The sequence below is a fragment of the Streptomyces sp. NPDC046939 genome (assembly GCF_040644575.1).
Taxonomy (GTDB): Bacteria; Actinomycetota; Actinomycetes; order Streptomycetales; family Streptomycetaceae; genus Streptomyces.
This window is the reverse complement of record NZ_JBEYWV010000017.1, coordinates 57,672-114,858: the sequence shown is the minus strand read 5'-3', so window position 1 is coordinate 114,858 and position 57,187 is coordinate 57,672. Positions and strand designations below refer to the sequence as shown.

At 72.7% G+C, this 57,187-nt stretch carries 47 protein-coding genes (2 of these 47 only partly in view); 29 read left to right on the top strand and 18 right to left on the bottom strand.

Translation table 11 applies throughout. From position 1 onward, the window contains the following. Positions 1-598 carry the 3' portion of a branched-chain amino acid ABC transporter permease gene (locus tag ABZ877_RS20135; protein ID WP_361072847.1) on the top strand. The gene continues 524 nt to the left of window position 1, outside the view, so 598 of the gene's 1,122 nt are visible here — the last part of the coding sequence; its start codon lies beyond the left edge, outside the window; it ends in the stop codon at positions 596-598. Further along, positions 595-1,869, top strand: a complete 1,275-nt coding sequence (locus ABZ877_RS20130; protein ID WP_361072844.1) for an ABC transporter substrate-binding protein — start codon at positions 595-597, stop codon at positions 1,867-1,869. The genes ABZ877_RS20135 and ABZ877_RS20130 overlap by 4 nt, the downstream gene beginning before the upstream one ends. A 383-nt stretch (positions 1,870-2,252) precedes the next feature. Here the strand turns inward: ABZ877_RS20130 and pssA are convergent, their stop codons facing one another. The 9 genes from pssA to ABZ877_RS20085 form a co-directional block, all read right to left on the bottom strand. Beyond that, positions 2,253-3,068 carry a CDP-diacylglycerol--serine O-phosphatidyltransferase gene (pssA, locus tag ABZ877_RS20125; protein WP_361073064.1) on the bottom strand — a complete coding sequence of 272 codons (816 nt, stop codon included), beginning with the start codon at positions 3,066-3,068 and terminating at the stop codon, positions 2,253-2,255. A gap of 22 nt (positions 3,069-3,090) precedes the next feature. Next, positions 3,091-3,747 (bottom strand): phosphatidylserine decarboxylase, encoded by a 657-nt coding sequence (locus ABZ877_RS20120; RefSeq protein WP_361072841.1) that lies wholly within the window; start codon positions 3,745-3,747, stop codon positions 3,091-3,093. A 184-nt stretch (positions 3,748-3,931) separates the two neighbouring features. Further along, on the bottom strand, positions 3,932-5,137 hold the full coding sequence (locus tag ABZ877_RS20115) for an acyl-CoA dehydrogenase family protein (RefSeq protein ID WP_361072839.1): 1,206 nt from the start codon (positions 5,135-5,137) through the stop codon (positions 3,932-3,934). 2 nt (positions 5,138-5,139) lie between these two features. Further along, complete coding sequence (locus ABZ877_RS20110) at positions 5,140-5,652, bottom strand: MaoC family dehydratase (RefSeq protein ID WP_361072836.1); 513 nt, start codon at positions 5,650-5,652, stop codon at positions 5,140-5,142. Between the two features lie 4 nt (positions 5,653-5,656). Continuing rightward, positions 5,657-6,619, bottom strand: a complete 963-nt coding sequence (locus tag ABZ877_RS20105) for a CoA ester lyase (protein ID WP_361072833.1) — start codon at positions 6,617-6,619, stop codon at positions 5,657-5,659. Further along, entirely contained in the window at positions 6,616-8,664 is a 2,049-nt protein-coding gene (locus tag ABZ877_RS20100; RefSeq protein WP_361072830.1) for a protein meaA, read from the bottom strand. The genes ABZ877_RS20105 and ABZ877_RS20100 overlap by 4 nt, the downstream gene beginning before the upstream one ends. Positions 8,665-8,686: 22 nt before the next feature. Beyond that, entirely contained in the window at positions 8,687-10,024 is a 1,338-nt protein-coding gene (gene ccrA / locus ABZ877_RS20095) for a crotonyl-CoA carboxylase/reductase (RefSeq protein ID WP_361072827.1), read from the bottom strand. Positions 10,025-10,498: 474 nt separating this feature from the next. Next, complete coding sequence (locus ABZ877_RS20090; RefSeq protein WP_361072824.1) at positions 10,499-11,302, bottom strand: TetR family transcriptional regulator; 804 nt, start codon at positions 11,300-11,302, stop codon at positions 10,499-10,501. 103 nt (positions 11,303-11,405) lie between these two features. Next, positions 11,406-13,196, bottom strand: coding sequence for a 3-hydroxybutyryl-CoA dehydrogenase (locus ABZ877_RS20085; protein WP_361072821.1), 1,791 nt, complete (start codon positions 13,194-13,196; stop codon positions 11,406-11,408). A 291-nt stretch (positions 13,197-13,487) separates the two neighbouring features. On the opposite strand from ABZ877_RS20085, the gene ABZ877_RS20080 reads away from it, so the two are divergent. Beyond that, a complete protein-coding gene (locus tag ABZ877_RS20080; RefSeq protein WP_361072817.1) occupies positions 13,488-14,060 on the top strand; it encodes an adenylosuccinate lyase in 573 nt (190 codons plus the stop codon). A 7-nt stretch (positions 14,061-14,067) separates the two neighbouring features. Here ABZ877_RS20080 and ABZ877_RS20075 read toward each other — a convergent pair whose 3' ends face one another. Together ABZ877_RS20075 and ABZ877_RS20070 are read right to left on the bottom strand one after the other, a co-directional pair. Beyond that, positions 14,068-15,636 (bottom strand): alpha/beta hydrolase, encoded by a 1,569-nt coding sequence (locus tag ABZ877_RS20075; RefSeq protein ID WP_361072814.1) that lies wholly within the window; start codon positions 15,634-15,636, stop codon positions 14,068-14,070. A 72-nt stretch (positions 15,637-15,708) separates the two neighbouring features. Further along, entirely contained in the window at positions 15,709-16,755 is a 1,047-nt protein-coding gene (locus ABZ877_RS20070; protein WP_361072811.1) for an Rv2578c family radical SAM protein, read from the bottom strand. A 162-nt stretch (positions 16,756-16,917) separates the two neighbouring features. On the opposite strand from ABZ877_RS20070, the gene ABZ877_RS20065 reads away from it, so the two are divergent. The 12 genes from ABZ877_RS20065 (at position 16,918) to ABZ877_RS20010 (ending at position 34,219) form a co-directional block, all read left to right on the top strand. Continuing rightward, a complete protein-coding gene (locus ABZ877_RS20065) occupies positions 16,918-17,361 on the top strand; it encodes an SRPBCC family protein (protein ID WP_361072808.1) in 444 nt (147 codons plus the stop codon). 305 nt (positions 17,362-17,666) lie between these two features. Further along, complete coding sequence (locus tag ABZ877_RS20060) at positions 17,667-20,036, top strand: MFS transporter (RefSeq protein WP_361073061.1); 2,370 nt, start codon at positions 17,667-17,669, stop codon at positions 20,034-20,036. 130 nt (positions 20,037-20,166) lie between these two features. Beyond that, positions 20,167-22,623 carry a SpoIIE family protein phosphatase gene (locus ABZ877_RS20055; protein WP_361072805.1) on the top strand — a complete coding sequence of 819 codons (2,457 nt, stop codon included), beginning with the start codon at positions 20,167-20,169 and terminating at the stop codon, positions 22,621-22,623. Positions 22,624-22,669: 46 nt separating this feature from the next. After that, positions 22,670-23,401, top strand: coding sequence for a class I SAM-dependent methyltransferase (locus tag ABZ877_RS20050; protein WP_361072802.1), 732 nt, complete (start codon positions 22,670-22,672; stop codon positions 23,399-23,401). A 274-nt stretch (positions 23,402-23,675) separates the two neighbouring features. Further along, positions 23,676-24,509: a M55 family metallopeptidase gene (locus tag ABZ877_RS20045; RefSeq protein WP_361072799.1), complete on the top strand. Its 834-nt coding sequence runs from the start codon at positions 23,676-23,678 to the stop codon at positions 24,507-24,509. Then, complete coding sequence (locus tag ABZ877_RS20040) at positions 24,502-25,839, top strand: M20/M25/M40 family metallo-hydrolase (protein WP_361072796.1); 1,338 nt, start codon at positions 24,502-24,504, stop codon at positions 25,837-25,839. Before ABZ877_RS20045 ends, ABZ877_RS20040 begins: the two co-directional genes overlap by 8 nt. Positions 25,840-25,928: 89 nt before the next feature. Then, on the top strand, positions 25,929-27,917 hold the full coding sequence (locus tag ABZ877_RS20035) for an LpqB family beta-propeller domain-containing protein (RefSeq protein WP_361072793.1): 1,989 nt from the start codon (positions 25,929-25,931) through the stop codon (positions 27,915-27,917). After that, complete coding sequence (locus ABZ877_RS20030; protein ID WP_361072789.1) at positions 27,914-28,843, top strand: LD-carboxypeptidase; 930 nt, start codon at positions 27,914-27,916, stop codon at positions 28,841-28,843. Before ABZ877_RS20035 ends, ABZ877_RS20030 begins: the two co-directional genes overlap by 4 nt. A gap of 539 nt (positions 28,844-29,382) precedes the next feature. Continuing rightward, positions 29,383-31,200 carry a CocE/NonD family hydrolase gene (locus ABZ877_RS20025; RefSeq protein ID WP_361072786.1) on the top strand — a complete coding sequence of 606 codons (1,818 nt, stop codon included), beginning with the start codon at positions 29,383-29,385 and terminating at the stop codon, positions 31,198-31,200. A 95-nt stretch (positions 31,201-31,295) separates the two neighbouring features. Further along, on the top strand, positions 31,296-31,538 hold the full coding sequence (locus ABZ877_RS20020; RefSeq protein ID WP_361072783.1) for a LapA family protein: 243 nt from the start codon (positions 31,296-31,298) through the stop codon (positions 31,536-31,538). Positions 31,539-31,571: 33 nt separating this feature from the next. Next, the gene (locus ABZ877_RS20015) at positions 31,572-32,123 is read left to right on the top strand and encodes a GNAT family protein (protein ID WP_361072780.1); all 552 of its coding nucleotides are present in this window, start codon (positions 31,572-31,574) and stop codon (positions 32,121-32,123) included. 86 nt (positions 32,124-32,209) lie between these two features. Beyond that, entirely contained in the window at positions 32,210-34,219 is a 2,010-nt protein-coding gene (locus ABZ877_RS20010; protein ID WP_361072777.1) for a DUF5107 domain-containing protein, read from the top strand. Here ABZ877_RS20010 and ABZ877_RS20005 read toward each other — a convergent pair. Then, a complete protein-coding gene (locus ABZ877_RS20005) occupies positions 34,216-34,575 on the bottom strand; it encodes a VOC family protein (RefSeq protein ID WP_361072774.1) in 360 nt (119 codons plus the stop codon). The genes ABZ877_RS20010 and ABZ877_RS20005 overlap by 4 nt on opposite strands. Before the next feature lie 86 nt (positions 34,576-34,661). Here ABZ877_RS20005 and ABZ877_RS20000 point away from each other — a divergent pair, with 86 nt between their 5' ends. From ABZ877_RS20000 to ABZ877_RS19970, 7 genes are all read left to right on the top strand, one after another. After that, a complete protein-coding gene (locus ABZ877_RS20000; RefSeq protein WP_361072771.1) occupies positions 34,662-35,021 on the top strand; it encodes a phage holin family protein in 360 nt (119 codons plus the stop codon). 130 nt (positions 35,022-35,151) lie between these two features. Next, the gene (locus ABZ877_RS19995) at positions 35,152-36,498 is read left to right on the top strand and encodes an NAD(P)/FAD-dependent oxidoreductase (RefSeq protein WP_361072769.1); all 1,347 of its coding nucleotides are present in this window, start codon (positions 35,152-35,154) and stop codon (positions 36,496-36,498) included. Beyond that, positions 36,495-38,351: a transketolase gene (locus ABZ877_RS19990; RefSeq protein WP_361072766.1), complete on the top strand. Its 1,857-nt coding sequence runs from the start codon at positions 36,495-36,497 to the stop codon at positions 38,349-38,351. Before ABZ877_RS19995 ends, ABZ877_RS19990 begins: the two co-directional genes overlap by 4 nt. A gap of 324 nt (positions 38,352-38,675) precedes the next feature. Continuing rightward, the gene (locus ABZ877_RS19985) at positions 38,676-39,077 is read left to right on the top strand and encodes a gas vesicle structural protein GvpA (RefSeq protein WP_361072763.1); all 402 of its coding nucleotides are present in this window, start codon (positions 38,676-38,678) and stop codon (positions 39,075-39,077) included. Then, positions 39,074-39,847 carry a GvpL/GvpF family gas vesicle protein gene (locus tag ABZ877_RS19980; RefSeq protein ID WP_361072760.1) on the top strand — a complete coding sequence of 258 codons (774 nt, stop codon included), beginning with the start codon at positions 39,074-39,076 and terminating at the stop codon, positions 39,845-39,847. The genes ABZ877_RS19985 and ABZ877_RS19980 overlap by 4 nt, the downstream gene beginning before the upstream one ends. 58 nt (positions 39,848-39,905) lie before the next feature. Continuing rightward, complete coding sequence (locus ABZ877_RS19975; RefSeq protein WP_361072757.1) at positions 39,906-40,586, top strand: DNA primase; 681 nt, start codon at positions 39,906-39,908, stop codon at positions 40,584-40,586. Between the two features lie 31 nt (positions 40,587-40,617). Further along, positions 40,618-41,613 carry an SRPBCC family protein gene (locus ABZ877_RS19970; protein ID WP_361073059.1) on the top strand — a complete coding sequence of 332 codons (996 nt, stop codon included), beginning with the start codon at positions 40,618-40,620 and terminating at the stop codon, positions 41,611-41,613. Between the two features lie 742 nt (positions 41,614-42,355). Here ABZ877_RS19970 and ABZ877_RS19965 read toward each other — a convergent pair. Together ABZ877_RS19965 and ABZ877_RS19960 are read right to left on the bottom strand one after the other, a co-directional pair. Beyond that, positions 42,356-43,192: a class I SAM-dependent methyltransferase gene (locus ABZ877_RS19965; RefSeq protein ID WP_361072754.1), complete on the bottom strand. Its 837-nt coding sequence runs from the start codon at positions 43,190-43,192 to the stop codon at positions 42,356-42,358. Between the two features lie 121 nt (positions 43,193-43,313). Next, positions 43,314-44,828, bottom strand: coding sequence for a phosphatase PAP2 family protein (locus ABZ877_RS19960; protein WP_361072751.1), 1,515 nt, complete (start codon positions 44,826-44,828; stop codon positions 43,314-43,316). 94 nt (positions 44,829-44,922) lie between these two features. Here ABZ877_RS19960 and ABZ877_RS19955 point away from each other — a divergent pair, with 94 nt between their 5' ends. Continuing rightward, positions 44,923-46,545 carry an ATP-binding cassette domain-containing protein gene (locus ABZ877_RS19955; protein WP_361072747.1) on the top strand — a complete coding sequence of 541 codons (1,623 nt, stop codon included), beginning with the start codon at positions 44,923-44,925 and terminating at the stop codon, positions 46,543-46,545. A gap of 73 nt (positions 46,546-46,618) precedes the next feature. Here the strand turns inward: ABZ877_RS19955 and ABZ877_RS19950 are convergent, their stop codons facing one another. Next, complete coding sequence (locus tag ABZ877_RS19950) at positions 46,619-47,053, bottom strand: CBS domain-containing protein (protein WP_361072744.1); 435 nt, start codon at positions 47,051-47,053, stop codon at positions 46,619-46,621. Between the two features lie 272 nt (positions 47,054-47,325). Here ABZ877_RS19950 and ABZ877_RS19945 point away from each other — a divergent pair, with 272 nt between their 5' ends. Continuing rightward, positions 47,326-48,144: an RNA polymerase sigma factor SigF gene (locus ABZ877_RS19945; RefSeq protein WP_361072741.1), complete on the top strand. Its 819-nt coding sequence runs from the start codon at positions 47,326-47,328 to the stop codon at positions 48,142-48,144. Between the two features lie 33 nt (positions 48,145-48,177). Here the strand turns inward: ABZ877_RS19945 and ABZ877_RS19940 are convergent, their stop codons facing one another. Next, entirely contained in the window at positions 48,178-49,314 is a 1,137-nt protein-coding gene (locus tag ABZ877_RS19940) for a GAF domain-containing protein (RefSeq protein ID WP_361072737.1), read from the bottom strand. Positions 49,315-49,393: 79 nt separating this feature from the next. On the opposite strand from ABZ877_RS19940, the gene ABZ877_RS19935 reads away from it, so the two are divergent. From ABZ877_RS19935 to ABZ877_RS19925, 3 genes are all read left to right on the top strand, one after another. After that, positions 49,394-50,116, top strand: a complete 723-nt coding sequence (locus ABZ877_RS19935) for an ANTAR domain-containing protein (RefSeq protein WP_361072734.1) — start codon at positions 49,394-49,396, stop codon at positions 50,114-50,116. Between the two features lie 215 nt (positions 50,117-50,331). After that, complete coding sequence (locus ABZ877_RS19930; protein ID WP_361072731.1) at positions 50,332-51,627, top strand: aminotransferase class I/II-fold pyridoxal phosphate-dependent enzyme; 1,296 nt, start codon at positions 50,332-50,334, stop codon at positions 51,625-51,627. Beyond that, a complete protein-coding gene (locus tag ABZ877_RS19925; protein ID WP_361072728.1) occupies positions 51,624-52,673 on the top strand; it encodes an MBL fold metallo-hydrolase in 1,050 nt (349 codons plus the stop codon). Before ABZ877_RS19930 ends, ABZ877_RS19925 begins: the two co-directional genes overlap by 4 nt. Before the next feature lie 657 nt (positions 52,674-53,330). Here the strand turns inward: ABZ877_RS19925 and ABZ877_RS19920 are convergent. Together ABZ877_RS19920 and ABZ877_RS19915 are read right to left on the bottom strand one after the other, a co-directional pair. Then, the gene (locus ABZ877_RS19920) at positions 53,331-53,960 is read right to left on the bottom strand and encodes a VTT domain-containing protein (protein ID WP_361073056.1); all 630 of its coding nucleotides are present in this window, start codon (positions 53,958-53,960) and stop codon (positions 53,331-53,333) included. Then, positions 53,960-54,733, bottom strand: coding sequence for an MBL fold metallo-hydrolase (locus ABZ877_RS19915; RefSeq protein WP_361072725.1), 774 nt, complete (start codon positions 54,731-54,733; stop codon positions 53,960-53,962). Before ABZ877_RS19915 ends, ABZ877_RS19920 begins: the two co-directional genes overlap by 1 nt. Before the next feature lie 81 nt (positions 54,734-54,814). Between ABZ877_RS19915 and ABZ877_RS19910 the strand changes: the two genes are divergently transcribed. Continuing rightward, positions 54,815-55,252 (top strand): hypothetical protein, encoded by a 438-nt coding sequence (locus tag ABZ877_RS19910; RefSeq protein WP_361072722.1) that lies wholly within the window; start codon positions 54,815-54,817, stop codon positions 55,250-55,252. A gap of 122 nt (positions 55,253-55,374) precedes the next feature. Beyond that, a protein-coding gene (locus tag ABZ877_RS19905) for an alkaline phosphatase family protein (protein WP_361072719.1) crosses the window boundary here: on the top strand, positions 55,375-57,187 show its 5' portion. 320 nt of this gene lie beyond the right edge of the window; the window shows 1,813 of its 2,133 coding nt (coding positions 1-1,813); it begins with the start codon at positions 55,375-55,377; its stop codon lies beyond the right edge, outside the window.

Genomic DNA, 57,187 nt, shown 5'->3' with positions numbered 1-57,187 from the left:
CCTGTTCGGCCTCACCTTCGACGACACGCCGCTCACGGTCGCCAGCGTCCCCTTCGGCTCCGCCGAGAAGCTCTGGTACCTCGGGCTGCTGCTCCTGCTCGGCTGCGGCCTGTTCGCCCGGGGAGTGCTACGGGGACGGCCCGGCCGCGCCATGAACGCGATCCGCGACCACCGCATCGCCGCGGGCGTCCTCGGCGTCCCCGTCGCCCGCTACCGGGGCGCCGTCTTCGTCCTCTCCTCGATGTACGCGGGCCTCGCCGGCGTCCTCCTGGCCCTCGTCTTCCAGCGCACGGTGCCGGACTACTTCGGCATCACGCTGTCCCTGGAGTACCTGGCGATGATCGTCATCGGCGGCCTGGGCTCGGTGGCGGGCGCGGTGGTGGGCGCGGCGTTCGTCTCCCTGCTCCCCCAGATCCTCACCCGCTACAGCGACGCCCTGCCCCTCGTCTCGGCCCCCGGCACCGGCGGCGTCGCGCCGGGCGAGGCCTCCCGCTACCTCTACGGCGCCGCCGTCGTAGCGGTGGTCCTGTTCCTGCCGGGCGGCCTTGTGCAGCTGGCCCGGCGCCGCGCCCGGAAACACCCTCAGGAGGAATCATGACCGCCCGCACCCGCCCCACCCGCACGCTCACGGTGACCACCGTGGCCGCGCTGCTCGCGCTCACCGCCGCGTGCAGTTCGAAGGCCGAGGACGGGGGAGGGGACGACAAGCAGAGCGCGGGCGGGGTGAAGACCGGCCAGGGCGTCTCGGGCAAGACCATCGACCTCGGCGTCCTCACCGACATGACCGGCGTGTACGCGACCCTCGGCAAGAGCGTCACGCAGGCCCAGCAGCTCTACGTCAAGCAGGTCAACGACGGCGGCGGCATCTGCGGCTTCCAGCTCAAGCTCACCGTCCGCGACCACGGCTACGACCCGCAGAAGGCCGTCGCGGGCTACACGGAGCTGTCCCCGAAGGTCCTGGGTTTCACGCAGTTCATCGGCTCACCGTTCGTGGCGGCGGTGGAGAAGCGCATCGACGCGGACAAGGCCCTGGTCCTCCCGCAAGCTTGGTCCTCGAACCTCCTGGGCAGCCCGTACGTACGCGTCATCGGCTCCACGTACGACATCGAGACGATCAACGCGATCGACTTCCTGATGAAGGAGAAGGGGCTCAAGAAGGGCGACAAGCTCGGCCACGTCTACTTCGAGGGCGACTACGGCGAGAGCGCGCTCAAGGGCTCGAAGTTCATGGCGAAGGAGGCCGGGCTGACCGTCGTCGAACAGAAGATCAAGCCCACCGACAACGACATGACCGCGCAGGTCGCCGCCCTGAAGAAGGCGGGCGTCAAGGCCATCGTGATCAGCGCGGGCCCGCGCCAGGCGGCCTCCCTGGTCGGCGTCGCGGCGGCGGCGAAGCTCATGGTCCCGGTGATCGGCAACAACTCGGCGTACGCCCCCCAGCTCCTCGGCACCCAGGCGGCCCCGGCGTTGCTGGCCAACTACTACGTCGCCTCCCCCTCCCTCCCCATCGGCGCGGACACCCCGGAGGCGAAGAAGCTGGTCGCCGACTACAAGAAGGCGTACCCGAAGGACGGCCTGGACAACGGCGTCGTCGCGGGCTGGACGGCCGCCGGCGTCTTCGGCGAGGCCCTGAAGAAGGCGTGCGAGTCGAAGGACCTGACCCGCGAGAGCGTGGACAAGGCGCTGCTCTCCCTGAACGGCTACGACATGGGCTTCGGCGTCGACCAGAACTTCACGGACCCGAAGTCCCCGTCCTCCTACAAGTCGGTGATCCTCCAGCCCGACAAGACAGCGGTAGGCGGCCTGAAGGTCCTCCAGCAGCCGGGCGAGGCCGCGGAGGCAAAGACATACACGGAGAGCGCCGACTAGCCCCGTAAGGGGCGCGGGGAACTGCGCGCCCAGCCACGACGAGGCGGCACCCGCAAGACGGCAAACACATCTACGGCGCGCAGGCGTAAAGGAAGAGGGGCCCGAGCCACCAAGGCTCGGGCCCCTTTCCACGCCGCCCAGGGGCGCGGGGAACCGCGCGCCCAGCCACGACGAGCCCCGCACCCGCCGGACGGCGAGCACTCCGACGGCGCGCAGGCGCACAAAGGCGGGCCCGAGCCGACAAGACCCGCTCAGGGGCGCGGGGAACGGCGCGCGCAGCCACAACGAAACCCGCGCTCGCCGGACGGCGGGCACCGGCACAACGCGTAGGCACAAAAAAGGTGGGCCCGAGCCACAAGGCTCGGGCCCACCTTTTCACCAGGTCAGCGGAGCGTAGCCCGCGCTTCGCGCCGGTTGTCCCGGAAGTTGTTCACCCGCCGCGCCGTGGCGAACAGCGGAATGACCGCCCCGAGCACGAGCTGCAGCGCACAGCCCGTCTGGAGCAGAAGCTGCCCCCCGGGCGCCTCGAACGCCCACGCCGCGAGCAGCCCCATGCTGAGCACGATCCAGGACAGCATCGCCACCGCGAGCCGCCCGCGCGGCTTCGGGTACTCGACGCGGCTGACCATGAGCCACGCCGTACCGATGATGGCGAGCAGCGTCGCCACGAAGGGCAGCTCAAGGAGCACGATCGAGACGACGGTCAGCGCCCCGAAGGGCGACGGCATGCCCTGGAAGGTGCCGTCCTTCACGGTCACGCACGAGAACCGCGCGAGCCGCAGCACCACCGCAAGCAGCACCACGATGGCCCCGACGGCCGCGACTCTCTGGTGCGCGTCGTCGGCGACCATGCCGTACACGAGCACGAAGTACGCGGGCGCGAGCCCGAAGCTGATGAGGTCCGAGAGGTTGTCCAGCTCGGCGCCCATCGGCGAGGAGCGCAGCTTGCGCGCCACGAGACCGTCGAACAGGTCGAAGATCGCGGCGGCGAGCATGAGGATCACGGCGGTGGCGGCGGAGTGCCGGGCCATGCCGGAGTCGTTGCTGCCCTGGATGTGCGGGATGAGGATGCCGGTGGTCGTGAAGTAGACCGCCATGAAGCCGCACGTGGCGTTGCCGAGGGTGAGGGTGTCCGCTATCGACAGGCGCAGCGAGAGCGGCATCTCCTCCGCGTCGTCGGCCTCGTCGGGGACGGGCACCCAGCCGGCCTGGGTCTCTGAATCAGTCACGGTCAAGTCGAGTCACCCCTGCCACGGTCTTCTGGCCGACCTCGACGTCGATCTCCACGCCCTCGGGCAGGTAGATGTCGACGCGCGAGCCGAACCGGATGAGACCGATCCGCTCGCCCTGCTCGACCTTGGTGCCGCGCGGGATGTAGGGCACGATGCGGCGGGCGACGGCGCCGGCGATCTGGATCATCTCGATGTCACCGAGTTCGGTGTCGAAGTGCCAGACGACGCGCTCGTTGTTCTCGCTCTCCTTGTTGAACGCCGGGACGAAGCCGCCCGGGATGTGTTCGACGGAGGTCACGGTGCCCGCGAGGGGAGCGCGGTTGACGTGCACGTTCAGCGGGCTCATGAAGATCGCGACGCGGGTGCGGCCGTCCTTCCACGGCATGATGCTCTGCACCACGCCGTCGGCGGGCGAGATGACCCGGCCCTCGGCGATCTCGCGCTCGGGGTCGCGGAAGAACCAGAGCATGCCGGCCGCGAGGGCGGTGGCCGGGACGGCGAGCGCCGCCGCGTTCTTCGAACGGCGCGAACGGGCCAGGCTCACTGCGGCCGTGGCCACGGTCGGGAGAAGCCACGGCGATGCTCCGCGCGCAAGGCGACCACCGAGGAAGCCGTCGCGAGGTGCAGAGGTTTGGCTGTGGGGCATGGATGACCTTCGTAGCGGATGAGGCCGCGCTGGTTACGGGGGGACGGCGGCTTTTCCGAGGAATGCTATCGGTTGCGAGCCACAACTGGGCAAGCCAGGAAGCCGAGTCGGCGGCTGAAGAGTGCTGACGGGGTGTGATCTTCGTTGCGAAGAAAACACCCCGAAATAGGACATCTCGCCAGGCTCAGCCCTGGACCCGATACTCTTCGAGCAGTCGACGACCAATGATCATTTTCTGGATTTCGGCGGTACCTTCACCGATCAGCAGCATCGGCGCCTCGCGGTAGAGACGCTCGATCTCGTACTCCTTGGAGAACCCGTATCCACCGTGGATACGGAACGCGTCCTCCACGACTTCTTTGCAGTATTCGGAGGCCAGGTACTTGGCCATTCCCGCTTCGAGGTCGTTTCGTTCCCCGGAGTCCTTTTTGCGTGCCGCGTTCACCATCATCGCATGGGCGGCCTCGACCTTGGTGGCCATCTCGGCCAGCTTGAACTGGATGGCCTGGTGCTGGGCGATCGGCTTGCCGAAAGTGTGACGTTGCTGGGCATAGGAGACGCCGAGTTCGAAGGCACGCTGTGCGACGCCGCAGCCACGGGCCGCCACATTCACGCGTCCGACCTCGACTCCGTCCATCATTTGGTAAAACCCTCGGCCGGTCTGTCCGCCAAGTACACGATTGGCTGGAATGCGTAGCCCGTCCATGATGAGTTCGGTGGTGTCGACACCCTTGTAACCCATCTTGTCGATCTTTCCGGGGATGGTGAGACCGGGCCGGACCTCACCGAATCCGGGTTCCTTCTCGACCAGGAAGGTCGTCATCGACTTGTGCGGCGCCGTGCCCTCGGCATGACCTTCATCACTCCGGGTGAGAACCGCCACAAGTGTTGACGTTCCGCCGTTGGTCAGCCACATCTTCTGACCGTTCAGGACGTACTCGTCGCCGTCCTTGACCGCCTTCGACGTGATGGCCGACACATCCGAGCCGAGCGCCGGCTCGGACATCGAGAACGCGCCACGCACCTCGCCCAGCGCCATCCGGGGCAGGAAGTACTCCTTCTGCTCCTGCGTGCCGTGCTGCTTGAGCATGTACGCCACGATGAAGTGCGTGTTGATGATGCCGGAGACCGACATCCAGCCGCGCGCTATCTCCTCCACGCACAGCGCGTACGTGAGCAGCGACTCGCCGAGCCCCCCGTACTCCTCCGGGATCATGAGCCCGAACAGGCCGAGCTCCTTGAGCCCGTCGACGATCTGTTGCGGGTACTCGTCGCGGTGTTCGAGCTCGGTGGCGACCGGGATGATCTCCTTGTCCACGAAGTCCCGCACCGTGGAGAGGATTTCCTGCTGGACCTCGGTGAGACCGGCGGTCTGGGCGAGTCGCGCCATGGCTACTTCTCCTGCTGCTTGAGGCTCGGGCGGCCGGGCTGTTCGCCGCCGCGCTCCTTGATGTACGTCTCGGTGGGCACCATCACCTTGCGGCGGAAGACGCAGACGAGCGTGCCGTCCTGCTTGTAGCCCTTGGTCTCGACGTAGACGATCCCGCGGTCGGACTTGGACTTCGACGGGGTCTTGTCGAGGACCGTCGTCTCGCCGTAGATCGTGTCGCCGTGGAAGGTCGGCGCCACGTGCTTGAGCGACTCGACCTCCAGGTTGGCGATCGCCTTGCCGGAGACGTCCGGCACGGACATGCCGAGCAGCAGGGAGTAGATGTAGTTGCCGACGACGACGTTCTTGCCGAAGTCCGTCGTGCTCTCCGCGTAGTTGGCGTCCATGTGGAGCGGGTGGTGGTTCATCGTGAGCAGACAGAAGAGGTGGTCGTCGTACTCGGTGACCGTCTTCCCGGGCCAGTGCTTGTAGACGTCCCCGACGGTGAACTCTTCGTAGGTGCGGCCGAACTGCATGGTCTTACGCCTCCGGGGCCTCGAACTTGGACGTGCGGCGCATGCCGGCCGCACGGCCCTTCCCGGAGATGACGAGCGCCATCTTCCGGCTCGCCTCGTCGATCATCTCGTCGCCGAGCATCGCCGAGCCCTTCTTGCCGCCCGCCTCGGACGTGTAGTACTCGTACGCGTCCAGGATCAGCTCGGCGTGGTCGTAGTCCTCCTGCGAGGGGGAGAAGACCTCGTTGGCCGCCTCGACCTGACCGGGGTGGAGCACCCACTTGCCGTCGAAGCCGAGGGCGGCGGCGCGCCCCGCGACCTCGCGGAAGCCGTCCACGTTCTTGATCTGGAGGTAGGGACCGTCGATCGCCTGGAGGTCGTTGGCGCGGGCCGCCATCAGGATCTTCATCAGGATGTAGTGGTAGGCGTCGGCGCCGTAGCCGGGCGGCTGCTCGCCGACGACCAGGGACTTCATGTTGATCGACGCCATGAAGTCGGCCGGGCCGAAGATGATGGTCTCGATGCGCGGGGACGCCTCCGCGATGGCGTTGACGTTGTTCAGGCCCCGCGCGTTCTCGATCTGGGCCTCGATGCCGATCTTGCCGACCTCGAAGCCCATCGTCTTCTCGATCTGCGTCAGCAGCAGGTCCAGGGCGACGACCTGGTCGGCCGTCTGGACCTTCGGCAGCATGATGCAGTCGAGGTTCGGGCCCGCGCCCTCGACGACGGTCACGACGTCGCGGTAGGTCCACTCGGTCGTCCAGTCGTTGACCCGCACGACGCGCGTCTTGCCCGTCCAGTCGCCCTCGTTGAGGAACTTGACGATGGTGTGCCGCGCCTCCGGCTTGGCGAGCGGCGCGCAGGCGTCCTCCAGGTCCAGGAAGACCTGGTCGGCGGGGAGGCCCTGGGCCTTCTCCAGGAAGCGCGGGTTCGACCCGGGCACCGCGAGGCAGGAGCGGCGCGGACGGAGACGGTTGACCTGTGTCATGCGGGGACCTCCAACGGGTCGAGCTTGTTCGCTTGCCGGATCTCGTCGACGATACGGCCGATGATCTCCGTGATGCCGAAGTCCTTGGGGGTGAAGACGGCGGCGACACCCGCCCGCTTCAGCTCCTCGGCGTCGGCGTTCGGAATGATGCCGCCGACGATCACGGGGATGTCGGTGGCGCCCGCCTCGCGCAGCCGGGCGAGGACGTCGGGCACCAGCTCGGCGTGCGACCCGGACAGGATCGACAGGCCGACGCAGTGCACGTCCTCGGCGAGCGCGGCGGACACGATCTGCTCGGGCGTGAGCCGGATGCCCTGGTAGACCACCTCGAACCCGGCGTCGCGGGCCCGGACGGCGATCTGCTCGGCGCCGTTGGAGTGCCCGTCGAGGCCCGGCTTGCCGACGAGGAGGCGCAGCTTGCCGCCCAGCTCCTCACCCGTGCGGCGGACCTTCTCGCGGACCTGGGCGAGCGGCGTGCCCTCCTCGGCGGCCACCGCGACCGGCGCGGACGAGACCCCGGTCGGCGCCCGGAACTCGCCGAACACCTCGCGCAGCGCCCCGGCCCACTCGCCGGTCGTGACCCCGGCGCGGGCGCATTCGAGCGTGGCCTCCATGAGGTTCTCGGTCCCGGCCGCCGCCTCCTTCAGGCGTTCGAGCGCCTGCTGGGTGGTCGGGTAGTGGAACGGGTCGCCCATGCCCTGCCGGTCGCTCGACTCCTGACGCGTGGCGCGCCACTCGCGGACGGCCCGCACGACCCGCGCCTCCACCTGGTGGTCGACCGTCATGATCGCCGCGTCCAGGTCGGCGGTGAGCGGGTTCGGCTCGGTCGACTCGTAGATGTTGACGCCGACGATCTTCTCCTCGCCGGCCTCGATCCGCGCCCGGCGCTCCGCGTGCGAGGCGACGAGCTGGGACTTGAGGTAGCCCGACTCGACAGCGGCCATCGCGCCGCCCATCTCCTGGATCCGCTCGATCTCGGCGAGGGAGTCGGCGACCAGCGCGTCGACCTTCTTCTCGATCACGTGCGAGCCCGCGAAGATGTCCTCGTACTCCAGGAGGTCGCTCTCGTGGGCGAGGACCTGCTGGATGCGGAGCGACCACTGCTGGTCCCAGGGCCGGGGGAGGCCGAGGGCCTCGTTCCAGGCGGGGAGCTGGACGGCACGCGCGCGTGCGTCCTTCGACAGCGTCACGGCCAGCATCTCGAGCACGATCCGCTGGACGTTGTTCTCCGGCTGCGCCTCGGTCAGACCGAGGGAGTTGACCTGGACGCCGTAGCGGAAGCGGCGCTGCTTCGCGTTCTCGATGCCGTACCGTTCGCGCGTGATCTGGTCCCAGATCCGCCCGAACGCCCGCATCTTGCACATCTCCTCGATGAAGCGGACGCCCGCGTTCACGAAGAAGGAGATGCGGGCCACGACGTCCCCGAACTTCTCGGCGGGGACCTGCCCTGAGTCGCGTACGGCATCGAGAACGGCGATGGCGGTGGACATCGCGTACGCGATCTCCTGGACCGGTGTGGCCCCCGCCTCCTGGAGGTGGTACGAGCAGATGTTGATCGGGTTCCACTTGGGGATGTGGGAGACCGTGTAGGCGATCATGTCGGTCGTCAGGCGCAGGGAGGGGCCCGGCGGGAACACGTGCGTGCCCCGCGACAGGTACTCCTTGACGATGTCGTTCTGCGTCGTGCCCTGGAGCGTGGCGATGTCGAGGCCCTGCTCCTCGGCGACGACCTGGTAGAGCGCCAGAAGCCACATCGCCGTGGCGTTGATGGTCATCGAGGTGTTCATCTGGTCCAGGGGGATGTCCTGGAACAGGCGCCGCATGTCACCGAGGTGCGAGACCGGCACGCCGACCCGGCCGACCTCGCCGCGGGCGAGGACGTGGTCCGGGTCGTAGCCGGTCTGGGTCGGCAGGTCGAAGGCGACCGACAGACCCGTCTGCCCCTTGGCGAGGTTGCGCCGGTACAGCTCGTTGGACGCCTCGGCCGTGGAGTGACCGGCGTACGTGCGCATCAACCACGGCCGGTCCTTCTGACGCTCAGTCATGAGCCTGTGCCCCTCCGGACTCTCAGACGTTGCGGAAGCGGTTGATGGCGTCGATGTGCTGGGCGCGCTTGTCGTGGTCGCGCACGCCCAGGCCCTCCTTGGGCGCGAGCGCGAGGACGCCGACCTTGCCCTGGTGGAGGTTGCGGTGCACGTCGTACGCGGCCTGGCCGGTGTCCTCCAGGGCGTACGTCTTGGAGAGCGTCGGGTGGATCTTGCCCTTGGCGATCAGGCGGTTGGCCTCCCACGCCTCGCGGTAGTTGGCGAAGTGCGAGCCGATGATCCGCTTCAGCGACATCCACAGGTAGCGGTTGTCGTACTCGTGCATGTAGCCCGAGGTGGAGGCGCAGGTGGTGATGGTGCCGCCCTTGCGGGTCACGTACACGCTCGCGCCGAAGGTCTCGCGGCCCGGGTGCTCGAAGACGATGTCGATGTCCTCGCCGCCGGTGAACTCGCGGATGCGCTTGCCGAAGCGCTTCCACTCCTTCGGGTCCTGGGTGCGCTCGTCCTTCCAGAACTTGTAGCCCTCGGCGTTGCGGTCGATGATCGCCTCGGCGCCCATCGACCGGCAGATGTCCGCCTTCTGCTCGCTGGAGACGACGCAGATCGGGTTGGCGCCGCCCGCGAGCGCGAACTGGGTGGCGTAGGAGCCGAGGCCGCCGCTCGCGCCCCAGATCAGCACGTTGTCGCCCTGCTTCATGCCGGCGCCGTTACGGGAGACGAGCTGGCGGTAGGCGGTGGAGTTGACCAGGCCGGGCGCCGCCGCCTCCTCCCAGCTCAGGTGGTCGGGCTTCGGCATGAGCTGGTTGGACTTGACGAGCGCTATCTCGGCCAGGCCGCCGAAGTTGGTCTCGAAGCCCCAGATGCGCTGCTCGGGGTCGAGCATCGTGTCGTTGTGGCCGTCGGAGGACTCCAGCTCGACGGAGAGGCAGTGCGCGACGACCTCGTCACCGGGGTTCCAGGCGTTGACGCCGGGCCCGGTGCGCAGGACGACGCCCGCGAGGTCGGAGCCGATGATGTGGTACGGCAGGTCGTGGCGCTTGGTCAGCTCGCTGAGGCGGCCGTAGCGCTCCAGGAAGTTGAAGGTGGAGACCGGCTCGAAGATCGAGGTCCAGACCGAGTTGTAGTTGACCGAGGAGGCCATGACGGCGACCAGGGCCTCGCCGGGGCCGAGTTCGGGCACCGGCACCTCGTCCAGGTGGATCGACTTGCGCGGGTCCTTCTCGCGGGTCTCGAGGCCCGCGAACATCTCCGTCTCGTCCTTGTGCACGGTGATCGCGCGGTACGAGTCGGGCAGGGGAAGGGCGGCGAAGTCGGCGGACGTGGCGGTCTGCGACTGGATCGCGTCCAGGATTTCCTTCACGGTGGTGCCTCCGGCGGTGAGCGTCTGAGGGGAACGCTGAGTCGGGGTGGTGTGGCTGCGGACGAGCGGTGGTGCGTGCCGTCGGTTCGGCGGGGTGGTGCGGTGGCAGCGCTTGGTGTGGCGCGGAAGGGTGCCTGTGACGCAGGCGTCCGGGCGCGCGGGCCACGGTCGGTCATGGCCTGCGGGGACAGCCGGCACGCGGAAGTTCTCCGTGCGCCGGCCGCCCGGACTTCCCTCAACGTATGGCACACCGTGACAGCTGGCAAGGCACTCCGTGCCACAAATTTCGCTCAGGTGTCATGTTTGAGCAACAGGTGAGCGATGATCGATCATCCGAGGTCAGGGATGGGTTACCGCCGCGTAGAGGGATCGATGATCGATCACGTGCCCTCGCGGCGCCTGCCTCGGCGTATGCAAAAGGCCCCTGACGTGGCACTCCGTGCCAGGTCAGGGGCCGTGCTCGTGCGGACCGCTCTAGCGGTTCCTGAGCGCTTCCTCGATGGTGCGCATGACCTCGGGCAGCGGCGCGTCCGTGCGCGCCACCGTGACGAGCACCTCGCCCGAGTGCGCCACCTGCGCGGCCGGGGGAGCGGCGGGGGTGCGGCCCGCCCCGATGCCGGTGCCGAAGGTGCGGCGCACGATGGCGAAGGCGTGGTCCAGCTGCGCCTCGACGTCGCCCTGGCCGCCGGCGCGCAGCCAGCGCCGCAGGACGTGGTTGTGGGCGGTGACGACGGCGGAGGCGGCGACCTCGGCGAGCAGCGGGTCGTCGTTGCCGTCGTGGTGGGCCTGCTCGTCGAAGTGGCCGAGCAGATAGCGGGTGAACAGGCGCTCGTAGCGGGCGACCGAGGCGATCTCGCGCTCGCGCAGCGTGGGGACCTCCCGGGTCAGCCGGTAGCGCTCCACGGAGACCGCGGGCGCCGCCGCGTACATCTTCATGACCTCTTTGATGCCGCGGCAGACGGTGTCCAGCGGGTGTTCGAGGGGCGGCGCCGCGTTGAGGACCGCCTCGGCGCGTACGAGGGTGTCGTCGTGGTCCGGGAAGATCGCCTCTTCCTTCGAACGGAAGTGGCGGAAGAAGGTGCGGCGCGCGACGCCCGCCTGCGCGGCGATCTCGTCGACCGTCGTCGCCTCGTACCCCTTCGTGGCGAACAGCTCCATCGCCGCGGCGGCCAGCTCACGGCGCATCTTGAGCCGCTGGGCGGCCGCCCGGTTGCCGGCGGCGCTCTCCGGGGCGTCGGTCGTAGCGGGGGTACGGGAGGACTGGTCGGCCTTGGGCATGGACCGAACGTACTGCATGTACGTTCCAAAAGGCGCCCCGGTGAGCGGGCCGCCCGGTGCTCCGAGCAGCCCGCCCCAGCCGTCTCCGGCCCCCTGGTCCGGCTCAGCGCCGGGCATATTCGCGGAAGCCACGGCCCGTCTTGCGGCCGAGGCAGCCCGCGGCCACCAGGTGTTCGAGCAGTGGCGCGGGGGCGAGGCCCGGGTCGCGGAACTCGTGGTGCAGGACCTTCTCGATGGCGAGGGAGACGTCCAGGCCGACCACGTCGAGGAGTTCGAACGGGCCCATCGGGTAGCCGCCGCCGAGCTTCATCGCGGCGTCGATGTCGTCGAGCGAGGCGTAGTGCTCCTGCACCATCTTGACCGCGTTGTTCAGGTACGGGAACAGCAAAGCGTTCACGATGAACCCGGCCCGGTCGCCGCAGTCCACCGGGTGCTTGCGGATCGCCACGGTCAGGGCGCGGACGGTCGCGTGCACGTCGTCCGTGGTCAGGACGGTCCGCACGACCTCGACGAGCTTCATCGCCGGGGCCGGGTTGAAGAAGTGCATGCCGATGACGTCCTGCGGGCGCGCGGTGGCGCGGGCGAGGGCGACGACGGGCAGCGACGAGGTCGTGGTGGCGAGGATCGCGCCGGGCTTGCAGACCTTGTCGAACGTGGCGAAGAGCTGCCGCTTGATCTCCAGGTCCTCGGCGACCGCCTCCAGGGCGAGGTCGACGTCGGCGAACGCCTCGTAGGACCCGGCGGGCGCGATGCGTGCGAGCGTCTGCTCCGCCGCCTCCGCCGTCATCCGGCCCTTGTCGACGGAGCGGGAGAGCGACTTCCCGATCCGGGCCTTCGCCTTCTCCGCCTTCTCCTCGCTGCGGGCGGCCAGGACGACGTCATAGCCCGCCTTCGCGAAGACCTCGGCGATGCCGGACGCCATCGTGCCCGAGCCCGCGACACCGACGGAGCGGACGGCGCGGGTGGGGCCCGCCGTCGCGCCGTCCGACGGCGTCAGGGCGTCCGGCACGACGACCGGGCTGCCCGGCTCCTCGTACGTGTAGAAGCCGCGGCCCGCCTTGCGGCCGGTCAGGCCCGCCTCGCTGAGCTGCTTGAGGACGGGCGCGGGCGCGTGCAGCCGGTCGTGCGACTCGGCGTACATGGCGTCGAGGACGGTGCGCGCGGTGTCGATCCCGATGAGGTCGAGCAGCGCGAGCGGGCCCATCGGCAGACCGCAGCCGAGCCTCATCGCCGCGTCGATGTCCTCGCGGGAGGCGTACTTCGACTCGTACATGGCGGCGGCCTGGTTGAGGTAGCCGAAGAGCAGCCCGTCGGCGACGAAGCCCGGCCGGTCGCCCACCGCGACGGGCTCCTTGCCCAGTTCGAGCGCGAGGTCGGTGACGGCGGCGACCGCGACCGGCGCGGTCAGCACGCTGGACACCACCTCGACGAGCTTCATCGCGGGCGCCGGGTTGAAGAAGTGCAAGCCGAGGACGCGCTCGGGGCGCGCGGAGTCGGCGGCGAGCCGGGTGACGGACAGCGCGTTGGTGCCGGTGGCGAGGATCGCCCCGGGCCGCACGATGTCGTCCAGGGACCGGAAGATCTGCTGCTTGATCTCGTACGACTCCGGGGCGACCTCGATCACCAGATCGGCCTCGGCCGCGGCCTGGAGGTCGGTGAACGTACGGAACCGGGCGAGCAGCTCCGCCCGCTCCTGCTCGGTGAGGTGGCCGCGGCGCACCGCACGCGCCGTCGAGCCCTCCAGGGCCACGACCGCCTGCGCGGCGGCGGCCTCACTGATGTCGATGCCGATGACCTCACGGCCGGCGCGGGCGAGGACCTCGGCGATGCCGGTGCCCATGGTGCCCAGGCCGACGACGGCCACGGTAGAGATGCGGGACAGGGGAGCGTCCATCCGGGAACTCCAGAGGTGAGGGTGGTGTGCCGTGCCAACTGCGCCGCTGCGCACGGGAGATGCGACCGGCCCTGTCCCGGAGCCAGGTCGTGCTGCGATGACGTCGGTAGCGCGTACCGAACCGACCGCACTCGCGGCGGCTGCGTCACCAGGCCGCCCTGAGTGGTACTGCGGGAAGTGTGCCCCGCTCAGATGAGATTAACCAGTGAGTAACGAGCGCGCCAGCCCTCGTCGTTGCCGAGTCCCTGTGATCTACGTCGCCGCGGACCCCTCGCGTCTACCCTCGACCACATGGACGAAGAGTCGCGAACGGTGACGGAACGCATCCGGAAGGAATCCGGCGGGACGCCCGCCTTCGAGCACCTGGCCGCCACGCGTGACCCGGACGAGCTGGCCGCCGTGCTCACCGCACCGCAACAGCCCCTCTGGGCGCGTGAATTGGCCGCCTACCGGCTCGGCTTCGCCGGTGACCGCCGCGCCTTCGAGTCCCTCGTCCTGCTCCTGAACCACCGCGATCCGGAACGCTGCGCCGCCGCGGCCCAGGCGCTGGCCGCCCTGCGCGACCCGCGCACCGCCCGCGCGGCGGCGGCCCTCGCCACCAATGAACTCCGCGTCGCGTACGCCCTCTACCCGGTCCGGCTGCTCACCCAGCTCAGAGCGCCCGAGTCGGTCCCGGCGCTCATCACCACGCTCCGCCGCCGCCTCGCCCCGCACGACCCGTACCGCAAGGTGGCGCTCGCCTGCGTCGAGGGGCTCGGCAGCCTCGCCGACCCCCGCGCGCGCGAGGTGCTCACGGAGGCGGCGACCCATCCCCGTCTGGCGATGGCCGCGGCGGCGGCGCTCGCGCGGTTGCCGCAGGAGTGACCCCCGCTCAGGCGCGGAAGCCGAGCATCCCGTGCAGCACGGCCCCCTTCGACCGGGGCGCCCGCGGTGTGGCCGCCTTGCTGCCCAGCGGCTTGGGATCGGGCTGCTTCTTGCAGACCGCGTCCACGTCACCGCTGCCGCGCGGCACCTTCCCTGAGGCGAGGTACGTCGCCAGGTGCTTGTCGAGGCACGCGTTCCCACTGAGCGTGACCCCGTGGTTGCCGCCGCCCTGCTCCACGACGAGGCTCGATCCGCGCAGGAGGCGGTGCATGGTGGCGCCACCCTGGTACGGGGTGGCCGCGTCGTCCGTCGCCTGGAAAAGCAGCACCGGCGGCAGCGTCAGGTTCGTGACGTCGGGCGGGGTCAGCATCCTGGTCGGCCAGAACGCGCACGGCGCGTTGTACCAGGCGTTGTTCCACGTGGAGAACGGGGCCTTCTCGTGCGTGCGCGCCTGGTCCGCGCGCCACCGGCGCCAGTCGCGCGGCCACCGCGCGTCGCGGCACTGCACGGCCGAGTACACGCTGTAGCCGTTGTCCCCCTCGGCGTCGATCGCCGCGAAGGTGTCGTACGCCTCGACCAGCGGGGCCGGGTCCTTCTCCTTCACGTACGCGGAGAACGCGTCGGCCAGGAAGGGCCAGTAGCCGTCGTAGTAGCCGCCCGGCAGGAACGTGTCCTCCAGCTCGCCCGCGCCGACCTTCTTGCCCGCCGGCTTCTTCGCCAGCGCCTCCCGCATCGCGTACCACTGCCGCTCGACCTTCGCCGGGTCCTTGCCGAGTTTGTAGGCCGCGTCGTGCTTGGCGACCCAGGCGAGGAAGGCGCGGTGGCGCTCGTTGAAGGCGACGTCCTGGCGGAGGTTGTCCTCGTACCAGACGCCCGTCGGGTCGACGACCGAGTCGAGGGCGAAGCGCCGCACCCGGTCCGGGTAGGACTTGGCGTAGACCGCGCCGAGGTAGGTGCCGTAGGAGTAGCCGAGGTAGTTGAGCTGCTTGGCGCCGAGCGCGGCCCGGATCGCGTCCATGTCCCGTACGGCGCTGACCGTGTCGAGGTAGGGCAGGAGGGCGGCGTACTTCTTGCCGCACGCGCGCGCGAAGCCCTCGGCCCGCTTCAGATTGGCCCGCTCGACCGCTTCCGTCCTCGGCACGCTCTGCGGGCGTACGGGCTTGAAGTGGCCCGGCACGCAGTCGAGGGCGGGCTTGCTCTTGCCCACGCCGCGCGGGTCGAAGCCGATGACGTCGTACTGCGCGGCGACCGCCTTCGGCAGGCCCGCCGCGACGAACCCGGCGAGCGTGAGCCCGCTGCCGCCGGGACCACCGGGGTTGACCAGGAGCGGTCCCTGCGACGTCTTCGCGGTGTGCGGGACGCGCGACAGGGCGAGGGTGATCTCGGGCCCTCGCACGCGCGCGTGGTCGAGCGGAACGCGCAGCGACGCGCATTGCAGCGTCGGATACTCCTTCGTGCCGCATTTCTTCCAGGTGACGGCGGCGACGCGGGGGCCGGGGCCGGCGGTGGCCGTCGGGGCGAGGGCGGAGGCGGCGAGCGCGGCGATGCCGCACAGAGCGACTGTGCGTTTCTTCACGTGCGGCATGTTTCCTTGATCGCCGGTCCGGGGAATCCGTTCGGCCGGAAGTGCACCCGATCGCGTGGCGCGTCAGAGCAGGGTGAGCTGCGTCGGCTCGGCCGCGTCCGGCGCCGCCGCCGGCTCCGGGACGCGGATGCGCCGGGGCAGACCGGGGCGCGAGGGCCCGATCCCGTACTCCTCGGCCAGCTCGTGGACCTGCCGCGTCAGCCGCCGCTGGTACCACTTGGGGGCGTACGCCCCTTCCGCGTACAGCCGCTCGTACCGGCGTACGAGGTAGGGGTGGTGCCGGGCCAGCCAGGCCATGAACCACTCGCGGGCGCCGGGGCGCAGGTGCAGCACGAGCGGCGTCACCGAGACGGCACCGGCCTGCGCGATCGCCCGTACGGTCGCCCGCAACTGCTCCGGGCGGTCGCCGAGGAACGGGATCACCGGGGCCATCAGGACGCCGCAGCCGATCCCGGTGTCGGCGAGGGCGCGGACGACGTCGAGGCGGCGCTCGGGCGCGGGCGTACCCGGCTCGACGGTGCGCCACAGCTCCTGGTCCACGAAGCCGACCGAGACCGAGACGCCGACGTCGGTCACCTCCGCCGCCTGCCGCAGCAGGTCGAGGTCGCGCAGGATCAGCGTGCCCTTGGTCAGGATGGAGAACGGGTTGGCGTGGTCGCGCAGCGCCTCGATGATGCCGGGCATCAGCCGGTAGCGGCCCTCGGCGCGCTGGTAGCAGTCGACGTTCGTGCCCATCGCGATGTGGTCGCCGAGCCAGCGGCGCGAGCCGAGCTGGCGGCGCAGCAGCTCCGGCGCGTTCACCTTCACCACGATCTGGCTGTCGAAGCCGAGCCCGGTGTCGAGGTCGAGGTAGCGGTGGGTGTTGCGGGCGAAGCAGTAGACGCACGCGTGCGTGCAGCCCCGGTACGGATTGACCGTCCATTCGAACGGCATCCGGGACGCGCCCGGCACCCGGTTCACGATCGACCGCGCCCGGATCTCGTGGAAGGTCACGCCCTGGAATTCGGGGGTGTCGACGGTGCGGGTCGTGACCGCGTCCGCGCCGAACAACGCGGCGTCGGGCGCCCGGCCGTGCTCGGCCCGGTCGTCCGTGAGGTTCTCCCAGCGCATGCCGCCTCCTCCGTAGCTCTGCCCCCGCGCCCCACAATAGAACACATGTTCCCTTGATCGTGCGAACGTGTCGCGGGCCCCTGACCACCCCGGTTTGGGCGGCCCGCGCGGGGGGTGGTTGGCTTGGGCGGCCCACAGGATCCAAGTGCTGGAGGAAAAGTCATGGCGCAGGTCGAGGCCACCACGGAACGCGTCGTCGCCGCCGAGCCCGACGACGTCTTCGACGCCCTCGCCGACTACAGCGGCACCCGGCAGAAGCTGCTGCCCGAGCACTTCAGCGAGTACGAGGTGCGCGAGGGCGGCGACGGCGAGGGCACCGTCGTCCACTGGAAGCTGCAGGCCACCAGCAAGCGGGTGCGTGACTGCCTGCTCGACGTCACCGAGCCCACCGACGGCGAACTCGTCGAGAAGGACCGCAACTCCTCGATGGTGACGACCTGGCGCGTCACCCCGGCCGGTGAGGGCCGCTCGCGCGTCGTCGTCACCACCGTGTGGAACGGGGCGGGCGGCATCGGCGGCTTCTTCGAGAAGACGTTCGCGCCCAAGGGCCTCGGCCGGATCTACGACGCCGTGCTCGCCAAGCTCGCCGCCGAGGTGGAGAAGTGATCCCTGTCCGCTGACGGAGCGTCGGAAGAACACAGAACACTGATCTGACGCTCACCGTTTCGAGTGGTTTTCGTTTCGCGCCCGTTGTACGCCGTAGGGCTCCGACCGGCGCATTCGCCGTTCGAGCGCCTCTGACGTGCGCCTCGTCGCGCTTGCCCCCCGTTGTCGCGCGATGCGAGAAATGGGCGGCGCAAGGGCGACGAGGGGAGCAGTACGTGGGCACGACGACGCTGGTGACCGACCCCGTGCGGGGACGGGAAGAACCGGGGACGGTCGCGGAACCGGCCCCGGTCGCCGCCGCACCGGTGGTCGAACAGACGCCCGTGGAGCGGCAGCCGACCGGGGAGGCCCTCAGCCCGCGCCGCGTGCGGATGGTCTTCGTCGGCCTCATGCTGGCGCTGCTGCTCGCCGCCCTGGAGCAGATGATCGTCGCCACCGCGCTCCCGAAGATCGTCGGTGAGCTGCACGGCCTCGACAAGATGTCCTGGGCGATCACCGCCTACCTGCTGACCTCCACCATCGGCCTGCCGATCTACGGCAAGCTCGGCGACCTCTTCGGCCGCAAGGGCATCTTCCAGTTCGCGATCGTCGTCTTCGTGATCGGCTCGGCGCTCGCGGGCCGGGCCCAGACCATGGATCAGCTCATCGCCTTCCGCGCCGTCCAGGGCGTCGGCGCGGGCGGCCTGATGATCGGCGTCCAGGCGATCATCGGCGACATCGTGCCGCCCCGCGAGCGCGGCCGCTACATGGGTCTGATCGGCGCCGCCTTCGGCCTCGCCTCGGTCGCGGGGCCGCTGCTCGGCGGCTACTTCACCGACCACCTCTCGTGGCGCTGGTGCTTCTACTTCAACGTCCCCTTCGGCCTGCTCACCCTCGCCGTCACGGCCGTCGTCCTCAAGCTCCCCAAGCCCACGAAGAAGCCCCGGCTGGACGTGCTCGGCGCCCTGCTCCTCGCCTCGGCCTCGACCTGCCTGGTCCTGCTGACCAGCTGGGGCGGCACGGAGTACGCGTGGGGCGACCGGGTCATCATCGGGCTCGGCGCCGGGGCGGCTCTCTCCGCCGCGCTGTTCCTGGTCGCCGAGAAGTACGCGGCCGAACCCCTCATCCCGCTCCGCTTGTTCCGCGACTCCGTCTTCAACCTCAGCGGGCTCGTCGGCATGGTCGTCGGCGTCGCCCTCTTCGGCGCGGCCAGCTACCTGCCGACGTTCCTGCAGATGGTCGACGGCGCCACCGCCACCGAGTCCGGGCTCCTCATGCTGCCGATGATGGGCGGCGTCGTCGGCGCCTCGATCCTCTCCGGGCAGCTCATCAGCCACACCGGCCGCTACAAGCTCTACCCGATCCTCGGCGGCGCCCTCTCCAGCCTCGGCATGTACCTCCTGTCGCGCCTGGAGACCGACACCCCGCGCCTCGAGTACAGCGTCTACATGGCGGTCCTCGGCGCGGGCATCGGCCTGATCATGCCGGTCCTCGTCCTCGCCGTGCAGAACGCCGTCCGCCCCAGCGACCTCGGCACCGCCACCAGCGCCAACAACTACTTCCGGCAGATCGGCGGCAGCGTCGGCGCCGCGATCTTCGGCACCCTCTTCGCGGGCCGCCTCGCCGACGCCCTCGCCGACCGGCTCCCGGCGGGCGGCGGCGCCGGACTCCCCGCCGGGACCGACGCCGAATCGATCACCCCGCAGCTCGTCCACGCGCTCCCCGAGGCGCTGCGCACCCCGTACATCGAGGCGTACGCGGACGCGATGCCGCGCATCTTCCTCTACCTGGTCCCGGTCCTCGTCCTGGGCCTGCTCCTCGCCTTCTTCATCAAGGAGACCCCCCTGTTGTCCAGCACCGCCCCCGCCGAGAACCCCACCACCACGACCCTGTCCGCGCACTCCGCCGTGGCGCCGCAGGAGCGCGTGTCCCACGCCGCCGGGGTCCCCGTCTGCGGCACGGTCCAGCACTCCGACGGCACCGCCGTGCCGCGCGCCGCCCTCACCCTCATCGACGTCGGCGGCACCCAGATCGGGCGCGGGGCCAGCGGCGACGACGGCCGGTACGCGCTCTCGACGCCGGGCGCGGGCAGCTACGTGCTGATCGCGGCGGCGGGCGGGCACCAGCCGCAGGCCGTCACGGTCACCGTCGGGGAGCGCCCGGTCGACCTCGACGTGGTGCTCGGCGGCGCCGGCCGCCTCGCGGGCTCCGTCCTCACCGCCGACGGCACCCCCGTACGGGACGCGATCGTCACCCTGACCAATGTGCACGGCGAGGTCGTCTCCACCACCCGCAGCGGGCGCGAAGGCGCGTACGTCATCACGGAGCTGGTCGCGGGGGAGTACACCCTCGCGGCGAGCGCCCCCGCGTTCCGCCCGGCGGCGCTGCCCGTCACCGTGATGGCCTCGCGCGAGACCCGGCAGGACGTGGAGCTGGCGGGCGGCGCGGTGCTGCGCGGCACCGTGCGGGCCGGTGGCGGGCGGCCCGTGGAGGAGGCCCGGGTCACGCTGCTGGACGCGGCGGGCAATGTGGTCGACACGCTGACGACGGGCGCGGACGGCACGTTCCGCTTCGTCGATCTGTCGTCGGGCGAGTACACGGTCATCGCGGCGGGCTACCCGCCGGTGGCGACGGTCCTCCAGGTCGCCGGGGGCGGCCGGACGGAGCGGGACCTGCAACTGGGCCACGAGGACTGACGCCGCCCCCGCGTCTGTCAAGGGCCGGGCCCCAATTCACCGGTAAGCACATGGGGGTTGGGCGGCCGCGCGTACCGTGGAAGCAGGCGGTACGCACCCCCTTCGGCGTGCCGGAGGGAAGGAGGCGGCGATGGCGGACACCGGTCGTTCCCCACAGGGCCGCGTCCCGCTGGCCGTGGTCGTCGTCGACCACGCGGGCCGCGTCTCGCACTGGAGCACGGGCGCCCGCCGACTCTTCGGCCCCGACCGCGAGGGCGCGGTGGGGCGCCCCGCCGCCGACCTGCTGCCCGTCTCCGGTGCGCTGCCCCGGGAGGAGGACGCCACGGCCCGGGGCGCGTTCGGCGCCTACGACGAGCTGGAGCCCGACCTGGAGGAGACGCTCGGCGGGCGGATGTCCTACCCCACCGCGGGGCGGGCGCGGCTCGACACCAGCGCGGGGCCGCGCGACCGCATCGACGTCCTGTGGTGGGCGTACCCGCTGGTGGGGCCGGGGCCCGAGCGGCTGCTCGTGCTCGCGGCCGACGCCCGCAAGCTGACCGGCGGGCCGGGCACGGGCCCGGACGGCCCGGGCAGGCCCGGGGCGGGCGAGCGGGTCGCCCCCGGCTTCGCGCTGCACACCGACTTCCCCGCCGCCGACGAGCTGGCGCGCGGGCTGCCCGAGATCCTGCCCAGCATGAGCGTGCGCGAGAGCGCCCGCATCGTCGCCCAGGTCCTCGAACTGGGCTATCCCGTTCTGGAGTTCAGCCACCACGACCGTGTGCCCGTCACCGCCGACTGGGGCGTCTCCCGGCGCACCGAGCGCAAGGCGCGGCGCGCGGAGGCGGCGCGCGCGGCGGCGGCCGGGGTGCCGTCCCCGCGCACGTCGGCCGAGGACGCCGACGACGCCGAGGACCTCGAGTACGTGGCGGTGCGCGAGCGCCTGGAGTTCCTCAACGAGGTGAGCGGACGCATCGGCTCCTCCCTCGACCTCTCCCGCACCATTGTCGAGGTCAGCAAGGCGGTCGTGCCCCGCTTCACCGACGTGGCCGGTACCTACCTGCGCGAACAGGTCGTCGCGGGCGAGGGGTTCCCCGAGGGGCCGCCCGACGAGACGACGATGTGGCACCGCGTCGCCGTCGAGCACACCGACGAGCCGGGCCGCTGGGACGACGTGGTGCCGGTCGGCGAGTCGATGCCGTTCCCCGCGCACACCCCGTTCTTCCAGTGCATGACCAGCGGGGAACCCGTCCTCGTCCCGTACATCTCCGAGGAGATGGGCAACGGGATCGCCTCGCAGTTCGAGAAGCGCGACATCCGGCCGCTCATCACCCACCGCTCCATGCTCGTCGTCCCGCTGAAGGCGCGGAACGTCGTCCTCGGGTTCATGATCCTGCTGCGCCACCAGGAGCGGCCCCTCTTCAACGACATGGACCGCGTCACCGGCGCCGAACTCGCCGCCCGCGCGGGCCTCGTGCTCGACAACGCGCGCATGTACACCTACCAGGAGTCCGTCGCCGAGACGCTCCAGGACAGCATGCTGCCGCACATCGAGCCGCACATGCCGGGCTGCGACATCGCCACCCGCTATCTGCCCGGCACCCTGCTCGGCCGGGTCGGCGGCGACTGGTTCGACTCGATCAAACTGCCCGGCGCGCGCACCGCCCTGGTCGTCGGCGACGTCATGGGGCACGGGCTCAACTCGGCGGCGATGATGGGCCAGTTGCGCACCGCCGTGCAGACCATGGCCGGCCTCGACCTGCCCCCGGCCCAGCTCCTGCGCAACCTGTGCGACCTGGCGCAGCGCCTCGGCGAGCACTACCTCGCCACGTGCCTGTACGCGGTCTACGACCCCATCGCCGGGGAACTCCACCTCGCCAACGCCGGGCACATCCCGCCGGTGATCGTGCGCGCCGCCGACGGCCGCAGCGAACTCCTCGACCTGCCGACCGGCGCCCCCATCGGCGTGGGCGGCGTGCCCTTCGAGTCCGTACGCCTGCCGGTCGCGCCCGGCGACCGCCTCGTCATGTGCACCGACGGCCTGGTCGAGGTGCGGGGCGAGGACATCGGCGTGGGGCTCGCGACCTTGTGCGAGTCGGCGGCGCACCCGGCCGCCTCGATGGACGACGCCTGCGACACCATCATCCGCTCCCTCGCGGGGCGCGGCGGCCGCAAGGACGACGTGGCGCTCCTCATGGTCCGCATGAGCGGCATCGAGAGCGACGACGTGGCCCAGTGGGAGCTGGCGCGGGAGCCCGCCGAGGTGCCGCGCGCCCGGGGCCTCGTCCGCGACCGGCTCGCGCTGTGGGGCCTCACCGGCATCGAGTACGCGGCCGAGCTCCTGGTCGGCGAACTCGTCACGAACGCCGTACGGCACGCCAGGGGCGGCCGGGTCCATCTGCGGCTCGTGCGCTCGGGCACGCTGCTGTGCGAGGTGGAGGACACCGACCCCACGCTGCCGACGCTGTGCAGCGCGGGCCCGGACGACGAGTTCGGCCGGGGCCTGCGGGTCGTCGCGCGTCTCGCGCGGGCGTGGGGCGCGAGCCGGACGGCGTCGGGAAAGACGGTCTGGTTCGAGCTGAGTCTTGTAAGGCGCACCCCGGCGCGGTAGACCGAGCTGACACTCGGCCGAGTCCGCGGGCGCACCTGGGGGAGCCATGAGCGTGACCGAGCGCTACAGAACGGCGTGGGAGGGGTTCTGGGAGGACGCTCCCGAGGAGCCGGGGGCCGTCTTCTGGGACGCCGAACCCGTCCTCACCGTGGGGCTCCACCTCGCACTGTTCGAACCCGAGCTGGCGCGGCCGGGGCTGCCGCTGGTGGATCTCGGGTGCGGCAACGGCACGCAGACCCGCTTCCTCGCCGACCGCTACCGGAAGGTGATCGGCGCGGACCTCTCGGCCGCGGCGCTCGACCGCGCCCGGCACGCGGACCCCGCGGGACAGGTCGACTTCCGGCAACTGGACGCCACGAACGCGGCACAGGTGGCGGCCCTGCACGCCGAGCTGGGCGACGTGAACGTCTACATGCGCGGCGTTCTGCACCAGTGCGAGCCGGAGGACCGGCAGCCGCTCGTAGACGCGGTCACCACGCTGATCGGCGAGGGCGGGCGCGCTTTCGTCGTCGAACCGGCGGAGCGCGCCGGGGAGATCCTGCGGGACCTCGCACGCCATCCGGCGGGGCCGCCGCCGAAGCTGGCCCCGGTCTTCGGGCACGGTCTCGCCCCGGGCGAGGTCGCCGACGCGTCCGTGCCCGGGTACGTCACGGCGGCGGGCCTCACCGTCCTCGCGTCGGGCGAGCTGCCGCTGCTGACCACGGAGTACACGGCCGACGGAAACCGGATCGAGCTGCCGTCGAGGTGGCTGGTGGTGGGCCGACGCGACCGGCACTGAAGCCCGCATGGTGAACGGGGCCCACGGGGCGCGGCGCGAGGAGATCGTCGCCGCTTTCCGGGCCGACGTGCACCGGCTCGGCGCCCCACGACGCGTTCAACGGCGGGCACGATCACGACTGTTGACGCGGGGGCGTCGGCTGACGCCCTCGTGCGGATGCCGAACCCCTGACCAGGGGGACGGGAAGCACTCCAGTGGTCTAGACCCGTGAGAGTGCCGAGCGGTTGTCCACAGGCCTGGTGGGCGGCGCCGGGATCCGCGTACGGTGCTGGTCATGAAGATCCTCATCAGCGCCGACATGGAGGGCGCCACGGGTGTGACCTGGCCCGCGGACGTGCTGCCCGGCACACCGCAGTGGGAGCGCTGCCGGTCGATGTTCACCTCGGACGTGAACGCGGCGGTGCTCGGCTTCCTCGACGGCGGCGCCGACGAGGTCCTCGTCAACGAGGCGCACTGGACCATGCGCAACCTGCTCCTGGAACAGCTCGACGACCGCGCCGAGATGCTCACCGGCCGCCACAAGTCGCTCTCCATGGTCGAGGGCGTCCAGCACGGGGACGTCGACGGCATCGCGTTCATCGGCTACCACGCGGGCGCCGGCATGGAGGGCGTCCTCGCCCACACCTACCTCGCCAACCAGATCACCGGCGTGTGGGTCAACGAGGTACGGGCCAGCGAGGGCCTGCTCAACGCGCACGTGGTCGCCGAGTACGGCGTCCCCGTCGTCCTCGTCACCGGCGACGACCACGCCTGCGACGACGCGCTCGGCTACGCCCCCGAGGCCCGCAAGGTCGCCGTCAAGGACCACGTCTCCCGGTACGCGGCGGTGTGCCGCACCCCCGCGCGCACGGCCGCCGACATCCGGGCCGCCGCCAAGGACGCCGCGTCGCTCGCCGTGCGGTACGAGCCCGTGCGCGGCGGACCGTTCACGATCGAGGTCGAGTTCGACGCCGAGCACCTCGCCATGGCGTCGACCGTCGTCCCCGGCGTCGAGCGCGTCGGGGAACGTAGGATCGCGTACACCCACGAGACCATGTACGAAGGCATCCGCACCTTCAAGGCGGTCACCACGATCGCCTCGGCCGCGGTGGAGGAACAGTATGGCTGAGCAGCACCTTCCGACGATCGACGAGAAGGCGCTCGACGAAGTCGTCACCTTCACCTCCGAGCTGATCCGGATCGACACCACCAACCGGGGCGGCGGCGACTGCAAGGAGCGCCCCGCCGCCGAGTACGCGGCGGCCCTGCTCTCCGAGGCGGGCCTGGAGCCGACGATCCTGGAGCGCACCCCGGGCCGCGGCAACGTGGTGGCGCGCATCGCGGGCACCGACCCCTCCGCCGACGCGCTCCTGGTCCACGGCCACCTCGACGTCGTGCCGGCCGAGGCCGCCGACTGGAGCGTGGACCCGTTCTCCGGCGAGATCCGCGACGGCGTGGTGTGGGGGCGCGGCGCCGTCGACATGAAGAACATGGACGCGATGATCCTCGCGACGATCCGGCACTGGGCCCGCGTCGGGTACCGGCCCCGCCGCGACATCGTCATCGCCTTCACCGCCGACGAGGAGGCCAGTGCCGAGGACGGCTCCGGCTTCCTCGCCGACCGGCATGCCGACCTCTTCGAGGGCTGTACGGAGGGCATCAGCGAGTCCGGCGCCTACACCTTCCACGACGGCGCGGGCAAGCAGATCTACCCCATCGGCGCGGGCGAGCGCGGCACCGGCTGGCTCAGGCTCACCGCGCGCGGCAGGGCGGGCCACGGCTCCAAGGTGAACGCGGCGAACGCGGTGACGCGCCTCGCCGCCGCCGTCACCCGCATCGGCGCCCACGAGTGGCCCATCCGCCTCACCCCCACCGTCCGCGCCGCCCTCAGTGAACTCGCCGCTCTGTACGGCATCGAGGCCGACGTCCACGCCGCCGACTTCGACGCCGACGCGCTGCTCACCAAGCTCGGCCCGGCCGCGAAGCTCGTCGAGGCGACCGTGCGCAACAGCACCAACCCGACGATGCTGTCCGCCGGCTACAAGGTCAACGTCATCCCCGGCGAGGCCGTCGCCCACGTCGACGGGCGGTTCCTGCCCGGCGCCGAGGACGAGTTCCGGGCCGCGCTCGACCAGCTCACCGGGGTGGACGTCGACTGGGAGTTCCTCCACCGCGAGGTCGCGCTCCAGGCGCCCGTCGACTCGCCCACGTTCGGCAAGCTGCGCGCCGCCGTCGAGGCGTTCGCACCCGAGGGACACACCGTCCCGTACTGCATGTCCGGCGGCACCGACGCCAAGCAGTTCTCCCGGCTCGGCATCACCGGCTACGGCTTCGCCCCGCTCAAGCTCCCCGAGGGCTTCGACTACCAGGCGCTCTTCCACGGGGTCGACGAACGCGTCCCCGTCGAGGCACTGCACTTCGGGGTGCGTGTACTGGACCGGTTCTTGCGCTCGGCATAGGCACGGCCCCGACACACGCGACGCACTAGGAAAAGACGGAGGACACGAAGAACATGGAGGGTCCGGAGTAAATGGGGGGCGGGGACGACATGGTGCAGACGCGAGGCCACGGCTCCTGGCCGTCGCCGATCGACGCCGCGCTGGCCGCGGCGCACGACGGCAGGCCGGAGTACGTGGGGTTCGTCGGCGACGAGCCCTGGTGGACCGAGCCACGGCCCACCGAGGCGGGCCGCCGCGCCCTCGTGCGCCGCAGGCCCGACGGCACGGAGCAGTCCGTCCTGCCCGCGCCGTGGAACGTGCGCAGCCGCGTCATCGAGTACGGCGGCCGCCCCTGGGCCGGCGCCGACCGCCCCGAGGGCCCGCTCCTCGTCTTCGTGAACTTCGCCGATCAGCGCCTGTACGCGTACGAGCCCGAGGCCCCCGGAGCCGAGCCGCGCCCGCTCACCCCGGTCTCGGCCGTCGGCGGCGGGCTGCGCTGGGCCGACCCGCGGCTCCACCTCGACCGGGGCGAGCTGTGGTGCGTCCTGGAGGAGTTCACCGGCGAGGGCCCCACCGACGTGCGGCGCGTGGTCGCCGCCGTCCCGCTCGACGGCTCGGCCGCCGAGGACCGCACCGCCGTACGGGAACTGAGCGACGGCACCCACCGCTTCGTCACCGGCGCCCGGCTCTCCCCGGACGGCCGGCGCGCGGCGTGGATCGCCTGGGACCACCCGCGGATGCCCTGGGACGGCACGGAGCTGCTGGTCGCGGACGTCACGGACGACGGCACCTTCGGCCCCGCGCGGACCGTCGCGGGCGGCCCCGAGGAGTCGATCTGCCAGGCGGAGTGGGCGCCGGACGGCACGCTCCTCTACTCCGGTGACGCGAGCGGCTGGTGGAACCTGTACCGGCTCGACGCCGACCTGGGCGCGGCCCGGCCGCTGTGCCCGCGCGAGGAGGAGTTCGGCGGGCCGCTGTGGAAGATCGGCCTGAGCTGGTTCAAGCCGCTGGAGGCCGGGCTCGTCGCCGTCGTGCACGGCGTCGGCGCCACCGCGCTCGGCGTCCTCGACCCGGAGACCGGCGAGGTCGTCGACACGGCGGGCCCCTGGACCGACTGGTCCTCCTCGCTCGCCGTGCACGGCACACGCGTCGTCGGCGTCGCCGCGAGCCCGCGCACCGCGCCCGAGGTCGTCGAGCTCGACACCGCCACCGGGCGCGCCCGCGTCATCGGCGCCGCGCACCAGGACCCCGTCGACCCCGCGTACTACCCCGAACCGCAGATCCGCACCTTCGAGGGCCCCGACGGCCGCTCCGTCCACGCCCACATCTACCCGCCGCACAGCCCCACGCACGCCGCGCCCGACGAGGAGCTGCCCCCGTACGTCGTCTGGGCGCACGGCGGCCCGACCAGCCACGCCCCGCTCGTCCTCGACCTGGAGATCGCCTACTTCACCTCGCGCGGCATCGGCGTCGCCGAGGTCAACTACGGCGGCTCCACCGGATACGGGCGCGCGTACCGCAACCGGCTGCGCGAACAGTGGGGCGTCGTCGACGTCGAGGACTGCGCGGCCGTCGCCCTCGCCCTCGCCGCCGAGGGCACCGCCGACCGCGACCGGCTCGCCATGCGCGGCGGCAGCGCGGGCGGCTGGACGAGCGCGGCGTCCCTCACGAGCACGGACGTCTACGCCTGCGGCACGGTGATCTACCCGATCCTCGACCTCACCGCCTGGGGCAGCGGCGAGACCCACGACTTCGAGTCGCAGTACCTGGAGACGCTCGTCGGCCCGCTCGCCGAGGTCCCCGCGCGCTACGCCGAACGCTCACCGGCGGAACACGCCGACCGCCTGACGGCGCCCTTCCTGCTCCTCCAGGGACTCGACGACGTGATCTGCCCGCCCGCGCAGTGTGAGCGGTTCCTCGAACAGGTAGAGAGCGAGGGACGGCGGGTGCCGCACGCGTACATCGCCTTCGAGGGGGAGGGGCACGGGTTCCGGCGGGCCGAGACGATGGTGCGGGCACTGGAGGCGGAGCTCTCCCTGTACGCGCAGGTGTTCCGGCTCGACGTGCCCGGTGTTCCGACGCTGGAGCTCACCAAGTGACGGCCGCGGCGTCGTCGATCCGTCCCCCGCGTCTCGTCCCCGGGGCCCGGGTCGCCGTCGTCGCGCCGAGCGGGCCCGTGCCGGAGGACCGGTTGCAGGCCGGGCTCGACCTCCTGCGGGGCTGGGACCTGGACCCGGTCGTCATGCCGCACGTCCTGGACGTCCACCCGGAGCTGGACTATCTGGCGGGGTCGGACGCGGACCGGGCGGCCGATCTGCAGCGGGCCTGGTGCGACCCCTCGTTCGACGCGGTGCTGTGCGCGCGGGGCGGCTACGGGGCCCAGCGCATGGTCGACCTGCTCGGCTGGGCCGCGATGCGGGCGGCGCGGCCCAAGGTGTTCGTCGGGTACAGCGACATCACCGCGCTGCACGAGGCGTTCGCGGTGCGGCTGGGCGTCTCGACCCTGCACGGGCCGATGGTCGCGGCGGCCGACTTCCTGAAGAACGCGCGGGCGCAGGACCACTTGCGGGCCACGCTCTTCGAACCCGAGTCCGTTCAGGTGATCCGGGGTGTCGAGGGCGCGGGGGTTCTCGTGCCCGGGGTCGCGCGGGGCGTGACGCTGGGCGGGTGCCTGTCGCTGCTCGCCGCGGATGCCGGAGTGCGGGGGGCCCGGCCGTCCGCGCGGGGTGGGCTGTTGTGCCTGGAGGACGTGGGCGAGGAGGCGTACCGGGTCGACCGGTATCTCACGCAGTTGCTCCGCGCGGGGTGGCTGGACGGGGTCGGCGGCATCGTGCTCGGCTCCTGGGCGCAGTGCGAGGCGCTCCGCGGGGTGCTGGTGGATCGGCTGGGCGGGGTCGGGGTGCCGGTGGTGGAGGAGTTCGGGTTCGGGCACGGGGAGGGGGCGCTGACGGTGCCCTTCGGGGTGGCGGGCCGGTTGGACGCCGGGGCGTTGACGCTGACGCTGGATGTGCCGGCGTTGAGGTGAGGCGCGACGCACGCGTGTGCCGGCTCATTGTCGACTCGCGCCCGCGCCGCCGCCGTGCCCGCTCGCGCAGTTCCCCGCGCCCCTGAAGGCAAGCGGCTCCGCCGCGCCTTCCCACGGCCGCTGCCACACCCCTGTGACGGCCGACGCAGATGACGCGCCCCCGAGATGGCGCACGGAGTGCGCATCTCAGGGGCGCGGGGAACGGCGCGAGCAACTACGACGACACCCGCACCCGAGATCCGATGGGATGGCGCACGAAGTGCGCATCTCAGGGGCGCGGGGAACTGCGCGAGCAACCACGACGACACCCGCACCCGAGATCCGATGGGATGGCGCACGGAGTGCGCATCCTGGGGGCGCGGGGAACGGCGCGACCAGCCATCACGACACCCGCACCCCAAGAACGCCCCGCCCCCTGTACGGCGAATGGACCACCCGCACCGAAAACGCCCGCCCACCCATTGACCACCCCCTGACACGTGTCACACCATGACGACGCCCCAAACTTACCGGTCGGTACAACCCGCGTGGAGGCCAACGTGTCCCGAGCCGTCCCCAGAGCCCTCGGCACCCTCGGCACCCTCGGCGCGGCCGCACTCCTCGTCCCCCTCACCCTGACCACCCCCACCTCAGCCGCAACCACAGCCCCGACCCCGGCCCCGGCCCCACCCACACCCCGCACCTACACCGTCACCCCCCTCAAGTTCACCGTCCCCACCGGCGGCAGCCGATGTGTCATCGACGCCGATCTCTACCGCCCCGCCGGGACCGACGCCGAGCACCCCGCCCCCGCCGTCCTCACCACCAACGGCTTCGGCGGCAGCAAGTCGGACGGCTCCACCGACGCCACGGGCAGGGCGTTCGCGCGGCGCGGCTACGTCGGACTGGCCTACTCGGGGCTCGGGTTCGGCAAGTCCGGCTGCCTCATCTCCCTGAACGACCCCCGCATCGACGGAACGGCCGCCTCCGCCCTGGTCGACTTCCTCGCCGGTACCCGCGCCGCCGACGACGGCACCACGGTCGACTACGTGACGGCCGACAGGAGGGGCGACCCGCGCGTCGGCATGATCGGCGGCTCGTACGGGGGCGCGATCCAGTTGGCGACGGCCGCCGTGGACCACCGGGTGGACGCGCTGGTCCCGATGATCACCTGGAACGACCTGGCCTACTCGCTGGCCCCGCAGAACGCCGCCGACCGGGACGTCCCCGGCGTCTTCAAGTGGCAGTGGACCAACGCGTTCTTCCTGATGGGCGAGGGGCAGCCGCTCCTCCAGCCCGCGCTGGACCCCTCCCGAGTCAACCGCCTCCCCTGCCTGCATTTCGTGGACGACGCCTGCGCGACGATCCGCACGCTCAACTCGGGTCGCTACCCCGCCGACACCACCAAGGCGCTGCTCGACTACGCGCGCGGCGTGTCCCCGGTCTCGTACCTGAAGGACGTGAAGGCGCCGACGCTGCTCGTGCAGGGGCAGGCAGACAGCCTGTTCAACCTCAACGAGGCGACCGCCAACTACGAGACGCTGCGCGCGCAGGGCACCCCGGCCAAGATGATCTGGCAGTCCTGGGGCCACAGCGGCGGACGCACCGACCCCGAAAGCGGTGAACTCAACTTCGGTCGGGACAACTTGGAGACCAGCTACGTCGGCAGGCGGATCCTCGCCTGGTTCGACCGCTACCTCCGCCACCACAAGGGCACCGATACCGGACCCGCCTTCGCCTACTACCGCGACTGGACCGACGACCCCGCCACGGCCTACGCCACCGCCCCCACCCTCCCCGGCCTCTCGAAGAAGCTGTATCTGTCCGGCGACGGCAAACTCGTCGACAACGCGAAGAAGGTGGCCAGGGGCAGCCGTACGTACAGCAACTGGCCGTTCCCCACCAGCCACTCCGAGTCCTCCCTCGCCGGGCTCACCGGAGCCTCCGACCCCGCCCCGCGCGACACCCGCGGCACCTACCTCGACTGGACCACGGAGCCGCTGGCCACCGCGACCGATGTCGTCGGCGCTCCGAAGGCGACGCTGAAGGTGATCTCGCCGAGGGCCGAGCGCGCGCAGCGCTCCGCCGACGCCGCCGACAAGCTCGTCCTGTTCGCCAAGGTGTACGACGTCGCGCCGGACGGCACGAAGACGCTCGTGCACCGGCTGGTCGCCCCGGTCCGCGTCCCGGACGTCACGCGCCCCTTCACCGTCACGCTCCCCGGCATCGTGCACCGCTACGAGAAGGGGCACCGCATCCAGTTCGTGATCGCCGCGAGCGACGACGCGTACGGCGGCAACAAGGGGATCAAGCCGGTCACGGTCGCGAGCGCGCCGGGGAAGGCGGGCACGGTGGAGCTGCCCGTCGTCGGCCGGTAGCCCGCCCCGCCGTCACCCGTACGGGCCCCGGCCGCTGCGCGATCGCCCGCTGTCCGCCCATGCTGGGCGAAGAGACGGCGACGGAAGGGTCCACGATGAGCCCGAAGGACAGCGTGAGCTCCGACAAGGGCGGCGGCTCCGGCGCGTTCACCCCGGCCAGGATCGCCGTCCTGGTCCTGGCCGTCGCCGTGGTGGTCTTCATCTTCGAGAACACCCGCGAGGTCAGGATCCGGCTGCTCGTCCCCGAGGTCACGATGCCGCTCTACATGGCCCTCCTGGCGGTCGCCGTGATCGGGGCCGTCTGCGGGGGCTACGCCGTCGGCAGGAGACGTAGATAGGGCTGGCCGCGGTCGTCTGCGTAGGGTGGTTCGATGGCCGCTCACCTGCTCGAAGGACCCCGTGTCGCGCTGCGCCACATCGCCCTCGCCGACGCCGACGAGTTCACCGCGCGGGCCCGCGAGAGCCAGGAGCTGCACCGGCCCTGGCTCTTCCCGCCGCTGACGGGGGAGGCGTTCGCCGCGTACGCGGGACAGCTCGTCGAGGACCCGACGAGGCACGGCCTCCTCGTGTGCGAGCGCGACGGCGGCGCCATCGCCGGGTACATCAACATCAACAACATCGTCCTGGGCGGCTTCCGCAGCGGCACCCTCGGCTACGGCGCCTTCGCGCACGCCGCCCGGCGCGGGCTGATGACGGAGGGGCTCGGGCTCGTCGTCCGGTACGCGTTCGGAACCCTCGGGCTGCACCGCCTCGAGATCAACGTGCAGCCCGGCAACGCCGCGTCCCTCGCGCTCGCCCGCCGCGCCGGTTTCCGCCTGGAGGGCTACTCCCCGGACTTCCTCTTCGTCGACGGGGCCTGGCGCGACCACGAGCGGTGGGCGCTGACCACGGAGATGACCGGCGCCGCCTTTGCGCAATCCTGACCGGGGCGGCCCCTGGTCAGCTCGGCGTCCACCCTGTTCCATGGTCATCGGGGGCGGGCCGCGCCCCGCGACACCGGGAGGCCGCCATGACCGTCGTACGACGCGAGGTACTGACGCTGCCGGGCGCGGCACCGGGCCCGGTCAACCCGCTGCCGCCGCTGCGGCCCCTCACCGAGGCGCACGAGACCTACGAGCTGAACGAGCGGGCCAGGGAGAGCCTGCCCCTCGACATGGCCCGCCAGCTCGGCTACGAGCCGCTGCGCAGCGTCCTGCCCGAACGGATACGTGACGGCTACGGGCGCGACCGGGCGCCCCTCGACCTCGACACCGTCGTCATCGAGAACGACCGCCTGAGGGTGACGGTGCTGCCCGGACTCGGTGGCCGGATCGCGTCCCTGTTCCACAAGCCGACCGGGCGCGAACTCCTCTACCGCAACCCCGTGTTCCAGCCCGCCGCCTTCGCGCTCAACGGCGCCTGGTTCTCCGGCGGCATCGAGTGGAACATCGGCGCCACCGGCCACTCCACGCTCTCCTGCGCGCCCCTGCACGCCGCCCGCACCACCGCGCCCGACGGCACGGAGATGGTGCGGCTGTGGGAGTGGGAGCGCCTGCGCGACCTGCCGTTCCAGGTCGACCTGTGGCTCCCGGAGGGCTCCGACTTCCTCTACGTGGGCGTCCGCGTCCGCAATCCGCACGAGAAGCCCGCGCCCGTGTACTGGTGGTCGAACATCGCCGTGCCCGAGGAGCGCCGGGTGCTCGCCCCGGCGCGCGAGGCCTGGCACTTCGGCTACGAGCGGGCGCTGCGCCGCGTCCCCGTGCCCGAGCACGGCGGCGTCGACCGTACGTACCCCCTGAACAGCGCATACTCCGCCGACTACTTCTACGAGATCGAGGACGGGCGGCGCCGCTGGATCACCGCCCTCGACGACGCGGGGCAGGGGCTCGTCCACACGTCGACGGATGTGCTGCGTGGCCGGAAACTGTTCCTGTGGGGCAGCGGGCGCGGTGGCCGCCGCTGGCAGGAGTGGCTGACCGAGCCCGGCACCGGCGGCTACGCGGAGATCCAGGCGGGCCTCGCGCGCACGCAGCTGGAGCACGTACGGCTGGAGGCGGAGGGCGAGCTGAGCTGGCTGGAGGCGTACGGGCCGCTGGACACCGACGCGGCGGCCGTGCACGCGGCCGATGACTGGGCCGGGGCGGTCGGCGAGGTCGAGACGCGGCTCGAACAGGCGCTGCCGCGCGCCCGCGTCGAAGCCATGTACGACGCGTGGCGGCCGCACGCCGACTCCGAACCGGGGCAGCGGCTCGCCGTCGGGTCCGGGTGGGGCGCGCTCGAAGTGCTGCGTACGGGGTGGAAGCCGGCCGGGACGCCGTTCGACGAGTCGACGCTGGGGGAGGAGCAGGCGCCCTGGCGGGAGCTCCTGGAGACGGGTGTCTTCCCCGAACCGCGCCGGGTCGGCGCGCCCGGGCCCACGCTCACCGCGCCCGCCTGGCGGGACATGCTGGAGACGGCGCCCGCCCGGCCGCTGTCCGAGTACCACCTGGGTGTCGCGCAGTGGCACGCGGGCGACCGCGCGCAGGCCGTGCGGAGTTGGGAGCGCGGCCTCGAACTGGCCGCGTCCGACTGGCCGTTCCTGCGCTGCCTCGCGGTGGCCGACGCCACCGACGGGCACCTGGAGCGGGCCGCCGACCGGTACGCCGAAGCCTTCGACGACCTGTGCGCGGAGCGGCGGGACGCGGGGGAGGCGTGGGTGACGGCGACGGCCGCGCTCGGGCGCGAGGCGATCGAGGCGCTGCTCGCCGTGGACCGGGTCGCCCAGGCGCGGCGCGTCTGGGACGGGCTGCACGCGGCCACGCGGGAGCGCGGCCGGTTCCGCCTCATCGAGGTCCGGCTCCTCCTCGCCGAGGGCGACGTGGAGGCCGCGCGGGGCGTCTTCGAGGCCGGGTTCGAGGTCGCGGACCTGCGCGAGGGCGCCGAGGTGCTCGGCGAGCTGTGGGCGCGCGTCGCACCGGGCGAACCCCTGCCCGCCCGCTACGACTTCCGCAGACGCCCCGCGCCCAAGGACCCGGAGCACCCGGAGGACCGGGAGAGCTAGGACCCGGTCGTCACCTGACGGTCCACGTACTCGAAGATCGAGCCGTCGGGGTGCAGCGCGATGAGGTTGCGCCCCGCCGGGGTGGCGACCGGGCCCGCGACGACCTTCGCGCCCGCCGACATCAGGACCGCGTGCGCCTCGTCCACGTCATGGACGGCGATCGTGGCCGACACCTTGCGCAGCACCTCCAGCTCGTGCTCGGGTCCGCTCATGAGGAGGAAGCAGCCGACGGCGGCGACCGCGACCCCGCCGCGCTCGAAGCGCATCGCCTTGCTGCCCGTGAGCTGTTCGTAGAACGTCACTGAGGACTCCAGGTCCTCGACGCAGACGCGCAGCGTAGTGCCCAGAATCTCCATACGGACGAGCCTAGTTGACGCGCCGTCCGGACGTGATCACTTCCGGCCGCTCGTTACCCGGGACACGGTCCGGGTATCCGGACACCATGGAACGCATCGACCAGCGACTGAGCGACGAACTCACCGGCCAGGTGCGCCGGGCCGTCCAGGAGACGCTGCGGGCCGAGCTGGGCGAGGCCGTGCGGGAGAGCGCCCGCAAGCGCAGGCGCACGGCGACGCTGTACGCGGGCGCCGCCGCGACCGCGCTCTACGCGGGCGCCGCGCTGGCACTGGCCCTTGGCCTTGTCCTCGCCCTCGGGATGCCCGACTGGGCCGCCGCCCTGGTCGTCGCGGCCGTCCTGGGCGTCACCGCGTATGCCTTGCGCCGGGCGGCCCGCCCGAAGCGGCCCACGCTGCCGGCGGCGCCGCCGATGCCGGCGGAGCCCCCGTCGGCCGGCGCCCCGTAGCCGCCGGGGGCGCGGCGCACGTAGTCCGGCGAGCGTAGAACGCCCCCGTTTGGCTGTCCCCGAGCCGGGGGACGCGGGAAGCTCCACCCACCATGTCCCAGGACCGGGACCCGGGATTCGGGAGGAGACCGTGAGCCGCTCGCGTGTTCTGATCGTCGGTGCCGGGTTCGCCGGGTACCGGGCCGCGCGCACCCTGGCCCGGGCCGCGCGCGGCGCCGTACGCCCGTTCGACATCACCGTGCTCAACCCCACCGACTACTTCCTGTACCTGCCGCTGCTGCCCCATGTCGCCGCGGGCAGCCTGGAACCCCGCCGCGTCACCGTGTCGCTGACCGGCACGCTGCCGCCGCGCGTCCGGCTCGTCCTCGGGAAGGCCGACGCCGTGGACCTCGACGCGCGGACCGTGCGCTACACAGGCCCCGAGGGCGAGCGGGGCAGCCTCACGTACGACCGGCTCGTGCTCGCCGTCGGCAGCGTCAACAAACTGCTCCCCGTGCCCGGGATCGCCGAGCACGCGCACGGCTTCCGCAGCCTCGCCGAGGCGCTGTACCTGCGGGACCACGTGACACGCCAGATCGAGCTGGCCGCCGTCGCGTCCGGCCCGGCCGAGGCGCGGGCCCGCCGCACGTTCGTCGTCGCCGGGGCGGGCTACACCGGGACCGAGGTCGCCGCGCAGGGGCAGCTCCTGACCGACGCGCTCGCCCGCGGGCGGGACCGGCCGCGCTGGCTGCTGCTCGACATCGCGCCGCGCGTCCTGCCGGAGCTCGACGAGCGGCTCTCCCGCACCTCGGGCAGGGTGTTGCGGGAACGCGGCGTCGAGGTGCGCACCGGCACGTCCGTCCAGGAGGCGACCAGGGAAGGGGTGCGCTTGAGCGACGGTGAGTTCGTCCCCAGCCGCACCCTCGCGTGGTGCGTCGGCGTCCGCCCGGACCCGCTCGTCGCCGCGCTCGGGCAGCCGATGGAGCGCGGGCGGCTGCTCGTCGACCCGTTCCTCGCCGTCCCCGGACACCCCGAGGTGTACGCGTGCGGCGACGCGGCCGCCGTGCCCGACCTGGAGAAGCCCGGCACGTACACGCCGATGACCGCACAGCACGCCTGGCGGCAGGGGCGCACAGCCGGGCGCAACGTCGCCGCGTCCCTCGGCCGGGGCATGCGCCGCGCCTACCGCCACAAGGACCTCGGCTTCGTCGTCGACCTCGGCGGCGCCCAGGCCGCCGCCAACCCCCTCGGCGTCCCGCTGTCCGGGCCGTTCGCGGGCGCCGTCACCCGCGGCTACCACCTGGCCGCGCTCCCCGGGAACCGCGTCAGGGTCACGGCCGACTGGCTGCTCGACGCCCTGCTGCCCCGCCAGGCCGTGCAGCTCGGCCTCGTCCGCTCCGGCTCGGTCCCCCTGGAGACGGCCGCACCCGAGCCCGCCCGCACCCCCGGCGACGCCCCGAGGACCCCGTCACCCTCCGAAGGAGGCACCACCCCATGACCACCCTCAGCGAGACCCAGCTCCACGAACTGGCCCAGCAGTTGCGGGTCGACGCCGTGCGCGCGGCGGACGCCGCCCAGTCGGGCCACCCGACCTCGTCGATGTCGGCCGCCGACCTGGTGGCCGTGCTCTTCGCCCACCACTTCCGCTACGACTTCACGCGCCCCGCCCACCCCGGCAACGACCGCTTCATCCTCTCCAAGGGCCACGCCTCACCGCTGCTCTACGCCGCGTACAAGGCGGCCGGCGCCATCGACGACGCCGAACTGCTCACCTTCCGTACCCTCGGCAGCCGCCTCGAAGGGCACCCGACGCCGCAGCGCCTGCCCTGGGTGGAGACGGCCACGGGCTCGCTCGGCCAGGGCCTGCCCGTCGGCGTCGGCATCGCCCTCGCGGGCAAGCGCCTCGACCGGACCGACTACCGCGTCCACGTCCTGTGCGGCGACAGCGAACTCGCCGAGGGCTCCATCTGGGAGGCCGCCGAGCACGCCGGGTTCGAGCACCTCGACAACCTCACCGTCACCGTCGACGTCAACCGGCTCGGCCAGCGCGGACCCACCCGGCACGGCCACGACCTCGACGCCTACGCCCGCCGCTTCCAGGCGTTCGGCTGGCACACCATCGAGATCGACGGGCACGACGTGGCCGCCGTCGACCGCGCCTACACCGAGGCCCGCGACACCGCCGGGCAGCCCACCGCCATCCTCGCCCGCACCCTCAAGGGCAAGGGCGTCGCCGCCGTCGAGGACCGCGAGGGCCTGCACGGCAAACCGCTGCCCGACGCCGAGGACGCCATCGCCGAACTGGGCGGCGACCGCGGCGCCCGCGTCGAGATCGCCGCACCGCCCGCCGCCCGCGCCCTGCACTCCGTGCAGAACGGCCACCTCGAACTGCCCCGCTACGAGACCGGCGACGAGGCCGCCACCCGCGACGCCTACGGCTCCGCGCTCACCGCGCTCGGCACCGCCCGCGGCGACGTCGTCGCCCTCGACGGCGAGGTCGGCGACTCCACCCGCGCCGAGTACTTCGCCAAGGAGCACCCCGAGCGGTACTTCGAGTGCTACATCGCCGAGCAACAGCTTCTCGCCACGAGCGTCGGGATGGCGGCGCGCGGCTGGCAGCCGTGGGCGTCCACGTTCGCCGCGTTCCTCACCCGCGCCCACGACTTCGTCCGGATGGCCGCCATCAGCGGCGCCGGGCTCAACCTGACCGGCTCGCACGCCGGCACCGCCATCGGCGAGGACGGGCCCTCCCAGATGGGCCTGGAGGACCTCGCCATGTTCCGGGCCGTGCACGGCTCGACCGTCCTGTACCCGTGCGACGCCAACCAGACCGCACGGCTCGTCGCCGCCATGGCCGACCTGAGCGGCATCCGCTACCTGCGCACCTCGCGCGGGAAGACACCGGTGATCTACCCGCCGGACGAGGAGTTCCCCGTCGGCGGCAGCAAGGTGTTGCGCTCCAGTGACGAGGACCGCGTCACCGTCGTCGCCGCGGGCGTCACCGTGCACGAGGCGCTGCGCGCCGCCGACGAACTGGCGGGGGCGGGCATCGCCGCACGCGTCATCGACCTGTACTCGGTGAAGCCCGTGGACCGCACCACCCTGCGCGACGCCGCCCGGGACACCGGCTGCCTGATCACCGTCGAGGACCACCGCGCGCAGGGCGGCCTCGGCGACGCGGTGGCCGAGGCGTTCGACGACGGCGTGCCCACGCCGCGCCTGGTCCGGCTCGCCGTCCGCCAGATGCCCGGCTCGGCGAAGCCGGAGGAGCAACTGCGGGCCGCGGGGATCGACGCGGCGAGCATCGTGGCCGCCGTCGCACTCCTCGTGGAGCAGGACATCGCGCCCTGACGCACGCGCGTAGTGCGGCAGGACAACGAGCCCTGACGCACGCGCGTAGTGCGGCAGGACATCGAGCCCTGACGCACGCACGTAAAGGAGCATGGGTAAAACCCGTACGCACGGCGGAAGTTGAGGTTTGCCCAGGAACTGAGCGGTGACTCGGATGCCGAGGCTGCCGTGACGCGCCGCGACGTGCGGGGCGGGCCGGACCGCGCCTGACCAGGCGGCGGCCGGCCCGTCGTCGTGTCAGGACCGGGCACCGCACGTCGCGGCCCGCGGCAGCCGGAGCCAGGACCGAGCGCGACCGAACCAGTCCAAGGAGGGCGGCTCCCCATGAGCGTGGTCCCTGCACAGCAATCAGGCGGCGGAGGCGGCACCAGCGGCCTGTACGACGTACTCGAACTCGTGCTTGACCGCGGACTCGTCATCGACGCGTTCGTCCGTGTCTCGCTGGTCGGCATCGAGATCCTGAAGATCGACATCCGGGTCGTGGTCGCCAGCGTCGACACGTACCTGCGCTTCGCCGAGGCGTGCAACCGCCTCGACCTGGAAGCGGGCCCCCACCGCAGCGCCGGGCTGCCGGACCTCATCGGCGGATCGGACGAGTCGAGCGGCGACCGGAACAAGGCCAAGGGGGCGCTGTCCGGCGCCGCCGAGACCCTGTCCGACTCCATCGGCCAAGGCCGCGAGGAGAGCGAGTCCGGGCGCACCCGGCGCCGGAGGGAGCAGGCATGAGCGGCACGTACATCTACGGCATCGCCGCCGCGGGCCACCCCTCGCTCCCGGACGGCATGGAAGGCATCGGCGACCCGGCCTGCAAGGTCAGGCTCGTCGAGGCGGGGCCGCTCGTCGCCCTCGTCAGCGACGCCCCCGACGGGCTGCGGCCCAAGCGGCGCGACCTGCTCGCCCACCAGAACGTGCTCGCCGAGGCGGGCGCAGGCGGCCCCGTCCTGCCCCTGCGCTTCGGCAGCCTCGCGCCCGACGACGAGGCCGTCGCCACCGTGCTCGCCGAACGCGCCGACCACTACCGGGAGCGGCTGGGCGCGCTCGACGGCAAGGTCGAGTACAACGTCAAGGCCCAGCACGACGAAGAGGCCGTCCTGCACCGGGTGATGTCCGAGAGCCCCGAGGTCCGCACCCTGGCCGAGGCCAACCGACGGGCGGGCGGCGGCAGCCACGAGGAGAAGCTCCGCCTCGGCGAGCTGGTCGTGGCCGCGGTGCAGGCGCGCGAGGCGCAGGACGCCGTCGCCGTGCAGCAGCTCCTCGAACCGTCGGCCGAGGCGGTCTCGACGGGTCCGGCGCGCAGCGGGTGGCTCGCCAACGTCTCGTTCCTCGTCGACCGGGCGTCGGCCGAGCACTTCCTCGCGGCCGTCGAGACGGTCCGCCGCGACCACCCGCACCTGGAGCTCCGGGTCAACGGGCCGCTTCCGCCGTACAGCTTCGTCGAACCAGGGCCGTCCGCGCCCGTCGGCGCGGAGTCAGGCACGGAGTCAGGCACTGAGTGAGGCACCCAGTGAGGCACGGGACGACACCAGGCAGACCGGCACAGCTCAGGAGGGGCAAGTGAACCGAGCAGCTCTCGGCCTCGCGGTAGGGGCCGGATACGTCCTCGGGCGTACGAAGAAGATGAAGCTGGCGTTCGCCGTCGGCACGATGGTCGCGGGCAAGCGGCTGAAGCTGAGCCCGAGCGCGCTGGCCGAGTTCGTCACCACGCAGCTCGACAAGAACCCGCAGTTCAAGGAGGTCGGCGACCAGCTGCGCGAGGAGTTGCGCGGCGTCGGCACGGCCGCGACCGGCGCGCTCGTCGAACGCCAGCTCAACGGCCTCGCCGGACGCCTGCACGCGCGGACCCAGGGCGTGCAGGACCGCATCGCGGGCGTCACCCCCGACACGGACGACGTACGGGACGCGGGGGAGCGGGTGAAGGACGGCCTGGGGCGGGGGCGCCGCGGGCGGCAGGAGGAAGAGCAGGAGGAGCAGGAGGGGCGAGACAGGGACGAGGAGCGGGACGGGGACGCCCCGCGCGAGGAGAAGCCCTCGTCGTCGAACGGGCGCGCCCGCAAGACGACGCGCGCGGCGAGCACGGCGAAGAAGGCCCCGGCGAGGAAGAGCACCGCGACCGGGAAGACGACTTCGGGCCGGGAGGCCGCAAAGAAGACGACGGCCGCCAAGAAGACGACGGCTGCCAAGAAGACGGCGTCCGGCGCGACCCGCACCGCGAAGGGGGCGCGCGGCCGTGGCTGACTCCCCGAACCCCACGAAAGCGCTCGGCGGAATGGCGCAGAGCGAGGCCGTCGACCGTCTGAAGGCGGAGTTCCAGAGCTACCTCGCGGCCCAGACCGAACGCATGCTCGTCGGCGTCGGCCGCAAACTGGGCGAGACCACGGTCAAGCTCACCGACATCGCCGAGGGCAACAGCCCCGGATTCGCCAAGCTCGCGCTCGACGGCGGCCGCAAGATCGCCGAGGGCAAGAGCCCCATGCGCGCCGCGGTCGAACTGGGCGCGGGCCGTCTCAAGGACAAGGCCGTCGGCGCGTTCAAGAGCCTCGGCGGCGGGGGCGGGCGCAAGCGCGGCGCGGGCAACAAGCCCACCGTCATCCTGGAGTTCGTCGACATCGGCGTGGACCTGCGCACGGCCTACGACCAGTGGACGCAGTACCAGGAGTTCTCCACCTTCGCCAAGGGCGTCAAGAGCGCGAGCCGCGCCGACGACACCACCTCCGACTGGCAGCTCAAGGTGTTCTGGTCCAACCGCAGTTGGAAGGCGCACACCACCGAGCAGCTTCCCGACGACCGGATCCAGTGGACCTCCGAGGGCGCCAAGGGCACGACGAAGGGCATCGTCTCCTTCCATCCGCTGGCCGACCGCCTCACCCGGGTCCTGCTGATCATCGAGTACTACCCGAAGGGCCTCTTCGAGAAGACGGGCAACATCTGGCGCGCCCAGGGCCGCCGCGCCCGCCTCGACCTCAAGAACTTCGCCCGCTTCGTGACGCTCCGCGGTGAGGCGACCGACGCGTGGCGCGGCGAGATCCGCGACGGCGAGGTGGCCAGGACCCACGAGGACGCCCTGGAACAAGAGCAGGAGCAGGACCAGGAAGAGGGCCGGGAGCACGAACTCCAGGAGAAGAGCGACGACGACACGTACGAGGAGGAGTACGAGGGCGCGGACGAGGAGGAGGGCGAGCCGGAGGACGAGGAGCCGGAGTACGAGGACGAAGCCGACGAGCCGGACCGCCGCCCGGCACACGCAGGCGCCGCCCGCCGCTGACCGGGCCCGCCCCGCCCAGCGGCCACGCCGCGCTGCGTGCGGAGGCCGACGCGGGCACGCTCCGCCCACCGGCGGAGGCGCCCAAGACATCGGCGCCTCCGCCGGTGGGCCGCCCGAGAACCGTGCCGCGCGTAATCCGACCGCCGGGCACCACGCCCGGCGGCCGCATCACGTACGACGCGGGCCCCCCGCCACGGCAGCCCGCCCGCGCGTGTCCGGCTCCCGCCCGCTGCGCGCCCCGCCCGCTCGACCGAGCCGCCACGGTGTCGGCGCCTTCGCCGGGGCACCCGATGACCGCGTCGCGCGTGATGCGACCGCCGGGCACCACGCCCGTGATCGCCGCAGGTACGACGCGGGCCCCCGCCACGGCAGCCCGCCCGCGCCTGTCCGGCTCCCGCCCGCTGCGCGCCCCGCCCGCTCGACCGAGCCGCCACGGTGCCGGCACCTTCGCCGGGGCACCCGATGACCGCGTCGCGCGTGATGCGACCGCCGGGCACCACGCCCGGCGGCCGCCTCAGGTACGACGCGGGTCCCGCCATGGCAGCCCCGCCTGCTCGGCCATAGCGCCCGAACCATGTGCGGCCCGGGGCCCCGCCGCGGCAGCCCCGCCCGCTCGGCCATGGCACCCGACCCATGTGCGGCCCGGCGCCCCGCCACGGCAGGCCCGCCCGCTCGGCCAAGGCGCCCGAACCATGTGCGGCCCGGGGCCCGCCACAGGAGCCCCGGGCCGCGCATGTCCGGGTCACCCAGCGGCAGCGTTTTTGCGGCACAGGAGTTCCCCGTGCAGTACCGCGAACCACGCGTCCTCGTGCCGGGCCCAGTCCCGCCACGCCTCGGACACCGCCGTGAGCTGGTCGGGGGTCGCGTGGCCGCCGTTCGTGGCGCGGTCCGCGTAGGCCGAGGCGACGGTGCGGTCGGCCCACAGGCCGCTCCACCAGGCGATCTCGTCGGGGGCCGCGTAGCACCACGTACCGGCCGTCGCGGTGATGTCCGACGCCGCGAACCCGGCGCGCAGCGCCCAGGACTTGAGGTGGCGGCCCGCGTCCGGTTCGCCGCCGTTGGCGCGGGCCACGCGGCGGTACAGGTCGAGCCAGTCCGTCATGCCCGGCGTCTGCGGGTGCCAGGTCATCGCGGCGTAGTCGGAGTCGCGTACGGCGATGATGCCGCCCGGCTTGGTGACGCGCCGCATCTCGCGGAGGGCCTGGACGGGGTCGCCGACGTGCTGGAGCACCTGGTGGGCGTGGACGACGCAGAACGTGTCGTCGGGCCAGTCGAGGGCGTGCACGTCGGCGGTGGTGAACTCGACGTTGGTCAGGCCCCGTTCGGCGGCCGTGGCCCGCGCCCGGTCCAGGATGCCGGGGGCGTGGTCGGCGCCGGTGACGTGGCCGTCCGGGACCAGCGCCGCGAGGTCCGCGGTGATCGTGCCGGGGCCGCAGCCGATGTCCAGGATCCTCATGTGCGGCTTGAGCGAGCCGAGCAGGTAGCCCGCCGAGTTGGCGGCGGTGCGCCAGGTGTGCGAACGCAGCACGGACTCGTGGTGGCCGTGGGTGTACACGGCGGTCTCCTGCGACGAGGGCATGATCCGATCCCTTCACGGTGCGACGACGCGCCCGGGGCGAACGCCCCGGGCGACGACATCAACGTACGCCGCCCGGCCGGATCGTGAGATACCCGTCTTGAATGATGGACGCGGGGTCGCGTCACAGTATGGTCAGCGGGCGGTACACGCGCAGCGCCTCGTGCATCTTGTCCACCGTCAACTCCCGCCCGCACTCGATGACCTCACCGTCGAACGCGAGCGGCGTCCCCGGCGAGATGCCGTCCACGTGCAGCTTGGTGAGCCGGGTCGCGGAGTGGAACGGGGAGCGGGAGAGCGGCCCGGACAGCGCCGCCGCGAGGAGCCGTACGCCGGGCAGGCGTCCCGCGCTGACCGTGCGGACGTCGAGGAGACCGTCGGCCAGGTCCGCGCGGCGGCCTGCCGTCAGACCCATGCGCCGGTAGGTGCAGTTCCCGGCGAACAGCAGCCACAGCGGGCGCTTCTCACCGTGGACGTGGACTTCGAGCGGGTGGTCGCGGCGGAGCACGTGCACGGCTCCTACGACATCGGCCAGGCGGCCGCCGATCCGGCCGGACCAGCGTTCGCGCTCGCGCACCAGTTCCGGGTAGACGCCGAGGCTGAAGGTGTTGAGGAAGATGCCGGACGCCTTGTCCGAGCGGAACCGGCCGACGTCGACCGCGACCGCGTCCCCGCCGACGACGGCCCGGACGAGATCGCCCGCGTCCTCGATGCCGAGGTCGTACGCGAAGTGGTTGAGGGTGCCGCCGGGCAGCACGGCGAGCGGCAGCTTGTGCTTCAGGGCCACCTGCGCGGCCGTGTTGACCGAGCCGTCGCCGCCCGAGATGCCGAGCGCGCGGGCGCCCTTGGCCGCCTTCTCAAGGGCCTCCGGGATCTCGGCGCCCTCGCACTCCACGAACTCGGCGAGCGGCAGCGCGTCCCGCAGCACCTTGACCCGTTCCGGCGTGCCCGCCTGCGTGTTCACGACCATGACCAGGCCCTCGCCGTCGGGGAGCGCGGGCACGTCCTCGACCAGCGGGCGCCCCGGGGACGGCATCTGGTCGCGGGTCGGCACCAGGCCCCGTACGGCGAACGCGGCGCCCACCCCGAGCGCCGCGCCCGCGATCACGTCACCGGGGAAGTGCGCGCCCGTGTAGACGCGCGAGGCCGCCACCGAGAACGCGACGGGGGCGACGACCGCGCCCCAGCCCCGCGACTCCAGGGCGACGCCCGTCGCGAACGCCGCCGCCGACGCCGAGTGCCCCGAGGGGAACGACGTCGTGAACGGTTGCCGCTTCAGCCGGCGCACTATCGGCACCGCGTCGAGCGCGGGCCGCGACCTGCGCACCGACCGCTTTCCGATCGTGTTGATGGTGGCGGACGCGACCGCCAGTGAGGCGATGCCGCGCATGGCGGCCCGGCGGGCGCGCGGCGAGCCGGTCGCCGCGAGCGCGGCGCCCACGCCGAACCACAGCACACCGTGGTTGGCGGCCTTGCTCAGGGCGGGCAGGACCCGTTCGGCGCCGGGCCAGCGGCGCTCGGCGGCGGTCTCGAACAGGCGCATGTCGAGGGAGGCGAGTCGGCCGCGCAGGGAGGGCCCGGGGCGCGGCGCTTCCTCCGCGGCTCTCGGCAGCTTGGAGATGTCGAAGTCGGCACACATGCCACGACGACTACCCCGCCGCAGGGGCCGCACCCAGCCGCGCACCCGCTATTCGTTTGCCCGTCACCCGCACAGCCGTCCAGAATGCGGAACCATGGGACATCTGGAAGCCGCGCACCTCGAGTACTACTTGCCGGACGGGCGGGCGCTGCTCGGTGACGTCTCCTTCCGTGTCGGCGAGGGCGCGGTCGTCGCCCTGGTCGGGCCGAACGGGGCGGGCAAGACGACGCTGCTGCGGCTCATCTCCGGCGAGCTCCAGCCGCACGGCGGCTCCGTCACGGTGAGCGGCGGGCTCGGCGTGATGCGCCAGTTCGTCGGCTCCGTGCGCGATGAGACGACCGTCCGCGACCTCCTCGTCTCCGTGTCGTCGCCGCGCATCCGCGAGGCCGCGCGGGCCGTCGACAAGGCCGAGCACGCGATCATGACGGTCGACGACGAGGCCGCGCAGATGGCGTACGCGCAGGCGCTCGCCGACTGGGCCGAGGCACAGGGGTACGAGGCGGAGACGCTGTGGGACATGTGCACCACGGCCGCGCTCGGCGTCCCCTACGACAAGGCGCAGTTCCGCGAGGTGCGCACGCTCTCCGGCGGTGAGCAGAAACGACTCGTCCTCGAAGCGCTCCTGCGCGGCCAGGACGAGGTCCTCCTCCTCGACGAGCCGGACAACTACCTCGACGTGCCCGGCAAGCGCTGGCTGGAGGAGAAGCTCCGCGAGACCCGCAAGACCGTTCTGTTCGTCTCCCACGACCGCGAGCTGCTCGCCCGCTCCGCCGAGAAGATCGTCAGCGTCGAGCCGGGCCCCGGCGGCGCCGACGCCTGGGTGCACGGCGGCGGCTTCGCCACCTACCACGAGGCGCGGCGCGAGCGCTTCGCCCGCTTCGAGGAGCTGCGCCGCCGCTGGGACGAGAAGCACGCCCAGCTGAAGAAGCTCGTGATCAACCTGCGCCAGGCCGCCTCCGTCAGCCACGAGATGGCGTCCCGGTACGCCGCCGCGCAGACGAGGCTCCGCAAGTTCGAGGAGGCCGGGCCGCCGCCGGAACCGCCGCGCGAGCAGGACATCACCATGCGCCTCAAGGGCGGCAGGACCGGCATCCGGGCCGTGACCTGCGAGAACCTTGAGCTGACCGGTCTGATGAAACCGTTCGACCTGGAGGTCTTCTACGGGGAACGGGTCGCCGTCCTCGGCTCGAACGGCTCGGGCAAGTCGCACTTCCTGCGCCTGCTCGCGGGCGACGACTCGGTGGCGCACACCGGGAACTGGAAGCTCGGCGCCCGCGTCGTCCCCGGCCACTTCGCCCAGACCCACGCCCACCCCGAGCTCCAGGGCCGCACCCTCCTCGACATCCTGTGGCGCGACCACGCCAAGGACCGCGGCGCCGCCTCGTCCCTGCTGCGCCGCTACGAGCTGACCGCGCAGGCCGAGCAGAAGTTCGAGCGCCTCTCGGGCGGCCAGCAGGCCCGCTTCCAGATCCTGCTGCTCGAACTGGAGGGCGCCACCGCGCTGTTGCTCGACGAGCCCACCGACAACCTCGACCTGGAGTCCGCCGAAGCGCTCCAGGAGGGCCTGGAGGCGTTCGAAGGCACGGTCCTCGCCGTCACCCACGACCGCTGGTTCGCCCGCTCCTTCGACCGCTACCTCGTCTTCGGCACCGACGGCAAGGTCCGCGAGACGCAGGAGCCGGTCTGGGACGAACGGCGGGTGGAACGGGCACGCTGACCGTCCCCGCACGATCGTCGACCGGTCGTACGCCGCCCGGTCGTACGCCGCCCGGTCCGTACGCCGACAGGCCCTAGCCCGCCCCGGCCGAGCCCGCGCGCGGGTCCGGGCGGTGGGCGGGGCCCGGGGCGTGCCGGGGCGGCGGGGGGAGCAGGTCGGTCATGCGGACGATGCCGACCGCGCGGCCCCCCTCCACCACCGCCAGGCGCCGCACCGCGTGCTCCCGCATCAGCGCCGCCGCCGCGCTCACCACCGTCTCCGGGCCCACGACAACCGTCGCCGGGGTGCACACCGCGTGCGCGCTGACCGTCAGCGGGTCCGCCCCCTCGGCGACCGCGCGCACCGTGATGTCCCGGTCCGTCAGCACCCCGAGGACACGGCCGCCCTCCGCGACCAGGACGTCACCGATGTCCTGCGCCCGCATCAACTGGGCTGCCTCGACGAGCGACGCCTCCGGGCGCACCGCCGCCGCGCCCGGCCTCATGACTTCCCTCACCAGATCGGCCATGGCTGTGGGCCCCTCCGCCCTCGGACGTGCCCGGCCGCCTCGGCCGGGCAACACGGTGCCCGGCGCAGTACCCCTCGGTCGAAGGGTTATGCGTTTGCTCCCTCGATTGGAGGGCAGGCGTAGGACAGTGCTTCGGACTGGAGGCACGTCCGTGGGAGAGATACCGCCCGGTATCGACCCCGGGTGTGCCCGTGGCCGTGTAGCGACGCGCGCGACTCCCTCTCCCTCGGTGACCACCGAACCCCAAAGCACCTCCAGGGGAGTTGCGATCCATGCGTACGCGCACCAGCGCACCCGTGAACCCGGTGAAGCCCGGCCGACGCCATCCGCACGACGACGCGCCCGACACGGCCGAAGCGTTCGCCAAGCTGTCCGACATGCCCGACGGACCCGACCGCGACCAGCTCCGGCACGGCGTCGTCGAGGCCTGGCTGCCCATGGCCGAGCGCCTCGCCGGCCGCTTCCGCAACCGCGGCGAGTCCTACGACGACCTGCGCCAGGTCGCCGCGATGGGCCTCGTCAAGGCCGTCGACCGCTACGACCCCGCGCGCGGCAACGCCTTCGAGAGCTACGCCGTGCCCACCGTCACCGGCGAGATCAAGCGCCACTTCCGCGACCACATGTGGACGCTGCACGTGCCGCGCCGCGTGCAGGACCTGCGCAACCGGGTCCGGTTCGCACAGCAGGAGCTGGCCGGGAACATCACGGGGCGCGCCCCGACCGTTCCCGAGATCGCCGAGCACGCCGACCTGACCGAGGACGAGGTGGCCACCGGCCTGGAGGCCCTGGAGAGCTTCACCGCCCTCTCGCTCGACGCGGAGCTGCCGGGCAGCGACGACGGCTACTCGCTCTCCGACGCCCTCGGCGGCGCCGACCCGGCCCTCGACACCGTCATCGACCGCGAGGCCGTCAAACCGCGCATCGCGGCGCTGCCGGAACGGGAGCGGCAGATCCTCTACATGCGCTTCTTCGGCGACATGACGCAGAGCAGCATCGCCGAGCAGCTCGGCATCTCGCAGATGCACGTCTCGCGGCTGATCTCGCGCTGCTGCGACCGGCTGCGGGACGAGGTGCTCGCCGACGCGGCCTGAGCCGTCCGCGTACGTCATCAACATCCGCGTACGTCATCTGCGCATCGCCAGCGCCACGTGGCGTGACATCACGTCCACGGCCCGCGCCTCCGCCAGGGAGAACGCGGGCCGCCCCGCGGACCGGAACAGGGTGAGCACGCCCTGCACCGGTTCGCCGGGCGCCGCGACCAGCGGCACGCACAACAGGGACGTCACGTCCGCGCGGACCAGGACCGGCGCGCCCGACGCGTCCTCGCCCAGCGCCCCCGGGTCCTCCGGACGCACCAGCAGCGCCGGTGAACCGCCGCGCGCCGCCTCGACCACGAGGGGGCTCGCCGCGGGGTCCTGAGCGGCGATGTCGCGGAGCGCGTCCGCGTCGGCGCCGAGCACGGCCGTACGGACCACGCGCGCGGCGCCCCGGTCCGCGATCACCCAGTCCGCGAACCGCCCGTACAGCGTCCGCGCGGCGCGGCGCAGCGCCTCGTCCGGGTCGCCGACAGGAGCGCCGATCAGCTCACGCGCCATCAGGTCCACGAGGTCCAGCAGCGCCGTGTGGCGTGTCGCCTCCGCCAGGTCGGGGACCGACCCCGTGCCCGGCGGCGGGGGCGCCACGGGCGGGTCGTCGCCCTCGGGCTGCAACAGGACCAGCACGGTGGTGTGCCGCTCGCTGCCCGGACGCAGGCCCGTCAGGGAGGTCCTGATCGCCGCCCGCGGATTCTGCTGGAGGTGCACCGTCAGACCCCGGTCGCCCTCGCCCCGCGCCACCGCCGCCACCTGCGACCGCAGCGCCGCCCGGTCGGCGTGCGCCAGGAACCCGGTCAGCGGGCGGCCCGTGGCGTACCCGGCCCGTACGCCGGTCAGCGTCGTCGCCGCGAAGTTCAGACGGCGCACCACCGACTCGCGGTCCACGAGCGCCACCGCAAGCGGCAGCCGCTGGAACACGGCCCGCAGCAGTTGCTGCTCCTGCCGGTCGGCGGCCGCCGTACGGCTCGGGCCGGTCTCCGCGGCCCGCGTCCTCTCCTGCCGGGGCCAGAGCCGGCGCACGGCGTGGTCGAGTTCGAAGAGGGCGGCGTCGAGCACGGCGGGCAGTTCGTGCGCGGGACAGGCGCGGGCCGCCTTCAGCTCCGCGACACGGCGCGCGAAGTCCGTGAGTTCCTCACCGAAGTCACCGAAGTACTCCATCCGCGGCATGCCGCGAACCTATCCCGCGCGGCTGTTTTCCGGGACGGACCCGGGGCAAGCGCGGTAGGTAGTGGGAGGAGGCGCGCCGATGCGACAGCCCTTGCCGAAGCCACTGGACCACCTGACCCGGGACACGCCGCCGTCGCGGCTGCCCACGCGCAGGCTCGCGGAGCTCGCCGAAGGCGCCGCCACCTGCATGCCGGACTGCTGCGGGGCCGTGGCCACGGCCTCCGACGGCGGCGAGGAGCGGCCCGCCGCCGCGACCCACCCCGACCTGGCCGCCCTCGTCACCGTGCAGCGCGCCTGCGGCGAGGGGCCGATCCCGGCGGCCGAGGCGGCGGGCACGCCCGTCGACGCCGCCGACCTCCTGGTCGACGAGCGCTGGCCGCGCTACCGGGCCCTCGCGCTCGACTCCGGGGTGCGCTCCAGCGTGACCATGCCGTTCCACGCCGCCGGTCTCACCGTCACCCTCAGCCTCTACAGCTTCCGCCCCGGCACCCTGCGCGACGCCCCGCGCGGCCCCGTCCGCGCCCTCGGCGACCTGGCCGCCACCAGCCTGGCCCGCGACCGCTCCTACCAGGCGGCCCTGACCGAGCTGGACCAGTTGGGCGCCGCCCTGCGCAGCCGACCCGTCGTCGACCAGGCGTGCGGCATCGTCATGCACGTCCTGGTCTGCGACGCGGACGAGGCGTTCACGGTCCTGCGCCGCGTCTCCCAGTCCACCAACCGCAAGCTCTCCGAGGTGGCCGCGGCGGTGGTGGACCGCCGGGGGCGCGGCCTGGAACGCGAATTCGCGGCGCTGACGCACTGACCCGCCCGGCTCGTACGCGGCCGACGCCGGGACCGTCCCACCTCACCGCCCGTCACCCGTTCGGCCCAGCACCCGTACCGGCCCCCTGGCCGCTCCCCCTTCCCTCGGGTACGCGTAAGGGAGGAGACACGGCGCGCGCGGACCGCCGTCCGGATGTGACGCTGGGGGAGTGGCCCCGCGACGGGCGCGGCGGTGAGACACGGCACGGAGGCGGTATGCGGCCATCGGACCCCACGGCCCCGGCAACGCGGGCGGACGGGGCGCGCAGGGCCGGCGCCGAGGGGCGCGGGCCGGTGCGGTTCGGACCGGCCCTGCCCGAGCCGGGGCTCCCCGTGCTGCCCGAGGTGGCCGCCGTCGTCGCGGGCGCGGCGGGGCGGCCGCACCCCGAGCCCGCCGGGGGAGCGCCCACCCTCCTCGAAGCGGCGCGCGGACACTGGGAGCGCCGGGGGCTCGCCCCCGAACACGGGCGGATCGTCGCGGCGCCGGGCGGCGCGGCGCTGCTGCTCGCCCTCACCGCCGCGCTGGGCGGCGACGTCCTCGTCCCGCGGCCCTGCCCCGCATGGTGGGCGCCGCAGGCCCGGCTGCTCGGACGCGAGGTGTTCCCCGTCGCCACGCCCGCCGAGTGCGGAGGCGTGCCCGATCCGTACGCCCTGCTGGAGACCGTCCGGCGGGTCCGGGCCGAGGGCGGCGACCCGCGCCTGCTCGTCCTGTCCGTCGCCGACGACCCGACCGGGACCGTGCCGCCGCCCGAAGTGCTGCACGAGGCCGTGGAGGCCGCGGCCGGCGAGGGCCTGCACATCGTCAGCGACGAGACATGGCGCGACACCGTGCACCCGGGGCACCCCGGCACGGGCACCGTCCTGTTCAGCCCCGCCGAGATGTTCCCCGACCGGGTCACCGTCGTCACCGACCTCGCCGGAGGCCACCTGCCGCCCGCGCTGCCCGCCGCCTGCGCCCGCTTCGCGCCGACCGCGCACGGCGAGCGGCTCGCCGACCGTGCCCTGGACTTCCTCACCGCGACGGGCGCCGTCCTCGCCGCCCCCGTCGCGGCGGCGGCGACCTACGTCCTGCACGAGCCCGAGGCCGTCACCGCCCACCGCTCCCTCGCCGTCGCGCTGCACGGCGCCCTCGCCGCCGCCGCACACCGCGCCGTACTCGCCGGAGGCGGACTCGCGCTGCCGCCCCGCGCGGGGCGCCACCTCTACGTCGACCTGGACCCCCTGCGGCCCGCGCTCACCGAACGCGGCGTCACGGACGCCCAGGACCTGGAGGACTTCCTGTCCGAACGCCTCGGCATGGCGGCGCCCGGCGGCCACCGCTTCGGCGACGACCCCGCCGCGCTGCGCGTCCGCCTGTCCACCGGCCCCCTCCTCGGATCAACCCCCGACGAGTGCACCGCGTCCCTCACCGCGCGGGAACCACTGCGACTGCCGCACGTCGCCATGCAGGTGAACAAAGTCACGGCGGTGCTCGGGGAGTTGTCCGGCGAGGGACGGGAGGATCAGCGATGACGCAGGCGTCCGAACCGAGGACAGGGCGGCAGGGCGATGCCGCCGGGGCCGTGCGGCCCCTCGCCGAGCCGCGGCCGCTCGGCGGGGGAAGCGCCGTCGAGGCGCCGCCGCGCCGCTGGCCCCGCTCGTTCGCCGACCGGCTGACCGCGCCGCTGCCAGGACTACGCGCCTTCGCCCGGTTCGCCCGCGAAGGCGCGCTGCGGCCCCGCAAGGACGGACTCGCCGACATACCGCGCCTGCCGTACGCGCCCGGACCGCTGCCCGAGGTCGACACCCGTACCACCGCCGTCACCTGGGCGGGGCACGCCAGTTGGGTCATCCGGACCGGCGGTCTCACCGTGCTCACCGATCCGGTGTGGTCGCGCAGAATTCTCGGCACCCCGGCCCGGATCACACCGGTCGGCGTCGCCTGGAGCGCGCTGCCGGCCGTCGACGCCGTCGTCATCAGCCACAACCACTACGACCACCTGGACTGGCCCACCCTCAGACGCCTGCCGCGCACCACCCCCGTCCTCGTCCCCGCCGGGCTCGGCCGCTGGTTCACCCGGCGGGGCTTCACCCGCGTCACGGAGCTCGACTGGTGGGAAGCGGCCGAACTCGACGGCGTCCGCTTCGACTTCGTGCCCGCCCACCACTGGTCCAAGCGGACCCTCACCGACACCTGCCGGAGCCTGTGGGGTGGCTGGGTCCTCACCGAGCCGGGCGGGCAGCGGGTCTACTTCGCGGGCGACACCGGGTACGGGCGCTGGTTCGCCGAGATCGGGCGCCGGTACCCCGGGATCGACCTGGCGCTGCTGCCGATCGGGGCGTATGCGCCGCGGTGGTGGTTGCGGGACGTGCACTGTGACCCCGAGGAGGCGGTGCGGGCCGCGCGGGATGTGGGGGCGCGGCGGATGGCACCCATGCACTGGGGGACGTTCCTGTTGTCCGCCGAGCCGGTCATGGAGCCTCTCTCGCGGGTGCGGGTGGCTTGGGAGCGGGCGGGGTTGGCCCGGGACGCCCTCTGGGACCTCCCGATCGGGGCGTCCCGGGTTCTGCCCTCTTGAGGGGCCTTGTCGGGTGCTGCCCTGGGCACGGAGGCGCGGGCCTCTGCGCCTGATCTCTCGGCTGCGGCTCCGTCGTGGTCGGTCGCGCAGTTCCCCGCGCCCCTTGGGGTGGTTGCGCTCCTGGTTTGGGTGCCGCGCCGTGGTGGCTGCTCGCGCAGTTCCTCGCGCCCCTGAGGGGCGCACCTGCGCTTCGGCTGCGGCGCCGTGGTGGTTGGGCGCGCAGTTCCCCGCGCCCCTGACGGTGCGCTCCCACGAGTTCCTGGAGCGGGCCCTGACCGACCGCAGCCGCAACGTCCGCCGGCTGCCGCGTCATCGTGGTTGATCGCGCAGTTCCCCGCGCCCCTTGGGGGTGGTGTGCGCTCCTGATTTGGCCGTCGCGCCGTTGTGGTTGATTGCGCCGTTCCGCGCGCTCCTAAGGGCCCGCGCCTGCCATTCGTCTGCGGCGCCGTGGTGGTTGATCGCGCAGTGCCCCGCGCCCCTTGGGGGTGGTGTGCGCTCCTGATTTGGCCGACGCGCCATCGTGGCTGATCGCGCCGTTCCCCGCGCCCCTGAGGGGGCGCACCTACCATTCGGCTGCCGCGTCGTCGTGGCTGGTCGCGCCGTTCCCCGCGCCCCTGAGGGCGCGCGTCTTCCCCGCGCGCCCCCCACCGGCCCCCCTCAAGCGTGCTGGCTGCCCGCCAAGCGGCGGACCTTGCGCCAGGCCGCCGGGGTTGCGCTGATTGTTACCGTGAGGAGGATCGCTGCCAGTACCCCCTGCCAGGGCTCTTTGAAGAGGGAGCCGCCCAGGATGCCGATGATTTGGTACGTGAGGGCCCATGCCAGGCACGCGGGTATGTCGCCCCGGGCGAATTGGCGCAGTGGCATTTTCGACATGAGGCACGCCAGCATGACCGGGATGCGGCCGGCGGGGACGAGGCGGGAGAGGACGAGGACCATGACGCCGTGGTCGGCGAGTTTGTCCTGGGCCTGTTCGAGGCGGTCCTGCGGGGCCCGGGAGCGGAGCGCCTCCAGCCAGCGCGAGCCGTTCTTGGAGTGCATGCCGCGCCGCCCGAGCCAGTACAGCGCGATGTCCCCGAGGAACGCGGCGAGCGAGGCCACGCCGAACAGGAGAAGGAGGGAGAAGGGCGCGGTCTGGTGGAAGGCGACCACCGCCGCCGAGCTGACCAGCGCACCCGTCGGGATGACCGGGACCAGCGCCCCGAGGGCGACGAGCAGGAACAGCGTCGGGTACCCGGCCACCTGCTGGGTCGTCTCCGTCGGCACCACCCCGGCGACGGCGGCGAGCATCATCCGGCCACCTCCGGCCGGACGCTCTCCCCGTGCGCGAGCTGATGCACCGCCACGTCCGGCGCCCGCAGCGCCGCCTGCCGCACGAACTCCTCGCCCGGCGTGTGGAACTCGTGCGGGCGCACCGCGTCCAGCCCGATCGGCCAGTACGTCCCGTAGTGCACCGGTACCGCGCTGCGCGGCGCGATCCTGGCGAGGGCCTCGGCGGCGCGCGCCGCGTCGAGGTGGTGCGGCCCGAGGTGCGGCCCCCATCCGCCGACCGGTAGCAGCGCCACGTCCACGTCCCCGACGGCCTTCGCCATGTCGTCGAAGAGACCGGTGTCGCCCGCGAAGTACGTACGGGCCTCACCGCTGATGACGTAGCCGAGCGCGGGCGAGCGCTGCGGGCCGACGGGCAGGCGCCGCCCGTCGTGCGAGGCGTGCACCGCCCGTACCGAGACTCCACCCGCCTTGACGACCGCGCCTGGCTCGACCTCCATGATGTCCAGCGCCCGCAGCCGTCGCAGGCCCGGCACGGAGCGCGTCGCGCCGCGCGGCACGAGCACCCGCGTCCCCGGCGCGAGCCGGCCGAGCGAGGGCAGGTGGAGGTGGTCGGCGTGGAGGTGCGAGACGAGCACCACGTCGGCGCGGGCGGCGCTGGGCGGCGGCGGGGCGCCCCGGCGGCGCCGCAGATGGGCGAGGCGCCGGGCGAACAGCGGATCGGTGAGCACCCTTGTGCCCGCGTCCTCCACCGTGCAGGTGGCGTGCCCCCACCAGGTGATCTCCACCGGCACCCGATGCCTCCTTACGTGCGACTGCCTTGAGCGTACGTGCAGGAGTAGGGTCGGGCCGAAAGTTGAGGTGAGGGGGACACCATGGGCGTACCCGACGGCGGGGCGGGCGAGACCGGCGAGGCGGTGCGGGTGGCGGCGATCGCCAGCCTGATCCCGCTGGAGGAGCTGGACGCCGATCCGTTCCTGGTGGACTCGCGCAGCCAGCACGCGATGTGCGCCCGCTGGGCGGCCGAGCGCGGCTACGTAGTGACGCGGGAGCTGCTCGTGCACGGGGTCCGCCCGGACCACGACATCCTGTGGGCGGACGTCGAGGCGGACCGGATCGATGTCTTCGTCGCCCCGTGCGACCGTGTCTTGCACGCGGCGCTCCGCTCGGTCGACGCGTTCTCGGCGGAGTGCGCGCGGCGCGGGGTGCGCCTGGAGACGGCGGGGCTCGCGGAGCCCTCGTACGACACGGAGATGAAGGCGCGGGTGCATCGCAGGCTGTCGATGCCGACGGCGGGTTACGACGGCCGCTGACAGTGGATGACGGGCGCTGTCCGTTGTTGACAGCCGTGTCACAAGGTCCCCAAATCGTGTGAAACCCTGGCCGACGACGAACAGAGCACCACAGCAGTACAGGGGCGAGGGGAGCGGGGACCGTGGCCGCAGGCCGATGGAGGCGCGCGGCGAGCACCGCGTGGCGTTCGCTGACGGTCTGGGCCGCGTCCACCCTGACCATGCTGATCATGGCCGGAATCCTGCCGGACTTCCAGCTCCAGTCCGACACGGGCGACAGCGCCAGCCGCATCGCCACCACGGCCGCTCTCGGCGCGGGCGCCTTCGGCCTCCTGTCCGCGCTGGTCTGGCCCCTGCTCGTCCGCGCGCTGCTCCTCGTCCCGGCGCTCGTCCTCGGCCTCGCCGTGTTCTTCCTGAACGGGGCCCTGCTCCTGTTCGCCCTGCACCTCATCCCCGACAACCGGGGCGAGGTCAGCCCGGAGACGGCCGTCGTCGTCGCCGCGGTGATGTCCGCCGTGGCCTCCGCGACGGGCGGTGCCCTGGCCGTCCGGGACGACGATGCCTACCGGCGGCGCCTGTACCGGCTCGCGGACCGAAGACGCCGCGCGGCCGTCGGACAGGGGGCGGCCGCCGCGGGTCCGCCCACGCCCGGCACCGTCTTCCTCCAGCTCGACGGCGTCGGCCACGAGCTGCTCTGCCGTGCCGCCCGCGACGACGTGATGCCCACCGTCGGCCGCTGGCTGCGCGACGGACAGCACCGCCTGACCCCGTGGCGCACCGACTGGTCGAGCCAGACCGGCGCCAGCCAGCTCGGCATCCTGCACGGCTCCAACCACGACGTCCCCGCCTTCCGCTGGTACGAGAAGGACACCGGCGAGATCCAGGTCTCCAACCGGCCGACCAGCGCCGCCGAGCTCCAGCGCCGCGCCATAGAGCGCACCGGCGACGGCGGGCTCCTCACCGTCGACGGCGCCAGCCGCGGCAACCTCTTCAGCGGCAGCGCCGAAGAAGTCGCGCTCGTCCTGTCCGTGGCCGCCCGGCGCGGCAAGGAGAACCGCTCACGGGCCGGCTACTTCGCCTACTTCTGCGACCCGGCCAACGCCGTGCGCACCGCCCTGTCCTTCTGCGCCGAGGTCGGCCGCGAGATCGGCCAGTCCGTGGCCGCCCGCGTCCGCCGTGAGCGCCCGCGCGTGGGACGCGGCGGGCTCTATCCGTTCATCCGCGCCTTCGCGACCGTCGTCGAGCGGGACGTCGTGGTCGCCGCCGTCATCGGCGACCTCCTCGCCGGGCGGACCGCCGTCTACGCCGACCTCGTGGCCTACGACGAGGTGGCCCACCACTCCGGACCGTTCAGCCGCGACGCCCGCAAGGTCCTCGAACGCCTCGACCGCTCGCTCGCGCTGATCGAGAAGGTCGCCGAGCACGCCCCGCGCCCGTACCGCATCGTCGTCCTGTCCGACCACGGGCAGAGCCCCGGCGAGACCTTCCAGGCCCGTTACGGGCTCACCCTCCAGGACCTCGTGCGCGCGGGCTGCGGGCTGCCCGTGCCCCGCAAGGCCCGCCGCACCCACAGCGGCGCCGAGGCCCGCTCCGCCGTCCGCGCCGCGCTGCGCCGCCCCGTCGAGGAGCCCGCGGTACCCGCCCCGAAGGGCAAGCAGCACGAGCCGATCGTCCTCGCCTCCGGCAACCTCGGCCTCGTCTCCTTCCCCGATGTGCACCACCGGATGAGCAAGGAGGAGATCGACGCCCGCCACCCGGCGCTCCTGCCGACCCTCGCCAACCATCCGGGCATCGGCTTCCTCCTCGTCCGCAGCGAGGAGCACGGCGCCGTCGTGCTCGGGGCGCGCGGCGCAGAGGTCCCGCTCGCGGACCTGGCCGACGGGCAGGGGCCGCTCGCCGACTTCGGTCCGGGCGCGGCCGCCGCCGTGCGCCGCACCCACTCCTTCCCGCACACCG

What these genes read in the sequence shown, in the direction of transcription:
- ABZ877_RS20130 (WP_361072844.1), top strand. Translation starts at nt 595, where the DNA reads ATGACCGCCCGCACCCGCCCCACCCGCACGCTCACGGTGACCACCGTG.
- ABZ877_RS20120 (WP_361072841.1), bottom strand. Translation starts at nt 3,747, where the DNA reads ATGCCCCACAGCCAAACCTCTGCACCTCGCGACGGCTTCCTCGGTGGT.
- ABZ877_RS20115 (WP_361072839.1), bottom strand. Translation starts at nt 5,137, where the DNA reads ATGGCGCGACTCGCCCAGACCGCCGGTCTCACCGAGGTCCAGCAGGAA.
- ABZ877_RS20110 (WP_361072836.1), bottom strand. Translation starts at nt 5,652, where the DNA reads ATGCAGTTCGGCCGCACCTACGAAGAGTTCACCGTCGGGGACGTCTAC.
- ABZ877_RS20105 (WP_361072833.1), bottom strand. Translation starts at nt 6,619, where the DNA reads ATGACACAGGTCAACCGTCTCCGTCCGCGCCGCTCCTGCCTCGCGGTG.
- ABZ877_RS20100 (WP_361072830.1), bottom strand. Translation starts at nt 8,664, where the DNA reads ATGACTGAGCGTCAGAAGGACCGGCCGTGGTTGATGCGCACGTACGCC.
- ABZ877_RS20090 (WP_361072824.1), bottom strand. Translation starts at nt 11,302, where the DNA reads ATGCCCAAGGCCGACCAGTCCTCCCGTACCCCCGCTACGACCGACGCC.
- ABZ877_RS20085 (WP_361072821.1), bottom strand. Translation starts at nt 13,196, where the DNA reads ATGGACGCTCCCCTGTCCCGCATCTCTACCGTGGCCGTCGTCGGCCTG.
- ABZ877_RS20080 (WP_361072817.1), top strand. Translation starts at nt 13,488, where the DNA reads ATGGACGAAGAGTCGCGAACGGTGACGGAACGCATCCGGAAGGAATCC.
- ABZ877_RS20070 (WP_361072811.1), bottom strand. Translation starts at nt 16,755, where the DNA reads ATGCGCTGGGAGAACCTCACGGACGACCGGGCCGAGCACGGCCGGGCG.
- ABZ877_RS20065 (WP_361072808.1), top strand. Translation starts at nt 16,918, where the DNA reads ATGGCGCAGGTCGAGGCCACCACGGAACGCGTCGTCGCCGCCGAGCCC.
- ABZ877_RS20055 (WP_361072805.1), top strand. Translation starts at nt 20,167, where the DNA reads ATGGCGGACACCGGTCGTTCCCCACAGGGCCGCGTCCCGCTGGCCGTG.
- ABZ877_RS20050 (WP_361072802.1), top strand. Translation starts at nt 22,670, where the DNA reads ATGAGCGTGACCGAGCGCTACAGAACGGCGTGGGAGGGGTTCTGGGAG.
- ABZ877_RS20045 (WP_361072799.1), top strand. Translation starts at nt 23,676, where the DNA reads ATGAAGATCCTCATCAGCGCCGACATGGAGGGCGCCACGGGTGTGACC.
- ABZ877_RS20040 (WP_361072796.1), top strand. Translation starts at nt 24,502, where the DNA reads ATGGCTGAGCAGCACCTTCCGACGATCGACGAGAAGGCGCTCGACGAA.
- ABZ877_RS20035 (WP_361072793.1), top strand. Translation starts at nt 25,929, where the DNA reads ATGGTGCAGACGCGAGGCCACGGCTCCTGGCCGTCGCCGATCGACGCC.
- ABZ877_RS20020 (WP_361072783.1), top strand. Translation starts at nt 31,296, where the DNA reads ATGAGCCCGAAGGACAGCGTGAGCTCCGACAAGGGCGGCGGCTCCGGC.
- ABZ877_RS20015 (WP_361072780.1), top strand. Translation starts at nt 31,572, where the DNA reads ATGGCCGCTCACCTGCTCGAAGGACCCCGTGTCGCGCTGCGCCACATC.
- ABZ877_RS20010 (WP_361072777.1), top strand. Translation starts at nt 32,210, where the DNA reads ATGACCGTCGTACGACGCGAGGTACTGACGCTGCCGGGCGCGGCACCG.
- ABZ877_RS20005 (WP_361072774.1), bottom strand. Translation starts at nt 34,575, where the DNA reads ATGGAGATTCTGGGCACTACGCTGCGCGTCTGCGTCGAGGACCTGGAG.
- ABZ877_RS20000 (WP_361072771.1), top strand. Translation starts at nt 34,662, where the DNA reads ATGGAACGCATCGACCAGCGACTGAGCGACGAACTCACCGGCCAGGTG.
- ABZ877_RS19990 (WP_361072766.1), top strand. Translation starts at nt 36,495, where the DNA reads ATGACCACCCTCAGCGAGACCCAGCTCCACGAACTGGCCCAGCAGTTG.
- ABZ877_RS19985 (WP_361072763.1), top strand. Translation starts at nt 38,676, where the DNA reads ATGAGCGTGGTCCCTGCACAGCAATCAGGCGGCGGAGGCGGCACCAGC.
- ABZ877_RS19980 (WP_361072760.1), top strand. Translation starts at nt 39,074, where the DNA reads ATGAGCGGCACGTACATCTACGGCATCGCCGCCGCGGGCCACCCCTCG.
- ABZ877_RS19970 (WP_361073059.1), top strand. Translation starts at nt 40,618, where the DNA reads ATGGCGCAGAGCGAGGCCGTCGACCGTCTGAAGGCGGAGTTCCAGAGC.
- ABZ877_RS19965 (WP_361072754.1), bottom strand. Translation starts at nt 43,192, where the DNA reads ATGCCCTCGTCGCAGGAGACCGCCGTGTACACCCACGGCCACCACGAG.
- ABZ877_RS19960 (WP_361072751.1), bottom strand. Translation starts at nt 44,828, where the DNA reads ATGTGTGCCGACTTCGACATCTCCAAGCTGCCGAGAGCCGCGGAGGAA.
- ABZ877_RS19955 (WP_361072747.1), top strand. Translation starts at nt 44,923, where the DNA reads ATGGGACATCTGGAAGCCGCGCACCTCGAGTACTACTTGCCGGACGGG.
- ABZ877_RS19950 (WP_361072744.1), bottom strand. Translation starts at nt 47,053, where the DNA reads ATGGCCGATCTGGTGAGGGAAGTCATGAGGCCGGGCGCGGCGGCGGTG.
- ABZ877_RS19945 (WP_361072741.1), top strand. Translation starts at nt 47,326, where the DNA reads ATGCGTACGCGCACCAGCGCACCCGTGAACCCGGTGAAGCCCGGCCGA.
- ABZ877_RS19940 (WP_361072737.1), bottom strand. Translation starts at nt 49,314, where the DNA reads ATGCCGCGGATGGAGTACTTCGGTGACTTCGGTGAGGAACTCACGGAC.
- ABZ877_RS19935 (WP_361072734.1), top strand. Translation starts at nt 49,394, where the DNA reads ATGCGACAGCCCTTGCCGAAGCCACTGGACCACCTGACCCGGGACACG.
- ABZ877_RS19930 (WP_361072731.1), top strand. Translation starts at nt 50,332, where the DNA reads ATGCGGCCATCGGACCCCACGGCCCCGGCAACGCGGGCGGACGGGGCG.
- ABZ877_RS19925 (WP_361072728.1), top strand. Translation starts at nt 51,624, where the DNA reads ATGACGCAGGCGTCCGAACCGAGGACAGGGCGGCAGGGCGATGCCGCC.
- ABZ877_RS19920 (WP_361073056.1), bottom strand. Translation starts at nt 53,960, where the DNA reads ATGCTCGCCGCCGTCGCCGGGGTGGTGCCGACGGAGACGACCCAGCAG.
- ABZ877_RS19910 (WP_361072722.1), top strand. Translation starts at nt 54,815, where the DNA reads ATGGGCGTACCCGACGGCGGGGCGGGCGAGACCGGCGAGGCGGTGCGG.